This window comes from Flavobacterium chungnamense, assembly GCF_039539165.1.
Taxonomy (GTDB): Bacteria; Bacteroidota; Bacteroidia; order Flavobacteriales; family Flavobacteriaceae; genus Flavobacterium; species Flavobacterium chungnamense.
This window is the reverse complement of the sequence record NZ_BAABCS010000030.1, coordinates 1-42,119: the sequence shown is the minus strand read 5'-3', so window position 1 is coordinate 42,119 and position 42,119 is coordinate 1. Positions and strand designations below refer to the sequence as shown.

Below are 42,119 nucleotides of genomic sequence, written 5' to 3'. Positions count from 1 at the left end.
AGCAAAAGTTTAGTTAAAATATTAAAATTCAACACTTTAAATATACTAACTTTTGCTTTTTTACCCAAATATTTTTACACTTTTATATCGAACTCACGTTAAATACAAATCCCCAATTATTAAACTAGTTGGGGATTTTTTATATATTTGAAAATCAAAAACTTCTCTAATTCTATGAAAAAGACATTATTCCTATTACTGATATCATTAACTATATATGCACAAAAACCAATCAATTCAAATGTTTTAATTCCATACAGAAATAAAAACCTTTGGGGATTATCAGATACTTTAGGAAACATCAAAGTTAAACCTATTTATAAAGACATAAAAGATTTCTTTATTGATAAAGACACCGACTTTACTTCAATGTATGCTGTTAAAACAAACAAAAGTTACTTTGTAATTGACCGAAATGGCAAAGTAATCATACCCGAAACCTATGGCTATGATTCTATTTATGTTAACAAATTCTATTATGATCGTTTTTTAGTTTACAAAAAAGGAAAAATGGGATTATACAAAAACAAAGAACTAATCCCATGCATATATGATAAAGTAGAAATTGGTACCAACGAAAGTTACTATGTTAAAATGGGAAAACTATCTGGTTTAATAAACGCTAAAGGAAAACTTATCATACCTGTACTTTACGATGATGTTCATCCTTCCTTTGAGGAAAAAGACGATTATAATTCAGAATATGTTTGGGTTGCTGAAAAAAAGAATGAAGAAAAAAAATTTTACGATTTCAAAATACCTACAAAACTTGATAGAAGTATGTATGAAAAAAATATAGTTGAAGAAGCAAATAGCAACGATGACGACTCAGACAAGGAAGAATTATTCAAAGCCAAATTGAAAGAAAGATATGATAAAGTTAATATCGTCATGTACTACAAAGTAGCTTATGTAGAAAAAAACAATAAAAAAGGGTTGGTTGAATTGCCAAGTTTAAAAGAAATAATAAGTCCGATTTACGAAGAATTATCCAGCTACGGATGGGATAATTCTGAAATCGTTTATAAAGTAAAACTTAATAATAAATATGGTTTTGTAAAACCCGGAAATGTTACAATACTGAACTGTGAATTTGACGAAATTGAAGATCTAGGCATTTTAATCAAAGATGGAAAAAAAGGATACTATACGTTCAATTCTATTTACCCTTATATTCAGCCAAAATATTTAAGTATAAAAAATTACGATGACATTGACATAAATGATACATGGCAATTCAAACTTTTTGAAGTGACCACTGAAAAAGGAAAAGGATATGTTGGCGAAAATGGTGTCGAATTCTTTAAGGATTAGTCTCATAATACCTCGCTTCAATTCTTTTAATATCTTTGATAGAATTTCTAGCCCAATCCAATCGTTTTTCAAGAATTTCTTCTTCGGTCAATTGCCAATTTAAATTCGATTGACGCAATCTATTAGTAATATCTTGAATGATAATTGCTGCGGAAACCGAAATATTTAAACTTTCTGTAAAGCCAACCATTGGTATTTTGATATAACCATCGGCTTGTTCTATAACTTCTGGCGAAAGTCCGTCACGTTCTGTTCCAAAGAAAATAGCGCTTCGTTTTGTTATATCAAATTCGTGAATCAAGCACGAATCATTGTGTGGCGTTGTAGCGATAATTTGATAACCTTTTTCACGCATAGCATCCATGCAACTTTGCACTGAGTTAAATCGGTTCACATCAACCCATTTTTGTGCGCCCATGGCAATTTCGGCATCGATTCTTTTACCAAATTTTTCTTCAATAACATTCAATTGTTGTATACCAAAAACTTCACAACTGCGCATCACAGCACTGGTATTATGCAACTGAAAAACGTCTTCCATTGCAATCGTAAAATGATTAGTTCTATTCTTTAAAACCTCTAAAAAGCGTTCTTTTCTGTTTTCAGTAAGGATATCTTCTAAATATGCTAAGTAATCTAAATCGACCATTTTAAAAAATTAATTTTGGCAAAAATAGTAAAAATGCTTAGTTTTAAGTCCAAATGAAAAAGATGAAAAAATTAGTAGTTTTAACAGGCGCAGGAATTTCTGCAGAAAGTGGTATCAAAACCTTCCGTGATGCTTATGGATTATGGGAAGGTCACGATGTTATGGAGGTCGCTTCTCCTGAAGGTTGGCGCAATAATCAAGAATTAGTTTTAGATTTTTACAATCAAAGACGAAGACAATTACATCAAGTAAAACCTAATTTAGGACACCAAACTTTAGCAGATTTAGAAAACGATTTTGACGTTCATATCATCACACAAAACGTAGATAATTTGCACGAACAAGCTGGAAGCACAAAAGTTTTACATCTTCATGGCGAACTTTTAAAAGTGAGAAGTGTAAAAGACAGAAATTACATTTTAGATTGGTCACACGATTTAAAAACTGGTGATGTTGATAAAAACGGACATCAATTACGACCACATATTGTTTGGTTTGGTGAAGATGTTCCAGCGCTTGAAGAAGCTTTGCAAATTATTCAAACTGCAGACATTATTGCCGTAATTGGTACTTCATTACAAGTATATCCAGCAGCAGGATTGATTCATTACGGACAACCAAACACGCCTATTTATTATATTGACCCAAAACCTGCAACGATTTATGAATTAGCCAATCCGCTAGAAGTAATTCCTATGAATGCAACCGAAGGTGTTCCGTTTTTGAGAGAAAAATTGCGAAGAAGAGAATAGAAAACAGAGAATAGAAAATAGATTATATAGATAGTCTATTTTCTTTGTTCTATATTCTATATTCTAAAATCGTTTAACTATTTTTGCAACTTCTAATTAAATAGATTCTGAATCGAGTTCAGAATAAACAACACAACACAATGCAACTAACAGAATTAAACGCTATTTCACCAATTGACGGAAGATATAGAAGTAAAACCGTTTCCTTATCACCATTTTTTTCGGAAGAAGCTCTTATAAAATATCGAGTTTTAATTGAAGTGGAATATTTTATTGCTTTATGCGAAGCCGATTTGCCACAACTTTCAGGTGTAAACAAATCTGTTTTTGATGCCTTACGTAAAATTTATACCAACTTTTCAACCGAAGATGCACTTTGGATAAAAGAAACCGAAAAAACGACTAATCACGACGTAAAGGCTGTTGAATACTTTATCAAAAGTAAATTTGATGCATTAGGATTAGAAACGTTCAAAGAATTCATTCACTTCGGATTAACATCTCAAGATATCAATAATACTGCGATTCCTTTATCAACAAAAGAAGCTTTTGAAAAAGTATATTTACCAAGTTTGATTGCAGTAATTGCAAAATTAAAAGAACTTTCTGTAGAATGGAAAGACGTTCCCATGTTAGCGAGAACACATGGCCAACCAGCTTCTCCTACTCGATTAGGAAAAGAGATTTTGGTTTTCGTAGAACGTTTAGAAGAGCAAATGCGTTTGTTATTTAATGTTCCATTTGCGGCTAAATTTGGTGGAGCAACAGGTAATTACAACGCACATCATGTAGCTTATCCAAACACCGATTGGAAAAAATTCGGAACCGATTTCGTAGAATCAACTTTAGGATTACAACATTCTTTTCCAACAACACAAATAGAACATTACGATCATTTTGCAGCATTTTTTGATGCTTTAAAACGAATTAACACCATCCTTATTGACTTAGATAGAGATATTTGGACGTATGTTTCGATGGATTATTTCAAGCAAAAAATTAAAGCAGGAGAAATTGGTTCGTCAGCAATGCCACATAAAGTGAATCCAATTGATTTTGAAAACTCTGAAGGAAATTTAGGAATTGCAAATGCTATTTTCGAACATCTTTCTGCTAAATTACCAATTTCAAGATTGCAACGCGATTTGACTGATAGTACGGTTTTAAGAAACATAGGAGTTCCAATGGGACATACTTTAATAGCATTTGAAGCTACTTTGAAAGGTTTAAATAAATTGGTTTTAAACGAAGTTAAATTTGAAGAAGATTTAGAGAAAAACTGGGCTGTTGTAGCCGAAGCAATTCAAACGATTTTACGTCGTGAAGGTTATCCAAATCCTTACGAAGCCTTGAAAGATTTAACTCGAACTAATACTATTATCAATAAAGAAGCGATTCATAATTTCATTCAAACACTAAACGTTTCTGATGAAATTAAAGTGGAATTGATGCAGATAAGTCCTAGTAATTATTTGGGAATCTAATAACTAAGCAAAAAAAATGAAAAAATTATTATTTACAATTGTACTACTAAGTTCCCTATTTTCAGTTGCTCAAAAGAATTACATTTTATTGAAAGATGGAAATAAAATGGAAATTGACGAAAGAGATTTTTATTATTCAACTTTTGAAAAAGTTAGATATACTCTTCCTAGTAAAGAAGGTTTCGAAGCAATAAAAGGAATCGATATTGATAAAGTAGATAAATTAGTATCAGGAGATGTTACTTACATCCCATTTAAATACAGTGAGAAAAAGAAAAAGTATATGGTATTGAGTAAAATCATTGCTGAAACAAGTGACAAAATGCTTTTATTGAGCTTTACTCCTCCTTTCTCAGCTGATGGCTACTATCTTGATTATAACTATAAAATAGTTGATAAAGCTACAAATACAATTATTGATTCTGGTTGGTTTAACGAAAGTAAAATGCCTAAAAAATTAGTTGATCAAAATACAGCAATTGCAACTATCAAAAAACATTTCTCAAAGTGTAAAGAAATGATGGACAGCTTAGCTGAATTTGAAAAGAAAATACCAACTGCCAATGGAAACGGTTATACTGAAGAATACATTGCAGGTTTTATGCATCAAGACAAACCTTTTAACTGCAATTAATTTTTAAAACAAAAAAGGCATAAATAGATACCAAACCTCAAAGACATTTTAGAAAAAAAGCTCTCAAAGATTTTAAATACTTTGTGAGCTTTTTTTTTAGAAAACGAATTATACAATTAATATTTCGATATCATCTAAATTTCGATTACGTCTACTTCTACCTAATACTTTAGACATTACAATATTTGGAATATTAAATGGAAAAGAGAAAAACTCTAAAATTGAATCTTTCAAAATGATATCATTATAATTGTGTACTGATATTTTGAATTTTCCGTAGTTATTAATATCAAAAGCATAAAACTTTATTGCTTTTTTTCCACATTTAAAATCTCTTCCTTTAAGATAAAACTCCCTTAATTCAATGTCTTCATTAGTTTCTAAATTTACAATTTGAACATAAAAATCAGGATTCGTTTTGATATGATGTCCACCAAGAATATAGATAACATAAGAACCATAAAATATTTCTGATTCTGTTGTGTCTTGAATATTAAATTTGATACTCATGTAAGCGATAATGAAGTGAGATTCCTACGGAATGACAACTGCGAACTGAAATCTGCAAACTGAAAACTAAGCACTAAACTATCTAGAATAATTCGGAGCTTCTTTAGTAATCGTAACATTATGAGGATGACTTTCGCCAATTCCGCTAGTAGTAATTCTAACAAATCTTCCTGTTTCTTGTAGCGTTGGAATATCTTTTGCACCACAATAACCCATTCCAGCTCTTAAACCACCAACAAATTGTTGCATACTTTCGTTCAATTCACCTTTGTATGGAACACGTCCTACAATTCCTTCTGGAACTAATTTTTTAATATCGTCTTCAACATCTTGGAAATATCTGTCTTTTGAACCTTCTTGCATGGCTTCCACAGAACCCATTCCACGATAGGATTTGAACTTTCTTCCTTCAAAAATGATAGTTTCTCCTGGTGATTCTTTTGTTCCTGCTAAAAGTGAACCAAGCATTACGCAATCAGCTCCGGCTGCAATCGCTTTAGGAATATCTCCTGTATAACGAATTCCACCATCTGCAATAACTGGAACTCCTGAACCTCTCAAAGCCGCTGAAACTTCTAAAACTGCAGAAAATTGAGGAAATCCAACACCTGCAACAACTCTTGTAGTACAAATAGAACCTGGACCAATTCCGACTTTTACACCATCGGCACCACTTTCAACTAAATATAAAGCAGCTTCTGCAGTGGCAATATTTCCAACAATAACATCAAGATTTGGGAATTTAGCTTTCACCAATTTCAAAACATCAACCACACCTTTTGTGTGACCGTGAGCCGTATCAATAATTACAGCATCAACTCCTGCGTTTACTAAAGCGGTTGCTCTTTCTACAGCGTCGGCAGTAACTCCAAGAGCTGCAGCAACTCGAAGACGTCCAAATTTGTCTTTATTGGCAACTGGCTTTTGTGCTAATTTGGTAATATCTCTAAACGTAATTAATCCAACTAATTTGTTATTGGTATCAACTACTGGTAGCTTTTCAATTTTATTTTGTTGTAAAATTCCTTCCGCTTCTTGTAAAGTTGTTCCTTCGGCAGCAGTAACAAGATGTTCCGAAGTCATTACTTCTAAAATAGAACGTGAATTGATTTTTTCAAAACGCAAATCTCTATTTGTAACAATTCCTTTTAAAATTCCGTTTTCATCAACTACTGGAATTCCGCCAATTCCGTGTTCTTTCATCAACATTTTAGCATCACCAACCGTTGAATTTAAAGGTAAAGTCACTGGATCGATAATCATTCCGGCTTCGGCACGTTTTACTTTTCTAACTTTAGCTGCTTGTTGTTCGATAGTCATGTTTTTGTGTAAAACACCAATTCCACCTTCTTGAGCCATAGCAATTGCCATAGAACTTTCGGTAACGGTATCCATCGCAGCAGAAACAACAGGAACATTCAACGAAATATTTCTAGATATTTTCGATTGAATATTAACTTCGCGCGGTAAAACTTCAGAATAATTTGGAATTAGCAGTACATCGTCATAGGTTAAACCTTCTCCAACGATTTTAGTTGTGTGTGCTTTCATGTTGCAATTTGTAGTTGTAGTTAAATTGCGTGCAAATATAGTGAAAAAGTAAATAGTAATTAGTGAATAGTGATTAGTTTTATCATTTAGCAAATTAAAATGATTGAAAATCCAATAAAAATGATTAACTTTAATGTAACTTCTTAATTCAGTTTTATGATAGATTCCAAAGATAAAATTTCAGGGCTTTCAAATGAAGAAGTTAGTTCCTCAAGAACTAAAAATGGCACCAATTCTTTAGAACATCAAGAAAAAAATCATTTTTTGATGTCATTGTTAGAAATGGTAAAAGAACCTATGTTTTTGTTATTAGTTGCTGCCGCAAGCATTTACTACATTTCTGGCGATTATGGTGATGGAATTTTTATGACTGTTGCTATATTTTTAGTTGCGGCAATTTCTTTATTCCAAGAAGCTCGAAGTAGAAATGCAATTGATGCCTTAAAAAAATTATCACAACCCAAAAGTAAAGTCATTAGAAATAATGAAGTTATAGAAATTCCAAGTGAAGAAATTGTGCTTGGCGATTTTATTCAAATTGAAGAAGGAACTTTTATTCCTGCCGATGCCACTATTATTCAATCAAATGATTTTTCGGTTAATGAAGCAATTTTAACTGGTGAATCTTTATCGGTTTTTAAAAACGAAAACTCGGAAAATAAAACCGTTTTTCAAGGAACGACTGTCTCCACTGGTTTAGCGATTTGCGAAGTAACTGCTATTGGAAATCAAACAAGTTTGGGGAAAATTGGAAAAAGTTTAGAAGAAATTCAAGAAGAAAAAACACCATTACAAATTCAGATTAACAATTTTGTAAAGAAAATGTCAATCATTGGATTACTTATTTTTGGGATTGTTTGGGCTCTAAATTATTACCATTCTAACAGTGTTTTAGATAGTTTACTCAAAGCATTGACAATTGCAATGAGTGTTATTCCAGAAGAAATTCCAGTTGCTTTTGCTTCATTTATGGCACTCGGAGCTTGGCGATTGATGAAAATGGGAATCATAACCAAACAAACAAAAACCGTTGAAACTTTAGGAAGTGCTACAGTAATATGTACCGATAAAACAGGAACAATTACTGAGAATAAAATGAGTTTGGCTCAATTGTATTTATTCAAATCAAATACAATTATTAATACTGAAGAGAAGTTAAATCCTGAAGCTGAAGAAGTTTTAAGTTACACGATGTGGGCAAGCGAACCTATTCCGTTTGATGCAATGGAAATTGCTATTCATGAAGCGTACACTAAATTAGAATCGGTAGATGAACGACCAAATTTTAAATTAATATACGAATATCCTTTAGGCGGAAAACCACCAATGATGACACATATTTTTGAAGATTCAAAAGGTAAAAAAGTCATAGCAGCCAAAGGTGCTCCAGAAGCAATTATCGCTGTCAGTCAATTATCTGAAAGTGAAAAAAAACAAATTTTAGTTGCTATTGAAAAAATGGCTAACGAAGGTTATCGCGTTCTTGGCGTTGGTGTTGCCGAATTTTCTGGAACTGATTATCCTAAAACACAACAAGAATTTAAGTTTTCTTTCAAAGGATTAGTTGCTTTTTACGATCCACCAAAAGCAAATATTCAAGAGGTTTTTGAGACGTTTTACAAAGCCGGAATTCAATTAAAAATAGTTACTGGTGATAATGCTCAAACTACATCAACAATAGCCAAACAAGTTGGTTTTAAAGATGCCGATAAAGTTCTAAACGGTGACGAATTAATGAAAATGGACGAAGCTACATTGAAAGTAAAAGTGATGGAGACAGCCATTTTTACACGAATGTTTCCTGAAGCAAAATTGAAAATTATTCAAGCACTAAAAGACAACAATCAAATTGTAGCAATGACTGGTGATGGTGTAAATGATGGTCCGGCGCTGAAATCGGCTCATATTGGAATTGCAATGGGTAAAAAAGGAACAGAAATTGCTAAACAAGCAGCGAATTTAATTTTGATTGACGACGATTTTGCAAAAATGACCGACGCTATCGCTATGGGAAGAAAGATTTATTTGAATTTAAAAAAAGCTATTCAATATATAATTTCTATTCATATTCCAATAATTTTGGTTGTGTTTATACCATTAGCATTAGGCTGGATATACCCTAATATATTTACACCAGTTCATATCATTTTCTTGGAAATAATTATGGGACCAACCTGTTCTATAATTTATGAAAACGAACCCATGGAACGCAATTTAATGTTAGAAAAACCGAGACCTTTAACAACAACTTTTTTTAACTTGAAAGAAATTACTATTAGTATCATTCAAGGATTGGTTATTACTTTGGGGTTATTATTTATGTATCAATATTGCATCCAAGAAGGGTTTTCAGAAACCTATACGCGAACTTCAATTTTTCTAACCTTAATTGCTTCAAATATTTTTCTGACTTTGGAAAATCGTTCGTTTTATTATTCCATTTTTACTACGATTCGATATAAAAATAATTTGGTTTTGATGATTATTGGGATAACAATTGTTGTAACTTCACTCCTGCTTTTTGTTCCTATTTTTTCAAAATTCTTTTTGTTTGAAATAGTTGATTATAAGCAAATTGGATTTAGTATTTTAGTAGCATTTGTCTCAGTAATGTGGATTGAAATTTATAAAATTTTCAAGAGAAAAAAAGCAACTAATTAAAAAAAGTTAAAATTAATGAAACTCTCCAAATAAACGTGAAGCCACATTATAAGCACTTTCAAAACTCATTGGACTTGTGTTCGTGTCGGCTTTTTGTTGGGTGAAATAGGATAACATTTTCTCAGTTGGCATATTTCCTGTTAAGTCATCTTTTGCCATTGGACAACCACCAAAACCTTGAATCGCGCCATCATAACGTCGACAACCAGCTTTATAAGCCGCATCAATTTTTTCGTGCCATTTGTCTGGAGTTGTGTGTAAATGCGCTCCAAATTCGATGTTTGGATATTTTGGAATTAAATTGGAAAACAAATAATCAATAACCTCGGGCGTTGAACTTCCAATAGTGTCTGAAAGTGATAAAATTTTAACCCCCATATTGGCTAATTTCTCGGTCCACTCACCTACTACATCAACGTTCCATGGATCGCCATACGGATTTCCGAAACCCATTGAAATATAGGTTACGACTTCTTTATTGGATTTATCAGCAATGTTTAAAATTTCTTGTAAAGTGATTAAACTTTCAGCAATAGTTTTGTGGGTATTTCGCATTTGGAAATTCTCTGAAATAGAAAATGGAAATCCTAAATACTGAATTTCTTTATGAACTGAAGTCAATTCTGCTCCTTGCGTATTAGCGATAATTGCTAATAATTTACTGGATGTTTGCGATAAATCGAGTTGTGCCAAAACTTCAGCAGTATCAACCATCTGTGGAATGGCTTTAGGAGAAACAAAACTACCAAAATCAATAGTATCAAATCCAACACGAAGTAGCGCTTGAATATAATCCACTTTTCGTTCCGTTGGAATGAAAGGTTTAATGCCTTGCATGGCATCGCGTGGACATTCTATAATTTTGATTTTCTCCATTTGTTGTCAAAGATACTAAAGAAATCGTTTTTACGAAATCGTTTTTTATAAAGTAACAAAATTTAATTATTACACTTTTGGGTAATAACTTAAAATATTACGTATTTTGGTAATAATTAAATATATTACGTATTTTGGTAATAAATTGAATTATTACGTATTTTGGTAATAATCGTTGTTTTATTAAAAATATTTATTACTTTTGATTTATGATTGTGATACTTACAGGCGACATTATCAACTCAAGAAAGGTTCCTTCCAAGAAATGGATGGATGACTTAAAAGCATTATTTCAAACGATTGGGAAATCTCCAAACGATTGGGAAATCTATCGTGGCGATGAATTTCAATTGGAAATCAAAACTATAGAAGACGCTTTGACTATTGTTTTTCAAATTAAAGCTTTTTTTAAATCCATAGATTTAGATGTAAGGATGAGTTTAGGATTTGGAGATAAAACACATAAAGCAAGAAAAATTACAGAAAGTAATGGCAGTGCTTTTATTCGTTCTGGTGAAACATTTGAAACCTTAAAAAAGCAAAAAATAAATTTAGCCATCAATTCTGGAAATGCTGAATTTGATGAAGAATTGAATTTAATGCTGAATTTAAGTCTATCCTTTATGGATAATTGGCTACAACAATCGGCTGAATTTGTGTTAGTTGCTATTCAAAACCCAACACTTTCCCAAGAGGAAATTGGAGTAAAATTAGGAATCAATCAAGCAGCAGTGAGTCGAAGACAAAAACGTTCTAATTATGAACTGATGATGCAAGTAGATCGTTATTTTAGAAAAAAAATAAAATCTCTTGAAATATGATTGTGTTTGTAAAATTACTTTTGGCTCACTTATTAGGCGATTTTTTATTGCAACCAACTCCGTGGGTAAAAAATAAAGAGCAAAAAAAACACAAGAGCATCTACTTGTATTTACACACCTTACTTCACTTTGCTTTGGCTTGGATTTTAGTTGGAACTACTGATTTTGGTTGGTATGCCTTCGCTTTAGCAGTATTACACGGTTTTATAGATTTTTTGAAGTTACATTATCAAAAGTCAAAAACTAAACGTATTTGGTTTTCTGTGGACCAAATTTTACATTTACTTGTTATTATTGCAGTTACATTAATTTATAACAATACTACGATAGATTTTACAAGTATTGGAAATCAGTTTTGGATTACAATTACAGGTTTTATTTTATTGACAAAACCAACTTCACTCATCATTAAAAACATCATTTCTATTTGGACACCCGAAAATAAAACCAATGATGATTCGCTACAAAATGCCGGAAATTATATTGGAATTTTAGAACGTCTTTTTGTATTCTGTTTTATTTTGACTGGCCATTTTGAAGCTATTGGATTTTTAATAGCCGCAAAATCAATCTTCCGATTTGGAGATTTAAAAGAGGCAAAAGACAGAAAACTAACGGAATATGTTCTAATTGGAACGTTATTAAGTTTCGGAATTGCTTTATTAATTGGACTTTTAGTACAAATAAGTTTAGGATTTTCTTTTTAAAATCGCCTTATTTATTTCCTTAACTAATTTTGGACCTTCGTAAATAAAACCTGTGTAAAGTTGAATTAAACTTGCTCCTGCTTCTAATTTTTCGATAGCATCTTGAGCCGAATGGATTCCTCCAACACCAATAATTGGAAACGATTTATTACTTTTATCAGATAAAAATCGAATCACCTCAGTTGAGCGTTTTGTCAATGGTTTTCCAGATAATCCGCCTGTTTCTGATTTATTTTCAGACTGCAAACCTTCTCTTGAAAGTGTTGTATTGGTTGCAATTACACCTGCAATTTTTGTTTCGTTTACAATATCAATAATATCTAATAATTGAGAATCGGTTAAATCTGGAGCTATTTTTAGGAGGATTGGTTTTTGTTTTGGCTTAGCTAAGTTTTTATTTTGAAGTGTTTGCAACAAATCTGTCAATGGCTTTTTATCTTGTAATTCACGAAGATTTGGTGTGTTTGGTGAACTTACATTTACTACAAAATAATCAACATAATCGAAAAGTGCTTCGAAACAAATTTCGTAATCTTGAGTGGCATTTTCATTTGGCGTAAGCTTGTTCTTTCCAATATTTCCGCCAATTAAAACGTTTTTATTCTTCTTTAATCTTTCAACAGCTTCTTGAACTCCGCCGTTATTAAAACCCATTCTGTTAATAATTGCCGAATCTTCTTTTAATCGAAATAATCTTTTTTTAGGATTTCCTTCTTGACCAACTGGCGTTAATGTTCCAATTTCTATAAAACCGAAACCAAAATTGGAAAGTTCTTTGTATAAAACTGCATTTTTATCGAAACCAGCAGCTAATCCTACAGGATTTGGGAATTTTAATCCAAAGACCTCTGTTTCTAATCGTTTGTCGTTTACTAAATACAACGATTTGAAAAGAGAGGAAAACCCTGGCATTTTAGATAAAAATCGGATTAATGAAAAGGTAAAATAGTGTACTTTCTCAGGATCAAATTGAAAAAGAATTGGGCGAATTAGTAGTTTGTACATTTTGTTGTAGTTGTGTTTTGCAAAAATAGAAAATTGTTTGGAGTTGAAAGTTGGAAGTTGAAAGAAAATAAAAATCTATTTGTAAATTTGCGACTTATAATAATTCAACTATGAATATTCGTCTTCTAGCCATTGGCAAAACCGATAATAAATCACTTCAAACTTTAATTGACGATTATACAAAAAGGTTATCTTTTTATGTGAAATTTGATTTGGAAGTGATTCCAGATATAAAAAATGTAAAAAACCTTTCGGAAGCGCAACAAAAAGAGAAAGAAGGCGAGCTAATTTTATCTAAACTTTCTGCAACTGACCAGCTAATTTTATTAGACGAAAACGGAACTACTTTCTCAAGTTTAGGTTTTTCTGATTATTTACAAAAGAAAATGAACGCCGGAATAAAAACCTTAGTATTTGTAATTGGCGGTCCGTATGGATTTAGTGAAGAAATTTACAAAAAAGCACAAGGAAAAGTATCACTTTCAGAAATGACTTTTTCTCATCAAATGGTTCGTTTATTTGTAATTGAACAAATTTATCGTGGGTTTACAATTTTAAGAAACGAACCTTATCATCATCAATAGAAAGTACGAAGTTTGGAATACGAAGTACAAAGTTTATTGACACATTTAGAAAATATAGATTTCACTAATAATCATTTCTATTTCCAATGTATTGATAAAAACTGCATTTTTAATAAAAGTATCGTAGCTAGCTTCCTTGTCAAAAGAAAAGTTATATTTCAAAGGTTTATCACTTTTCAAACTATTTAAATAATTTATCAAATTAGATTTTTCAACAATGGTTTTATTAACTAAAACTTTATCGCCTTTGGTGAAATAAATCTCAACTCCAGATTTTGGCTTTTCAAGTTTAAATTTTAGACTTGCAAAAGGTAAGAATGCTAAAGTTTTTTTCTTGTCATTTGCATATGAAAAAAAATTCTCGGCAGCTTCATTTTTATGAATGCTTTTATCTTTTTTAGCTTGCAATTTTATTAGTTCTGGCATCACTAATTTTAAAGGTAAACGTTTGTCGATATTAAAAATCCAATTGGTTGAAACTATGGCATTTTTTCTGTTTAAATCAGCAATAGTATCTTTTCCTTCGACTTTAAAAAATATATAAATTGGAGAATGCTCTTTAACGTCACCAATGATTGTTCTATCTGCTTTTGGTAACTGAATTTCTTTCTTTCCCTCACAAGATAGGATTCCAAAAACTATTAATAATACTAAATATTTTTTCATTTTAATGATTTAATTGATTGAATAATTTGACACACTCCACAGCTTCCTTTACATCATGAACGCGTAATATTTTTGCTCCTTTCATTAAGGAAATCGTATTTAATGACGTAGTTCCATTTAATGCAAATTCAGCTGTTGTATCCAACGTTTTATATATCATAGATTTTCTTGAAACACCTACAAGTAATGGCAATTCTAACATTTGAAATAATTCTAATTTACTTAAAACTTCAAAATTTTGTTCCAATGTTTTAGCAAATCCAAAGCCTGGATCGATAATCAAATCATTGATTCCTAAACTTCTTGCTTTGGCTACTCTTTCAGAAAAATAAAATATCATTTCTTTGATTATATTCTCATAATGAGTCATTTTTTGCATTGTTTGAGGTGTTCCTCTCATGTGCATCATAATGTAAGGCACTTGAAGATTTGCAATAGTTTGAAGCATGGCATCATCCAAGTTTCCAGCAGAAATATCATTTATCATCGCTGCGCCACTTTCTATAGTTTCTCTAGCAACTTTGCTTCTGAAAGTATCGATTGAAATAATGGTTTCAGGAAATTCATTAAGTACCTTTTGAACGATTGGAAGTATTCTTTGCAATTCCTCTTCTTCTGTCACAAACTCCGCACTTGGCTTACTTGAATATCCGCCAATATCGATAAAAGTTGCACCTTCTAAAAGCATTTTTTCAACTTGCAGCAAAATTGATTTTTCATCTATATGTTTTCCACCATCATAAAAAGAATTGGGTGTAACATTGAGAATTCCCATCACTTTGGGAGTAGATAAATCGATAAGTTTTCCTTTACAGTTAATCGTCATTGTACTTTGTACTTCAATTTGAATTCTTTACTTTTGACCCGAGACCATTTTGGTTCGAATCGTAAGTAGTAAAAATTATTATACAAAGATACCATTAATGAAGAATACTTCACAAGAATACGACAAAGTAATTGGCATTTGCCGAGATTTATTTAGTAAAAAAATGACTGATTATGGAAGTGCATGGCGCATTTTACGTTTGCCATCATTAACCGATCAAATTTTTATAAAAGCACAACGCATAAGAAGTCTTCAAGAAAACGAAGTTAGAAAAGTAGACGAAGATGAAACTGGTGAATTTATTGGCATCATCAATTATTGCATTATGGCTTTGATTCAATTAGAATTAGGTGTTGTTGACCAACCAGATTTGAATACCGAGCAAGCAGTAAAATTATACAACGAAAAAATTGCTTTAACCAAACAATTGATGGAAGACAAAAACCACGATTATGGTGAAGCTTGGAGAGAAATGCGCGTAAGTTCACTTACTGATTTAATTTTACAAAAATTACTTCGTGTAAAACAAATTGAAGACAATAAAGGAAAAACTTTGGTTTCTGAAGGTATTGACGCCAATTATCAAGACATGATTAATTATTCTGTATTTGCATTGATTTTAATGAAATTCGGACAATAACATATCGTTAACAACTTACAATTAAAAGCCTTTTTACCTTTGTAAAAACATATTTTATGGAAACAAAAAAATCATATATAGCTTGGTCAATTAGAATTTTAGTTTCGTTACTATTTATTGTTTCAGCTGTGGCCAAAATGTATCCTTCACCTTATTTTGCCATATCAACATTTGAAGTAAAACAGCTTTATACTTTAGGTTTTTCTGAGCATGTTGCGCCTTATTTTTCAAGAACTCTTATTGGAATCGAATTGGCAATGGGATTTTTATTGTTGCAAAACCATTGGTTGAAACGTTTTATTGTGCCAATGACTATTTTACTTTTAGCCGTTTTTGTTGGACATTTAACTTATGTAACTTTTCTGAGTGGTGGAGACTCTGGTAATTGTGGTTGTTTTGGAGAGTTAATTCCGATGACACCAATTGAAGCAATTATCAAAAATATTGTTGCCATTGGATTACTTGGATACTTATATTATATTCTTCCGAAAGAAACTTCAAATCATAACTTTTGGATTTTAACAACAGTCCTTTTTGCTACTATTTTAGGAATATACATGGTAGCTCCTATTCAACCAGTTGCAACTGCTCTTCCTGTTTCTGAAACTGAAGAACCTACTGAAGGTTTTGATAATTCAATGCCTACAATAGATTCAACAACTATGACGCTTCAAAATCCTTTGGAAAATGAAAAATTAACTAATGAAGTTAAAAAAGATACCGCTAAAAAAGTAGAAGTTCAAAACTTGAATGAACCTAAAAAGGTAAAATCAGGAAATGCTGCTCTTTTTACGAGTATTGACAAAGGCAAAAAATTACTTTGCTATTTTGTTCCTGGTTGTGACCATTGTAGAGATGCGGCCAAAGAACTAACAGAAATGAGAAAGAAAGATGCTAGTTTACCGCCACTTTCTATCATTTTCATGAATGAAGAAGCTGATTTAATTCCTGCTTTTTTCAAAGAAGCTGGTGCAACTTATCCATACAAAATCATTGAAATCATTCCGTTTTGGAATACTCTTGGAAGCGGAAAAGATACACCTGGTGTAAAATATCTTTGGAATGGAAACGAAATAAAATACTATTGGGGAATAACTGACGATAAATTTGTTGGTGAAGATTTGAAAAAATATTTGAACCAATCGTATGAAGAACTTAAGAAAACGCATCCAAAATTATAAACTTATAATTAATTGAAAATGAAAAAAGTAATAGTAATATTAACAATAATAATGACTTCAATATCATGTGGTAATGCACAAAAAAAAGAATTTTCAAAAGAAGCTCTTAAAGGTAAATTAACAGACACCGAATCTAAAGAAATTACTTTTAAAGAAATTTTAAAGAAACATAAAGGCAAAACCATTGTGATTGAATTTTGGGCTTCTTGGTGCAGTGATTGTGTAAAAGCAATGCCAAAAGTTAAAGAGATGCAAGCTAATAATCCAAACGTAGTTTACATTTTCATTTCTTTAGATAAAACTTTTGATAAATGGAAAGCTGGAATAGAAAAACACGAATTAGCAGGAGAACACTACTGGGTTAATGACGAAAAAGGTATGAAAGGTACTTTTGGAAAATCCGTTGATTTAGATTGGATTCCAAGATACATGATTATCAATAAAAAAGGTCAAATTGAATTGTATCGTGCTATTGAAACTGACTTTGAAAAAATTAATGCTACTTTAAAAACACTAGAATAATGAGAAAGAAAATCGTTGCTGGCAATTGGAAAATGAACAAAAATGCCGAAGAAACTGAAGATTTATTAAATGAACTTATTGATAAATTACCAAACGATATTGAAGCACAAATTATTGTTGCCCCAACGTTTGTTAACTTAGCATCTGCTTCTGATCATTTAGAATTTACAAATATTGTGGTAGCTGCACAAAATATGCATCAAGCAGAAAGTGGTGCTTACACAGGAGAAATTTCTGCAGATATGTTACAAAGTATTGGAGTAAATACGGTTATTCTTGGTCACTCAGAAAGAAGAGCTTATTTTAACGAAACCGATTCTCAATTGGCATATAAAGTTGATACAGCACTAAAACATAACATGACAGTGATTTTTTGCTTTGGTGAAGAATTAAAAGACCGTCAAGACAATCAACATTTTAATTTAGTTGAAACTCAATTACGTGACGGATTGTTTCATATTAGCAATGAATCTTGGGAAAATATTATCTTAGCATACGAACCAGTTTGGGCAATTGGAACAGGAGAAACTGCTTCACCTGAACAAGCTCAAGAAATGCACGAGTTTATTAGAGAAACAATTCGCAAACGTTTTGGAAGCGATATCGCTGAAGATGTTTCAATCCTTTATGGAGGAAGCGTAAAACCAGATAATGCAAAAGAAATTTTTGGTAAACCAGATGTTGATGGTGGACTAATTGGTGGCGCGGCACTAAAAGCAGATGACTTCGTTGGAATTGTAAACGGATTAAGATAATTAATATTCAAAATAGTTTAAATCCTCAATTGTAATTCAATCAGTTGAGGATTTTTTTTTATTACTTAGTAACAAATTCTTACATTCATCGTCTTACTCTTAAACCAAACAACAAATTATTTTGGAAACAATTCTAAGCATTAAAAATCTTCACAAACGTTATGGCAAACTACAAGCTGTTAAAAACGTTTCACTAGAAATTCAAAAAGGAAATGTCTATGGCATTTTAGGACCAAACGGAAGTGGAAAATCTACCACTCTTGGTATCGTATTGAATGTTGTCAATAAAACCTCAGGAGAGTATTCTTGGTTTGGAGGCACATTGCAAACACATGAAGCTTTGAAAAAAGTTGGTGCTATCATTGAACGCCCAAATTTCTATCCTTACATGACTGCAAAAGAAAACCTTGAATTGGTTTGCAAAATAAAAGGCATCAGCTACAATAAAGTCCAAGAAAAACTAGAAGTTGTTGGATTGTATGACAGAAAAGACAGCAAGTTCAACACTTTCTCACTTGGAATGAAACAACGTTTGGCCATTGCATCTGCTTTACTTAACGATCCTGAAATTCTTATTTTAGACGAGCCAACCAATGGTTTAGATCCACAAGGAATTCATCAAATTAGAGATATCATAAGATTAATTGCTTCACAAGGAACTACAATTTTATTGGCTTCTCACCTATTGGATGAAGTTGAAAAAGTATGTTCACATGTATTGGTTTTAAGAAAAGGCGAAATTCTTTACTCTGGAACTGTTGAAGGAATGTCTACTAATAATGGTTTTATCGAACTTCAAGCCAATGACAATAAATCATTGATTGCTGCGCTTCAAAATCATCCTAATATTACCAAAATAGTTGAAGAAGAAGGTAAAGTTTTAATTTATTCTAATACCAATATTGATCCTTCAGAATTAAATAAATTTTTGGTTGAGAAATCAATTTACTTAAACCATTTAGCTAAACGTAAAAACAGTTTAGAAGCACAATTTCTTCAATTAACAGGCAAATAATCTACACAAAAATGAAACGATTACTCTCAATAGAATTACAAAAAATCTGGAAAAATAAAGCAAGTAAAATTTTAACTTTAAGCTACTTTATTTTGCTAACTTTTATAGCTTTAATTGCCTCAATAAAAATTAATATTGGTAATTTTCAACTTCATATTGCTGAACAAGGAATATTCAATTTTCCATACATTTGGCACTTTAACACCTATATTGCAGCTATTTTAAAATTCTTCCTTGCGGTTGTTATTGTATCGATGATGGCAAACGAATATAGTTATGGTACTTTAAAACAAAACTTAATCGATGGAATGAGTAAAAAAGAATTTGTAACATCAAAATTCTTAACCGTTGTAGTATTTGCTGGAGTATCTACATTGTTCATTTTTATACTATCACTTATTCTTGGATTATCATTTTCATCCTACAATGAGGTTGGAATAATCTTTTCTGAAATGGAATATCTTTTAGCTTATTTTATAAAACTAACTGGATTTTTCTCTTTCTGTTTGTTTATTGGAATTTTAATAAAACGCTCTGCTTTCGCACTAGGATTCTTATTCGTATGGAATATTATTGAAGGTATAATTATCGGAATTTTGAATTTTAAAGTTTTTCCAGATAGTGATTTTGATAAAAATATTACTCAATTTCTACCTTTAGAATCCATGAGTAATCTTATAGTTGAACCATTTACAAAGCTATCAGTTATCAAAAATATTGAGACAACTATTGGTGGTGCAGCAAACTTGAAAGATTATGATGTACATTGGTATTCAATTCTTATTGTACTTGCTTGGACAGCCATTTTCATTTCATCCTCTTATTATCTTTTAAAAAGAAGAGATTTATAGTCTATATAAGAATGTTAAAAAAATATAAGTTCTTTAGATTAACTCTAATATATTTGCTATTTTTATCAAATGAAAAAGAGAGTTTTACTATACTTACTAACTGTTTTATTATCAGCTAATTGTTTTTCGCAGTTTAGCAAGACGCATTACATTCCACCATTGTCTCATACAGATTCTGTAGAGCCATTGAACCAATATCTATATATTTCTAGTCCAAGTTTGGTTCCTATCAACTTTCAAATTCAAGAAATTGGTGGTACAACAATAAATGGAACTGTAAGTAGAGACACTCCATATGTATATTCAATTGGTTTTGGAACAGATACTCAACTTCTAACTAATGAAATTGATGTGAGTGTTGTTAAAAACAATAAAGGTTTTATCGTTCAAGCACAAGATTTAATTTATGTTACTGTAAGGTTAACAGCACAGAGTAATCTTCATGCAGGTGGACTTGTCGCCAAAGGTAGTGCGGCTTTAGGAACAAACTTTAGAATAGGTGGTTTCATTAATACTGGTGCTCCAACATCTACTGAAAATTATTTCACCTTTGCTTCTGTACTCGCTACAGAAAATAATACTACAATTACATTTGATGATATCAAAACAGGTGTAACACTTTTAAATAATGCAGCTGCAGGAAATACACCTGCAAATGTTACTCTTAATGCTGGTGATAGTTATGTTATTGCCGTTAAAGGTCCATCTGATCCAAATAGAGATGGCTTGATTGGTATGTTGGTGAACTCTAATAAACCCATTGCAGTAAATTGCGGTTCTTTTGCAGGAAGTAATGGTTCTACAAGTAATTTAGATTTAGGCTTTGACCAAATTGTTTCTGCAGAAAGAACTGGACAAGAATATATTTTCATTAAAGGATCAGGAGTAGATGTAACAGAAAGACCTTTAATTGTTGCTCATGAAGACAACACCGAAGTATTTACAAACGGAATAAATTTACCTATTGCTAACTTAAATGCTGGAGAATACTTGGCTTTAGATGGTTCTCAGTTTTCTGCTAATGGTAATTTATATGTAAATACTTCAAAGAATGTTTTTGCTTATCAAGGAATTGGTGGTTCTACAAGTCAAGCCAATCAAAACATGCACTTTTTACCACCACTAAGTTGTCAAACACCAAAAACTATAAATAATATTCCTTTCATTAATGAAGTAGGAAACTTATCCAATTTTGCAGGAACAGTTTGTTTAGTAACTAAAACTGGAGCTACGTTAAACTTTATAATTAATGGTACAAGTTATACTTTAACAAGTTTACCAGGAAGCATAAATGTAAATGGTCCATTTGCAGTAACAGGTAATGTCGATTATGTAACTTATACTTTTGAGGGTCTTAATGGTAATGTATCAGTATTTTCATCAGAGCAAGTATATTTATCCTATTATGGTTCAAGTGGTGCAGCAACCTATGGCGGATTCTACTCAGGATTTACTTTTAAACCAGAAGTAGTTTTTCAACCAGTGGCAGGAAGTAGTTCCAATTGTATTCCAGATGTAAATTTAGAAATAAGTTCATTAAGTGGTTTTGATGTATTTCAATGGTATTTCAATGGAGTAGCAATAAGTGGAGCTACAAATAGCTCATACACTCCTCTACAACCAGGATATTACAAAGTAAAAGCAACATTAACAGAATGTGGAATTGATTTATTTTCTGACGAAATTCCAGTAAGTACTTGTTCTACAAATTCTGATAGTGATAATGCTAACGACAATATCGACCAAGATTATGATGGTGATGGAATTACAAATTGTGACGAATCCTTTGGAAATCAAAATATCTCATTAGCAAATCCACTTGCAGGAATTGTTGCTGTTGGAACTTATTCAAATTCATTTACAGGTGTAATTTCAACTTCTACAACAGCAAGTGCAACACCATTTATTGGCAATGCTGACGGAAGTTTTGTCACAGAAATTCCACCAGGAAAGACAAATACTGTTAAATATCAACTTACTTTTCCTCAACCAATATCATTAGGAATTGAATATGTTACAACAGCAAATTCAACTGATTTATTAGATGCGAATGCTGAATTTATTATTAATTCACCAATAAATAAAACAATAACTGTTCTAAATCCAACAAATCAATTATTAATCGATACTAACTATGACGGAATTTTTGAAAGTGGTGTTACAGAATATTCTTCTTTCGAAATTCGATTTAGAGTAAACAGCACTACTCCACTTGCAGCTGGTACTGGAACATTCCGATTCATGACCAGTCAAGCAACTTCTATTAGTTTTTCACATAGAAATTTATCGGATGCTTTACCTAACAAATCAACATTCAAAATCATAGCTACTTGTGTACCTAAAGACTATGATGGTGATGGCGTTTTTGACCAATTTGATTATGATAGTGATAATGATGGTATTCCTGATTACATAGAGGTACAAGGCGCTTCTTTTGTAGCTGTATCAAATATTGATGCTAATAATGACGGAATTGATGATGCTTACAACACTGGATTAACACCAGTTGATTTTGATAATGATGGTATAGTAGATTATCTTGATTTAGATTCTGACAATGATGGAATTTACGATTTAAATGAGTCAGGATATACTTTAACAGATGCTAATTCTAATGGCATGATTGATGGAACTAATTTTGGCATCAATGGATGGTTAGACTCTTTAGAAACAACTCCAGATAGCGGAATTATTTCAAATACCATCGCTAATACTGATAGTGATTCTCTAAATAATTACTTAGATTTAGATAGTGATGGTGATGGTTGTGATGATGTTATTGAAGCAGGATATACAGATGGAAACAATGATGGAATTTTGGGAAATACAACTCCTCCAACAGTAAATCCAAACAATGGAGTGGTAACAAGCGGAACCGGTTATGTTAACCCAAATTCTAATTTTTTCACACCTGCTCCAATTGTAATTACTACACAACCTGCAAATCAATTTTCATGTGAATTGCAAGGCACAACATTTACGTTAATAACTTCAACACCAATAACTACTTATCAATGGCAAGTATCATCAGATAATGGTTTGACTTGGACAAATATTACAAACAATACAAATTATGCTGGAGCAACAACAGACGTTTTAGCTGTAAATAACATTGCTTCATCAATGGCAGTAAACAAATATAGAGTAGTTCTTAATAGAACAGGAAACTCTTGCGGTTTGATTTCTGGTGAGGCTTCTTTATCAATTTATGCTTTACCTGTTGTGGTTTCTCCATTATCATTAATTCAATGTGATGATAATACTGATGGTATTTCTACCTTCAATTTAACTGAAAAAAATACATTTATTTCTACTAATTCAGCGAATGAAACTTTTACGTTTTTCACAAATCAAACTGCTGCTCAAACCAACGATACTGCATTTTTAATTTCAAGCCCCATAGCATTTACAACAGCTAATACATCCGTGTGGGTAAGAGTTCAAAATGCAAATAACTGTTTCAGTGTTGCAAGATTAGATTTGATAGTGTCTACACCACAATTACCAGCTAGTTTTATCATACCTAATCAAGTAAAATGTGATGATTATATTAATGCAACCAATAACGAATATGATGGAATTGCAACATTTGACTTAACGCAAATTTACAACAACACTTTAGCACAATTACCTACTCCTACCTCTGATTTTACAATAAAATTTTATAAAAATCAGGCCGATTTTAATGCTGAAAATGATAGTAATGGTAATTCATTAGCTATAACAAATATTTCAAATTATAGAAATATTGGCTATCCAAATTCACAAACCATTTGGGTTCGTGTTGACAGCAATATTAATAACGGATGTTATGGTTTCAAAACTTTTAATGTTATCGTTGAACCAACTCCTGTTTTCAATACAGTTGGCGTAAACAATGTTATTCGTCATTGTGATGATGACCATGATGGAATTTACGGATTCAATACTTCTACTCTTGAGAACGATATTCTTCAAGGTCAAACAAATATTGACGTAACCTACTATGACAATTTAGGAGTTCCATTTGCTATGACAAATCCTTTTACTGTAAATACTTCTCAAACTATTACAGTAAGATTAACGAATAATCCTTCATTAGCAACAGATGGCCCATGTTATTACGAGAAAACAATTCAGTTTATAGTTGATGATTTACCACAGATTTTTCCACTATTACCAAATCAATTAACTTTTTGTGATGATGAAACCGATCCTGCTGACCAAGATGGGTTATTAAATTTTGACACAACAAACATACTTCCAACAATTTTGCAAGGACAAACAGGTTTTGATATCAGTTTCACTTTACAAGATGGAACTATTGTAACTTCTTTACCTCCAACATTTACTACAGGAACTCAAAATGTAACCCTAACATTAACAAATCCTTTAAACCCTAGTTGCCCGGTTTCTACAATTTTAAATTTTATTGTAAATCCAACTCCAAATATTGATATCAATCAAAATGGTTGGGCAAATCAACTTGTTTGTACCAATCTTCCAACTTTTACAGTAACATTAGATGCTGGAATTACAGATGCAACACCAATTAGCGCTTATACATATCAATGGTATTTAGAAGGAAATTTACTTGCAGGTGAAACAAATTACTCAATAACTGTTAATACTGGTGGAACCTATTCAGTTGTTGTTACCAATTCATTTAGTTGCCCAAAAACTAGAACAATTGAAGTTACCACTTCAGTAATTGCAACAATTGATAATATCAATATTATTGATTTATCTGAAAATAATTCTGTCGAGGTAATTGTATCTGGAAATGGCGATTATGTTTACAGTATTCAAGAACCTTATGGCCCATATCAAGATTCGAATATTTTTACCAATGTACCAATGGGCTTTCATACAATATATGTAAAAGACTTAAATGGATGTGGTATTTCAGAACAATTAATATCTGTTTTAGGGGTTCCACAATATTTTACTCCAAATGGAGATGGTTTTAACGACACCTGGAATATTAAAGGCGCAAATGAGCAATTCTATACAAACTCTATCATCCACATTTATGATCGATATGGTAAATTAGTAAAACAAATATCGGCAATTGGTCAAGGTTGGGACGGTACTTTTAATGGTAATTTAGCACCTTCAGATGATTACTGGTATAATATTACTTTTGATGATGGTAGAAATGCAAAAGGACACTTCGCTCTCAAAAGATAATCATAAAGTTAACTCCATAAAAAAACCATCAGCTTTCACTGATGGTTTTTTTTATTCAAATTTGAAGAATTAGATTTTAAATCTTTTTCTATCATTTTCAGTTAAATAAATTTTTCTCAAACGAATAGTTTTTGGAGTAACCTCAACATATTCATCTTTTTGAATGTATTCTAAAGCTTCCTCTAATGAGAAAATAATTGGTGGAATAATTCTAGCTTTTTCATCATTTCCAGATGAACGAACGTTTGATTGTTTCTTAGCTTTTGTTACGTTAATACACATATCATCACTACGAGAATTTTCTCCAATTACTTGTCCTTCATAAATTTCATCATTAGGATTTACGAAGAATTTACCACGATCTTGCAATTTATCGATAGAATAAGGAATTGCTTTTCCGTTTTCCATAGAAATTAATGAACCATTATTTCTTCCAGGAATCTCTCCTTTGAATGGTTCGTAACCTATATAACGGTGCGACATGATTGCCTCACCAGCAGTAGCAGTAAGCAATTGATTTCTCAAACCGATAATTCCACGAGATGGAATATTAAATTTAACAATCATACGTTCACCTTTACCCTCCATAGATAACATTTCTCCCTTACGGATAGAAACAAATTCCACAGCTCTTCCTGAAAGATTTTCTGGTAAATCGATTGTTAACTCTTCAATAGGCTCACATTTTTTACCATCAATTTCTTTGATAATAACTTGTGGTTGACCAATTTGTAATTCGTAACCTTCTCTTCTCATTGTTTCAATAAGAACCGATAAGTGAAGTACTCCACGACCAAAAACCATAAATTTATCAGCAGAATCAGTTTCACCCATACGCATTGCAAGGTTTTTCTCTAATTCTTTTGTCAATCTATCTCTAATGTGTCTTGAAGTAACAAATTTACCTTCTTTACCAAAGAAAGGCGAATCGTTAATTGTAAACAACATACTCATTGTAGGCTCATCAATAGCAATAGTTTGTAATGCTTCTGGGTTTTCAAAATCAGCAATAGTATCACCAATTTCAAAACCTTCAACACCAACAATTGCACAAATATCACCAGCTATAACTTCCTGCACTTTTTTACGACCTAAACCTTCAAAAGTATGCAATTCTTTAATTCTCGATTTCATTACAGAACCATCTCTTTTTACTAAAGAAATTGGCATTCCCTCTCTTAAAACACCTCTTTCTAATCTACCTATCGCAATACGACCTGTAAATGAAGAGAAATCTAAAGAAGTTATTAACATTTGTGGTGTTCCTTCAGAAACTTTTGGTGCAGGAACATGTTCTACTACCATATCTAATAAAGGCTCAATATTATCTGTCATATTTTCCCAATGATCAGACATCCAGTTATTTTTAGCTGAACCATAAACCGTAGGAAAATCCAACTGCCATTCTTCTGCACCCAATTCAAACATCAAATCGAAAACTTTTTCATGCACTTCTTCAGGTGTACAATTTTCTTTATCAACTTTATTGATAACTACACAAGGCTTTAAGCCTAAATCAATTGCTTTTTGCAATACGAAGCGAGTTTGAGGCATAGGACCTTCAAAGGCATCAACTAAAAGACAAACTCCGTCAGCCATATTTAATACACGTTCCACTTCTCCACCAAAATCGGCGTGCCCTGGAGTATCAATAATGTTGATTTTTGTTCCTTTATACGAAACAGAAACGTTTTTTGAAGTAATTGTAATACCTCTTTCACGTTCTAAATCGTTGTTATCAAGAATTAAGTCACCTGTATTTTCATTTTCACGAAAAAGTTGACAATGGTACATAATTTTATCAACCAAAGTAGTTTTACCATGGTCAACGTGAGCAATAATTGCAATGTTTCTAATAGATTCCATCTGATTTTTTTAGGAGGTGCAAAGGTACACTTTATTTTGATATAAAAAACCTTACTAACAAGAGTTTACATTTTAATAACTATTATTACTTGAAAGATTAAAAAAATGATTATTTTTTTAATAAAAAAGATGGTTTCATCATTTTTTTTTTATTTTTGAGTGATGAAAAGTTTTTTTTACAAGAGTATAGTAATTTATTTTCTAATTATTCTCATTTTGGCTTTATTAAGCCACTACTATATTGTAAACTTCATTTCTATCAATAATCAATTATACTACAGTCTCAGTATTTGTATCTTAATAATAATTGGCTCACCAATAGCACTAATTACAATTATTAGATTAAATGACAAGAAAAACAATGATTCAATAACTAACCTAAAGAGAATCAACAAAGAACTATACGAATCAAACGAAAAATATGATATTGTTGCAAAAGCAACAAGTGACACAATTTGGGATTGGGATATTAAAACTGGTGGCTTCATTTGGAACAAAGGTATACAAGGTATTTTTGGATATAAAAAAGAAGACGTTGGAGAAAATCTTCAATGGTGGTTTGAAAAAATTCATCCTGAAGACAGCTTAAAAATGTCCGTAAAGCTATATTCATTCATTGAACAAAAAACTGAAAAATGGCAAGATTACTATAGATTTATGTGTGCTGATGGAACATATAAATATGTTTTCGACAGAGGTTTTTTAGTAATGGACGATGATCGAAATGTAATTCGTATGATAGGAGCAATTCAAGACATTACAAAACAGAAAGAAGAAGAACAAAGATTAAAGCTTTTAGAAACTGTAATCACTCAAACAAAAGACACAGTAATTATTACTGAAACGAGCAATACAGAAATAGAACTACCAAAAATTGTTTTTGTCAATCCTGCATTTTCAAAAATGACAGGATATAAATCAAAAGAAGTAATTGGAAAAAATGCTACTATTTTGATGAATAAATTTAGTGTTAGGAATGATATAAAAAAATTAGCCGAAGTCATCAAAAAGAAAGAAGAATTTACTTTTGAAGCACTAAATAAAAGAAAAAATGGCGAGCAGTATTGGGTAAATCTTACAATGATTCCTATTACTAACAAAGACAATCAACATTCTCACTGGATTTCAATACAAAGAGATATTTCCGACGAAAAAGAACGAGAAAAAGAGCGTGAACATTTAATTAGCGAACTTACTCAAAACAACAAAGATCTTAAGCAGTTTTCATACATTACTTCGCATAATCTTAGAGCTCCGCTCTCTAATCTAACTGGGCTTTTAAATCTTGTTGAGGATATTCCTATTGAAAATCAAGAATTAAAAGAAATTATAAGCGGCTTTTCTAAATCTACACACCAACTTAACGAAACCATAAATGATTTAGTAAATGTTATTATTATTAAAGATAGTCCTTCAATTCAAAAAGAAGGCATTGTCATAAAAGATGTATTTGAAAGTGTATTTAATCAATTAAGTTTTTTAATTGGAGTAAAAAAACCAATTATCAAAATGGATTTAAATAAAGCTCAAATAGTTTACTTAAACAAATCTTATATTGAAAGTATTTTATTAAATTTGATGTCAAATTCGTTACGTTATTGCGATCCAAATAGACAATTAAAAATTTCTATAGCTTCAAAAAAAGTGGAAAATGAAACAATAATGACTTTCAAGGATAACGGAATTGGAATTGACTTAGAAAGAAACAAAGACAAGGTATTTGGACTATATCAAAGATTTCACGACTATCCCGACAGCAAAGGATTAGGCCTATATCTAGTAAAATCTCAGGTAGAATCAATGGGAGGAACAATAAGTATTGATAGTAAAGTTGGCGTTGGCACTACCTTCACAATAATTTTTAAAAACAATAAAGATGTATAATAAAATATTATGTGTTGACGACGATCCAATAACGCTTATGTTGTGTAAAAAAGTAATTGAAAAATCAAATTTTTCTAAACAAATAGATACAGCACACAATGGTGAAGATGCAATTAAATATTTTGACAACCTAAAAAATGATTTAGAAAAAAATAAAAATATCATTTTACCACAACTAATGTTTTTAGATCTAAACATGCCTATTATGGGAGGATGGGAATTTCTTGATATATTCTCTGAAAATAATTACCATAATTTTTTCCCAGACTTAAAAGTTATTGTATTATCCTCTACTATTGACCCTAGAGATATAGAAAAATCTAAATCTTACACAATGGTTATTGATTTTCTATCCAAACCTATTACCAAAGAAATGCTTTACTCTTTTAGTAACAATACTAAATAAAAAAAGCTTCCAAATTGGAAGCTTTTTTATTTTATCGTAATTAAAACATTACATTTTTGCAACATGTTTAGTTAACTTAGATTTTAAGTTTGACGCTTTGTTGTCATGAATAATGTTTTTCTTAGCTAGTCTATCAATCATAGAGATTACACTAGATAATTTTGAAGAAGCATCAGATTTATCAGTAGCTAATCTTAATGCTTTTATTGCATTACGAGTAGTTTTGTGCTGATATCTATTTAACACTCTTTTCTTTTCGTTACTTCTAATTCTTTTTAAAGCTGACTTATGATTTGCCATTTTTTCCTTTTTTTAATTGTAATAATTGTTATAAACTACTAGTTAAAAAAGAAAAACCTCCCACAACTTATATAAAAGTCACTTTGGTTTTAACTAATAAAATAATAACAGAGACACCAATTATTATTTTACAAAACTTATTTACAACTAATTTTGTAGCCCGTAGGGGAATCGAACCCCTCTTACATGGATGAAAACCATGCGTCCTAACCGATAGACGAACGGGCCAATATCATCCTTCGTTAATTATGTATTTCAGTAAACTGAACTTGTAGCCCGTAGGGGAATCGAACCCCTCTTACATGGATGAAAACCATGCGTCCTAACCGATAGACGAACGGGCCATTACATTATTTTGTAATGCGAGTGCAAAAATACAACTATTTTTAATTCACGCAATAGTAGTAAGCACTTTTTTTAATTATTTTTTAATATGCTTTTGCAAACAACACTCTACCAGTAGATTTAACTCCAGAAAAAACACATATCCCATCCTCTTCTACTCTATCTAAAGGAATACATCTGATGGTAGCTTTAGTCAAATCTTTAATTTTTTCTTCTGTTTCTGGTGTTCCATCCCAATGCGCTGATATAAAACCTCCTTTATTTTCTAATACTTCTTTAAATTCTTCGAAAGAGTTCACCTCTGTTATATGAGCAGTTCTATAATCTATTGCTTTTTGAAATAAATCTTTTTGAATTATTTCTAATAAATCATTTACATAATCAACGATTCTTTCATTTGAAATAACTTCTTTGGTAAGTGTATCTCTTCTTGCTACCTCAAAAGTTCCGTTTTCCAAATCTTTTGGTCCAACTGCAATTCTAACTGGAACTCCTTTTAATTCCCATTCAGCAAATTTGAATCCTGGCTTTTGAGTAGTTCTATTATCATATTTAACAGAAATATTTAATTTTTTAAATTGAGAAATTAATCCATTTACAACTTCAGATATTTTTTCAAACTCTTCATCAGTTTTAAATATAGGAACAATAACAACTTGTATTGGAGCTAAATTTGGAGGCAAAACCAATCCATTATCATCCGAATGCGTCATAACTAATGCTCCCATCAAACGTGTTGATACACCCCAAGAGGTTCCCCAAACATATTCTTGTTTTCCTTCCTGATTAGCATATTTTACATCAAAAGCTTTGGCAAAATTTTGCCCCAAGAAATGTGATGTTCCTGCTTGTAATGCTTTTCCATCTTGCATTAATGCTTCAATACAATAAGTCTCCTCTGCTCCTGCAAAACGTTCTGTTTCAGTTTTTAAACCCTTTATCACTGGAATAGCCATAAAATTTTGAGCAAAATCCGCATAAACATTCATCATTTTTTCAGATTCTTCAATAGCTTCTGCTTTGGTAGCATGTGCTGTATGACCTTCTTGCCATAAAAATTCAGCAGTTCTTAAAAACAAACGAGTTCTCATCTCCCAACGAACCACATTTGCCCATTGATTAATTAGCAAAGGTAAATCTCTGTAGGATTGAACCCATCCTTTATAAGTTGACCAAATGATAGCTTCACTTGTAGGACGAACAATTAATTCTTCTTCCAATTTAGCATTAGGATCCACCATTAATTTACCTGGACGTGTCTCATCATTTTTTAAACGATAATGCGTCACAATGGCACATTCTTTTGCAAAACCTTCAGCATTTTTTTCTTCAGCTTCAAACATACTCTTGGGAACAAATAAAGGGAAATAGGCATTACTATGTCCTGTTTCTTTAAACATTCTATCTAATTCTGCTTGCATTTTTTCCCATATTGCATAACCGTATGGCTTAATTACCATACAACCTCTTACACCTGAGTTCTCCGCTAAATCTGCTTTAACTACAAGTTCGTTATACCATTTGGAATAATCCTCTTCTCTTTTTGTTAAGTTCTTACTCATAATGAATAGTTTGGCATAAAAATTGTTTAACTTATTTTAACTAAATAGTTCGGCAAAACTAACTATTTTTGTATTGTCCAACAATAAAAATGCTATAGATATGAAAACAAATTATTTTTTTACCAAAAAAATCTCCATTTATTCTGTATTTGGACTTTTTGCATTGATTGCAACTTCTTGTGGCTCATACCAAAACACCTCTTATTATGATAATGATGGTATTTATGGTTCAACAGACAACAAACCTAAACAAACTGAGGAAGCGAAAGCTAACAGTGCTTATTACAAAGAGTACTTCAGTTCATTGAATCAAGAAAGTCAAGAAGTATTTACTGATGTTGAAACTTATTCATCTTATAACGACACAATTGCAAAGAATGATACTCAAACCAATGTAAACTATGCTAGTTGGGGTTCAAACAATCCTGAAAATATTACAATCAATGTTTATGACAATAGTTGGGGATGGAATAATTGGGGATGGAACAACTGGTATGGTAACGGATGGGGATGGAATAATTGGTATGGAAATGGTTGGGGATGGAATAGCGGATGGTACGGCTCAAATTGGGGATGGGGATGGAACTCATGGTACGGACCTAACTGGGGTTGGGGATGGAATAATTGGTATGGTAACGGATGGGGATGGAATAATGGTTGGTATGGAAATGGTTGGGGTTGGAACAATGGTTGGAATGGTAACAATTATGCCTACTCTAACGGAAGAAGAAATTCGAATTACAATAACAATATGAATAGTCCTGTAGGAAACAGAAGAGTTTCAAACATAGGAAATACAAGAAATACAAATTTTGGAGGAGTTAGACCTACTAATTCTTCTGTTAGAAATCCAAATACTACAAGAAATGATTATCAAACAGGTGGTGTAAGACCTACTAACACTACTGTTAGAAATCCAAATACTACTAGAAATGATTATCAAACAGGTGGTGTAAGACCTACTACTAGTCCTACTAGAAATGATAACAACACTGTTAGACCAACTACAACTCCTGTTAGAACGAACACGAACACTAGAAGTTATGATAGTCCAAGATCTTACTCTCCAAGCCCAAGTAGCAGTGGAGGTGGTAGTTTCGGCGGTGGAGGCGGTGGAGGTAGATCGTCTGGCGGAGGTAGAAGATAATCATCAATCTAAAAGTATAAAATTTTATGAAAAAGATATTTACAATTGCGATAGCAACTTTAGCTATCGCATCAATTCAAGCGCAGGATATTAATGATGCCTTGCGTTATGGACAAACTGATTTGAATGGAACGGCTCGTTTTAGAGCAATGGGTGGAGCTTTTGGAGCATTAGGTGGTGATTTTTCTTCTCTTAATGTAAACCCAGCAGGTTCTGTGATATTTGCTAACAATCAAATAAGTTTGACATTAAGTAATTTTAATATCAAAAATAACTCAAACTATTTTGGAAATAAAACATCCGAAAACAACAACTCATTCGATTTAAATCAAGCTGGTGCTGCTTTCATATTTGAAAATGGTAGTGCCAAAAGTGATTGGAAGAAATTTGCAGTAGCTGTAAATTATGAAAATGCTAAAAATTTAGACAACTCAATATTCTCTTCTGGAACAAACATTGGAAGTTCTATTGATAAATACTTTTTGAGTTACGCAAATGGCGTCCCTTTTGGAAACATAGATAACTTCTATTTTGACGAATTGTATTTTAACGAACAACAAGCTTACCTTGGTTATAATTCATACATAATTGATCCAAACAATAGTGCAGATCCAAACAATGTAGACTATTATACTAACATCGCTGGAGGTGGCAACTATTACCAAGAAAACGCTATAGAAAGTACTGGATATAATGGAAAACTTACCTTCAATGCTTCTACTCAGTACAAAGATAAATTCTCGTTTGGAATTAATTTAAACTCTCATTTTCTTGATTATAAGCAATCAACTAGTTTTTTTGAAGCCAATGATAATCCAAAATATGCTATTGGTTCTACTGTAGATAGAGTTCGTTTTAACAACCAACTTTATACTTACGGAACAGGTTTCTCTTTCAATATTGGAACTATTTTCAAACCAACCAAAGAAGTAAGATTAGGTTTAGCTTATGAATCACCTACTTGGTACAAACTTACTGACGAATTATCGCAACAAGTAGTAACTTCAGGATATGGTTTAAATCCCGCTCAAGACAATACTCTGTATTCAACACAAGTTACAGATCCTAACGTAACTATGATTTTTCAACCCTACAAACTTCAAACTCCAGGAAAATGGACTGGTAGCTTTGCCTACATCTTCGGGAAAAGAGGTTTGATTAGTGTTGATTATTCTATGAAAGATTATAACAAAATGGAATACAGACCTAAAAACGACTATCCAAACGAAAACAAAGCTATGAGCAATTTACTAACCTCATCAAGCGAAGTTAGAGTTGGTACAGAATACAAAATCAAAAAGCTAAGTTTAAGAGGTGGCTACCGTTGGGAACAAAGTCCTTACAAAAATGGTAATGCCATTGGCGATTTAACAGGTTACTCTGGTGGATTGGGATATAATTTTGGTTCAACCAAAGTAGACCTAGCTTATGCTCATGCCAAAAGAAATTACAACTTACAATTCTTTTCTCAAGGACTTGTTGACCCAGCAAGAATTGAAAACATCACTGATAATGTAACGCTTACTTTTGTATTCGAGTTATAATCTTATCAAAAATATTTAAAGAAACCATTCGTTTTCGGATGGTTTTTTTTTATGTATTGAGCTTCGAAGGAAATTCATAGTTTCTGAAACAACTTCAAATTAATTATTGTAATTTTGCACTCCAATTAAATTAAGGTATGAGAACCAAATCGTTAAAGAAAAATAAAATCAATGTCATTACATTAGGATGTTCTAAAAACACTTACGATAGTGAGGTTTTAATGGGACAATTGAAGGCTAGTGGCAAAGATGTTGTGCATGAACAAGAAGGAAATATTGTAGTAATAAACACTTGTGGTTTTATTGATAATGCTAAAGCAGAATCTGTAAATACTATTTTGGAATATGCTGATAAAAAAGAACGCGGAATTGTAGATAAAGTATTCGTTACCGGATGTTTATCTGAAAGATACCGTCCTGATTTAGAAAAGGAAATTCCCAATGTAGATCAATATTTTGGTACTACAGAATTACCTCTTTTATTGAAAGCGCTTGGAGCCGATTACAAGCACGAATTACTTGGTGAACGACTTACAACAACACCAAAAAACTATGCTTATTTAAAAATTGCTGAAGGATGTGATAGACCATGCAGTTTTTGTGCCATTCCAATTATGCGTGGCAAACACGTTTCTCAATCTATTGAAAAATTGGTTAAAGAAGCTGAAGGTTTAGCAAAAAATGGTGTGAAAGAATTAATTCTTATAGCACAAGATTTAACCTATTATGGATTGGATTTATACAAAAAACGTAACCTTGCCGAATTACTTGAAAACCTTGTAAAAGTAGAAGGAATTGAATGGATTCGTCTGCATTATGCATTCCCAACTGGTTTTCCGATGGATGTATTGGAATTGATGAAACGCGAACCAAAAATCTGTAATTATATTGATATTCCGTTGCAGCATATTTCTGATAGGATTTTGAAATCTATGAAACGTGGTACAACAAAAGAAAAAACCACCAAATTATTAAAAGACTTTCGTGAGGCTGTTCCTGGAATGACGATTAGAACTACACTTATTGTTGGTTATCCTGGAGAAACTCAAGAGGATTTTGAAATCATGAGAAATTGGGTTCAAGAAATGAAATTTGAACGTTTGGGATGCTTTACTTACTCTCACGAAGAAAATACTGGTGCGTTTGTTCTAGAAGATGATGTTCCTGAAGAAGTAAAAAAAGCTCGTGCACAAGAAATAATGGATTTACAATCACAAATTTCATGGGATTTGAATCAAGAAAAGGTGGGTCAAACATTTAAATGTATTATCGACAGAAAAGAAGGCGAACATTTTGTTGGAAGAACCGAATTTGATAGTCCAGATGTAGATAATGAAGTTCTTATTGATGCAGCTAAATTCTATGTTAAAACTGGTGAATTTGTAAATGTAAAAATCATAGAAGCAACAGAATATGATTTATATGGTGAACCTGTATAATTTAAAAAACTTTTGCTAAATTTGAATTTCTAAACTATTTGAAAATGAAAACATTAAAATCAATTTTTACGATAAGTTTTATTTTAGGATCTTTAACTATTGCTTCAGCCCAATTTGGTGGAAATGGAATGAATACAAGAAATCAACAAAGTATTCAAAATACTAATAATTTCGGTCGTTACGAAAAAAGTCCTGAAGAAATAGAAAAAGAAAGAGCAGAAAACATTGAAAAATCTGTAGAAGCGTTAAAAACAGAATTGAAATTAGATGAACTTCAAATCATTGTCATCCGCAAAGAAATTGAAACAAGTACAAAAAAGATTTTTGCAGTTGTAAAAAATGAAGAATTATCTGAAGAAGATAAAGCCAAAGAAATTGAAGCAATCTCTGAAAAAACCGATACTACAATAAACACTTTTTTAAATGCTGAGCAAAAAGAAAAGTACAAAAAGTTCATCGAAAACAGAAGAGAGAAATTAGATAAACTAAAAGACAAACGATTGAGATAAAAAACTCAAATCACAAAATAAAAAACTCCTAAACAATCAAGTTTAGGAGTTTTTCGCGTTATTAACCAACCTTATAATCAATTATAATTTTGCTACTACATTGCCTTTAAAAGTTAAAACTTTCGGATTAACATCAGCGCTTGTTGTAACGGTAACAGTTTTTGTAAATGAACCCGCAGCTGCAGCATTATAGGTAGCTTTTACATATCCTGTTTTTCCTGGTGCAATAGATTCTTTTGTATAATCGGCAGCAGTACAACCACATGCAGGTTTTACATTAGTAATTATAACCGCTTTACTACTTGTGTTTTTAAATTGAAATTCAATCAATTTTGGAGTTCCTTGTGGAATTTGTCCTACATCAATAGTTTCGCTTTTCCAAGCAATAGAACCTGCTTCCGTAGTTTTTACTGTTGGAGTTTCTTCTTTAGAAATTACTGTAAATGACATTAATCCTAAAGTCAAAGCTAGCATTGAAATTTTTAAAATTTTCATATTTTTATTTGTTTAAATTTGTTTTGTTTTAAAGCCCACAATAAATGAACAATACAAAGATAAGTCAACAACTATTTTAGTTCTGTTAATCGATTTCAAATGTTTGTTAATGACTTGTTAACTGAAAAAAGTTGGTGCTTTTTTTTAGTAATATTACCTTTTGAAACACATCAATATTGAAAACTAAAAACCTCAACATAATAATCGTTCTCGGATTAGTTGCTACAATTGGAATATTGATAGCACAATTACTATGGACAAAAGAAGCCTTCAATTTAGAAGAAAAAAAATTCTCTCAACGCACACATATTGCTCTTTTAGAAGTAGTTAAAAAACTTTACCAAGGTACAAATAGTGAACTTCCTATACAAAATCCTATAAAGAAAATCGCTAATGATTATTATATTGTTAATGTGGAAAACGATTTTCAACCCGATATTTTAGAACATTATTTAAAATCGGAATTTACTAAATTCAATATCAACACCGATTTTGAATATGCCATGTACAATTGTCAAAGTGATGAAATGGTTTATGGCAATTACGTTTCTTTTGGAGATAAAAAAGCGATTCAAAAATCGGTTTATTTTCCCAAACACGAAAACTTGGTGTATTATTTTGCCATTCGTTTTCCAGACGAAACTAGTTATTTATTGAGCTCATTGCGTTTTTGGTTTGTGCTTTCCTTAGCATTAATTATCATTTTATTGGTTTACGTATATTCCATTTATACTATCATCCAACAAAAGAAATACTCTGAATTGCAACGCGATTTTATCAATAATATGACGCACGAGTTTAAGACTCCGCTATCCTCCATCCTACTCGCTTCAACCTATTTGAACAAACAAGATGTCATTCAAAAAGATACTAAACTTGAAAAATACACCGAGATTATCATCAATCAAAGTAAAAAACTAAACAGTCATATTGAGCAAATATTAAACATTGCCAAGTCCGATAATGCTCCTATGACGATGAATAAAAAGGAAATCGTACTCGTACCTATAATAAAAGATGTAATTGAAAACATGCAGTTAAAACATCCTAATTTATTTGTAAAAATTAATGCTGATGAAACTACAAAAATTAATGCTGATGAATTTCATTTTACCAATATCGTTTACAATCTTTTAGATAATTCTATAAAATATTGCGAAGAAAACCCAACGATTTCAATTAATATTTTAGAAGATAAAAACAAAATCAAATTGGATTTTTCAGATAATGGCATTGGCGTTTCTAATAAAAATTTAAATTTTATCTTTGATAAATTTTACAGAATTCCGAGTACAAAAAGTAATGAAGTGAATGGTTTCGGACTTGGTTTGTACTACGTAAAGAAAATCTGTACCCAACATAATTGGAAAATTTTCGCCACTAATAATGACGATAAAGGAATCACAATTTCAATTGAAATACCTAAATAACTAAGTAAATAATTCAGCATAAAATGACAAAATATAAAATTCTTTACGCCGAAGACGACGAAACGCTTGCCTTTCTAACCAAAGACAATTTAGAAATGCACTACGATGTAACCCATTGCACTGATGGCGAAATGTGTCTTAAAGCTTTTAAAAGTGAAGCTTTTGATATTTGTATTTTAGACATTATGATGCCCAAAATGGATGGTTTTGAATTGGCTGAAAAAATTCGTCAGTTAAATGCTGATGTGCCAATCATCTTTTTGTCGGCTAAAACCTTGAAAGAAGACCGAATTAAAGGATTACGTCTTGGAGCAGATGACTATTTAGTAAAACCCTTTAGCATAGAAGAATTGTTGCTTAAAATCGAAATTTTCTTAAAGCGTTCTCAGAAAAATACTATGATAGAAAACGTGATTTACACTGTTGGAAAATACCAATTCGATCACAAAAACTATTTGGTGTTTACCGATACCGAAAAAATTAGTTTAACGCAACGCGAAGCCGAATTATTAAAACTATTTCTGGACAACAAAAATGTGGTTATGAAACGTGAAGAAATACTTAAATCACTTTGGGGCAACGACGATTATTTTATGGGAAGAAGTTTGGATGTATTCATCTCTAGATTGCGTAAAATTCTAGCAAATGAAAAAGGAATCACCATTGAAAATTTACACGGAATTGGTTTCAAATTTAATGTTGAATAATTATTCTTTCAACACTCTATTGATTTGAACAAAGCTTCTTGAATAGTAGTCTTCTTTGGTTGATGAAATCATAACTCCAGCGCTAGTTGACGAGTGAATGAACTTAATTTCATCTTCCAAAACTTCAGTAATCATTCCAACATGGCTTATTCTTGAGCCTCCAAAAGTGGCAAAGAAGATTAAATCTCCTTTTTGGGCTTGCGATTTATTTATTCGCTCACCAACATCTGCCATTTCATGAGACGAACGTGGCAAAGTCATATCGATGCTTTTAAAAGTATGAAACATTAAACCTGAGCAATCAAATCCTGCACTGGTGGTTCCTCCTCTTCTATAACGAGTTCCAATATGTTCTGAAGCTTTTTCTATTAAAAATTCGGCTTTAGTTAAGTTGGCTGCCGATAAAGGTTTAGCAGTTTCAATTTCCTTTTGCACCTCAACCACTTCCGATTTATTTACAGCTGGTTCTCCGTTTCCTTTTCTGATGATTAAAAACTGATCTACTTTTAAGCCATTGGCTACACTCGGATTTAGTTTTGTCAATTCTTCTATAGAAACTCCAGTTTGTTTAGAAATTCCATATAAAGTTTCTTTGGGCAAAACTTTGTGTACCACATCCACATTAGAAACAAGATTTTCCACTTTAGTTTCTGTAACGACTTCTTTTATTGGGTTTTGCTCTTGAACCACTTTTTCTGGAAGCGTTGCTTCTTCCATATTAGGTAATTGCAATTTCATTCCAGCTTTTAGATTACTGGTTTTTAAAACCGGATTTAATTCGCACAACGTTTCCATAGAAACACCATATTTTTTAGAAATGCTGTACAAAGTTTCTTTTGATTTTACACTATGCATAGCTTTCGAAGCACCTTCAACATCTTTAACCTTATCTTGTTTCAGATTCTCAATTTTGTCTGCAACTTCTTTTTTCTCAGCAACCTCTTTTTTGGATGGCTTTTCCTTTTCTTTAAACTTCTTATTCGGAATTTTAACCTCAGCATTCAAACCTAAGACTGCGCCTTTCAATTTCGGATTCAAATCAAAGATTTCCGATTGAGTTACGTCGTATTTTTTGGCGATAGAATAAATTGATTCACCCGATTTCACCTTATGTTTAATTACTTTTTGAGCAAAAGTTTGGGCAGATAAAAACAGAAAGAACAATATAAATAGTTTGAAAAATTTCATGAGTTTAATATAATTCTCAGCACCAAAAAGTGCCATTAAAAGTTTTGCAATTTACAAATAAATGTGCATTTGGTCGATGTTTTTTAACTTAAATTTAAAAAACAACCTATTTATCGACCAAAAATTAAATACTTTTCAATAATTAAAACTTAATAAACTCCTAAGTAAATTTTAATTATTTTTACATCATAAAATTATAAGCCATGAATTGGAGTGCCAAAATTATAAGCCATAACGGCGAAAAACGAATTGCAGTTTATTTTGAAAAGAATAAAGATCTAATAGAACGAATAAAGAAACTTGAAGGTTCGCGATGGAGTCAAAGTTTGAGGGTTTGGCATTTGCCAGATACTGATAAATATAGAAATCAATTTCAAATAATATTTCCTGAAACTAAACTTATTAATGAAGAAGGAATTGAAGCAATTACTAAGTTTACGCTTTGGTTACGCTCCAAACGTTATAGCGAAAAAACTATAATAACCTATTGTGACGGATTGAAATCCTTTTTAGTTTTCTACAATAAAAAGCCTATACAATCTATTACAAATGAAGATGTTATAATTTTTAATAATGAATATATAATTAAAAAAAATTATCTGAATCATATCAAAATCAAATTGTAAATGCAATAAAGTTATATTTCAAAATAATTAGAGAGACCAAAATTGATATTGAAAAAATACATCGACCAAAAAGGGCTAAAACTTTACCAAATGTTTTAAGTAAAGAAGAAGTCAAAGCCATTCTTGAAGCGCCAACCAATATAAAACACAAGACGATGTTGAGTTTAATATATAGCTGTGGTTTGCGCAGCGGAGAATTATTGGCACTTGAACCTAAACATATTGACTCAAAACGAAACATTGTTTTACTTAAAAATTCAAAAGGGAAGAAAGATCGAATCGCACCATTAAGTCCAAAAATATTAGAATTATTAAGAAGTTACTATCTAATGTATAAACCTGTTAAATATTTATTTGAAGGAAATATTGTTGGTGAACCCTATTCAGAAAAAAGCTTACAAAGCATAATAAAACAATCAATAAAAAAAGCTTCTATAAAAAAACCAGTTACACTACATTGGTTGCGTCATAGTTATGCAACTCATTTACTAGAAAGCGGAACCGATTTAAGATATATTCAAGAATTATTAGGTCACAGTAGTAGTAAAACAACAGAAATATACACACATGTTAGCACAAAAAATATTCAGCAAATAAAAAGTCCATTTGATGATTTGTAATATTTTTTTCATATTTTTACAATATGATTAGTCTATACTTTGTCATACTAATACAACCATTTTTGGGTGTATTAGTATGATAACGTCAGACTTATATACTAGTTACCAGCAATTTCTAAAAAAATGAGTAAACCAAAGACATATAGCTTGTTGAATCTGAAATTTTTATTTTTTTCATTAATAATTTTTATTTTATTTTTTTCTCTTATACTTTGTACAATAGGAACTATTAAAATATTATCTGAGTTCGGAAAGAACCTAAAAATAAGTATTGCTGGATTTCTATTATTTGTTCTTTATTCTTTTTTAATTTTCTTTATTGGACGAATAATTTATATGTACATTACTTATGTTTCAAATGAGCGAAATAAAATTGTGAAAATTGACACAGAAAATGAAACTCTTACGTTTAGTAAAAACTCAAAACAAAATATTATTGACTCAAAAAATATAGAAAGAGTTGAGTTGTATTTATCAACCAGTAATTATAGAAGTTTATTACGGTATTTCGAATACGTAAAAATAATTACGAAAGACAACAAAGAGTATATAATTACTAGTTTTATATTAAATTGTTCAATATTTGAGAATTTGTTTGAAAATGTAAAAAAAACAAAAAAGTTGAGTGATAAAATATTTCTGAAATAAAACTGCTGGTAACAAGCGTTTGGCAAGATTGCGAATTTTGTAGTAAATACACGTTTATTTCTCGCAAGAAATTTTATCTTTGATAGAAAATAATTAGTTCCGTAGTTCGCAACCTCGCCAAGCGCCGGAACGTCAGGCTGTGAAAAAACTCTTTTTTCATTTTAAAATCAAAACACACAACTTATATTACTTCGATTTAAGCTAAGTTAATTTTTGATTTATTTTGGTTT

Annotated in this window: 38 protein-coding genes and 2 tRNA genes; 26 read left to right on the top strand and 14 right to left on the bottom strand. The window is 31.3% G+C overall.

Annotated elements, in window-relative coordinates; all coding sequences use genetic code 11:
• The first annotated feature begins 174 nt into the window (after nt 1-174).
• Nucleotides 175-1,314 carry a WG repeat-containing protein gene (locus tag ABD771_RS13775; protein WP_345095588.1) on the top strand — a complete coding sequence of 380 codons (1,140 nt, stop codon included), beginning with the start codon at nt 175-177 and terminating at the stop codon, nt 1,312-1,314.
• Here the strand turns inward: ABD771_RS13775 and ABD771_RS13770 are convergent.
• Nucleotides 1,304-1,963, bottom strand: a complete 660-nt coding sequence (locus tag ABD771_RS13770) for a TrmH family RNA methyltransferase (protein ID WP_345095586.1) — start codon at nt 1,961-1,963, stop codon at nt 1,304-1,306. The genes ABD771_RS13775 and ABD771_RS13770 overlap by 11 nt on opposite strands.
• Before the next feature lie 62 nt (nt 1,964-2,025).
• Here ABD771_RS13770 and ABD771_RS13765 point away from each other — a divergent pair, with 62 nt between their 5' ends.
• The 3 genes from ABD771_RS13765 to ABD771_RS13755 all read left to right on the top strand — a co-directional run bounded on the left by ABD771_RS13765 (nt 2,026) and on the right by ABD771_RS13755 (nt 4,833).
• Nucleotides 2,026-2,715, top strand: a complete 690-nt coding sequence (locus tag ABD771_RS13765) for an SIR2 family NAD-dependent protein deacylase (protein ID WP_344816154.1) — start codon at nt 2,026-2,028, stop codon at nt 2,713-2,715.
• Nucleotides 2,716-2,855: 140 nt separating this feature from the next.
• Nucleotides 2,856-4,199: an adenylosuccinate lyase gene (gene purB / locus ABD771_RS13760; RefSeq protein ID WP_344816155.1), complete on the top strand. Its 1,344-nt coding sequence runs from the start codon at nt 2,856-2,858 to the stop codon at nt 4,197-4,199.
• A gap of 16 nt (nt 4,200-4,215) precedes the next feature.
• Nucleotides 4,216-4,833, top strand: a complete 618-nt coding sequence (locus ABD771_RS13755) for a hypothetical protein (protein WP_344816156.1) — start codon at nt 4,216-4,218, stop codon at nt 4,831-4,833.
• A 108-nt stretch (nt 4,834-4,941) separates the two neighbouring features.
• Here the strand turns inward: ABD771_RS13755 and ABD771_RS13750 are convergent, their stop codons facing one another.
• Both ABD771_RS13750 and guaB read right to left on the bottom strand, forming a co-directional pair.
• A complete protein-coding gene (locus ABD771_RS13750) occupies nt 4,942-5,343 on the bottom strand; it encodes a hypothetical protein (RefSeq protein WP_344816157.1) in 402 nt (133 codons plus the stop codon).
• 78 nt (nt 5,344-5,421) lie between these two features.
• On the bottom strand, nt 5,422-6,894 hold the full coding sequence (gene guaB, locus ABD771_RS13745) for an IMP dehydrogenase (protein WP_345095583.1): 1,473 nt from the start codon (nt 6,892-6,894) through the stop codon (nt 5,422-5,424).
• A gap of 156 nt (nt 6,895-7,050) precedes the next feature.
• Here guaB and ABD771_RS13740 point away from each other — a divergent pair, with 156 nt between their 5' ends.
• Nucleotides 7,051-9,555: a cation-translocating P-type ATPase gene (locus tag ABD771_RS13740; RefSeq protein WP_345095581.1), complete on the top strand. Its 2,505-nt coding sequence runs from the start codon at nt 7,051-7,053 to the stop codon at nt 9,553-9,555.
• A gap of 12 nt (nt 9,556-9,567) precedes the next feature.
• On the opposite strand, the gene ABD771_RS13735 is transcribed toward ABD771_RS13740, so the two are convergent.
• Nucleotides 9,568-10,431, bottom strand: coding sequence for a hydroxymethylglutaryl-CoA lyase (locus ABD771_RS13735; protein ID WP_345095579.1), 864 nt, complete (start codon nt 10,429-10,431; stop codon nt 9,568-9,570).
• Between the two features lie 209 nt (nt 10,432-10,640).
• Here ABD771_RS13735 and ABD771_RS13730 point away from each other — a divergent pair, with 209 nt between their 5' ends.
• Nucleotides 10,641-11,252 carry a SatD family protein gene (locus ABD771_RS13730; protein ID WP_345095577.1) on the top strand — a complete coding sequence of 204 codons (612 nt, stop codon included), beginning with the start codon at nt 10,641-10,643 and terminating at the stop codon, nt 11,250-11,252.
• Nucleotides 11,249-11,959, top strand: coding sequence for a DUF3307 domain-containing protein (locus ABD771_RS13725; RefSeq protein WP_345095575.1), 711 nt, complete (start codon nt 11,249-11,251; stop codon nt 11,957-11,959). The genes ABD771_RS13730 and ABD771_RS13725 overlap by 4 nt, the downstream gene beginning before the upstream one ends.
• Here the strand turns inward: ABD771_RS13725 and ABD771_RS13720 are convergent.
• Complete coding sequence (locus ABD771_RS13720; RefSeq protein WP_345095573.1) at nt 11,942-12,964, bottom strand: quinone-dependent dihydroorotate dehydrogenase; 1,023 nt, start codon at nt 12,962-12,964, stop codon at nt 11,942-11,944. The genes ABD771_RS13725 and ABD771_RS13720 overlap by 18 nt on opposite strands.
• A gap of 110 nt (nt 12,965-13,074) precedes the next feature.
• Here ABD771_RS13720 and rlmH point away from each other — a divergent pair, with 110 nt between their 5' ends.
• Nucleotides 13,075-13,548 carry a 23S rRNA (pseudouridine(1915)-N(3))-methyltransferase RlmH gene (gene rlmH / locus ABD771_RS13715; protein ID WP_345095571.1) on the top strand — a complete coding sequence of 158 codons (474 nt, stop codon included), beginning with the start codon at nt 13,075-13,077 and terminating at the stop codon, nt 13,546-13,548.
• A 45-nt stretch (nt 13,549-13,593) separates the two neighbouring features.
• Here the strand turns inward: rlmH and ABD771_RS13710 are convergent, their stop codons facing one another.
• Both ABD771_RS13710 and folP read right to left on the bottom strand, forming a co-directional pair.
• Nucleotides 13,594-14,214: a hypothetical protein gene (locus ABD771_RS13710; RefSeq protein WP_345095569.1), complete on the bottom strand. Its 621-nt coding sequence runs from the start codon at nt 14,212-14,214 to the stop codon at nt 13,594-13,596.
• A gap of 1 nt (nt 14,215) precedes the next feature.
• A complete protein-coding gene (gene folP / locus ABD771_RS13705; RefSeq protein WP_345095567.1) occupies nt 14,216-15,040 on the bottom strand; it encodes a dihydropteroate synthase in 825 nt (274 codons plus the stop codon).
• A gap of 97 nt (nt 15,041-15,137) precedes the next feature.
• Between folP and ABD771_RS13700 the strand changes: the two genes are divergently transcribed.
• The 7 genes from ABD771_RS13700 (at nt 15,138) to ABD771_RS13670 (ending at nt 25,173) form a co-directional block, all read left to right on the top strand.
• Nucleotides 15,138-15,680 carry a DUF1599 domain-containing protein gene (locus ABD771_RS13700; RefSeq protein ID WP_345095565.1) on the top strand — a complete coding sequence of 181 codons (543 nt, stop codon included), beginning with the start codon at nt 15,138-15,140 and terminating at the stop codon, nt 15,678-15,680.
• A gap of 56 nt (nt 15,681-15,736) precedes the next feature.
• A complete protein-coding gene (locus ABD771_RS13695; protein WP_345095563.1) occupies nt 15,737-16,861 on the top strand; it encodes a MauE/DoxX family redox-associated membrane protein in 1,125 nt (374 codons plus the stop codon).
• An 18-nt stretch (nt 16,862-16,879) separates the two neighbouring features.
• Entirely contained in the window at nt 16,880-17,383 is a 504-nt protein-coding gene (locus ABD771_RS13690) for a TlpA family protein disulfide reductase (protein WP_345095561.1), read from the top strand.
• A complete protein-coding gene (tpiA, locus tag ABD771_RS13685; protein ID WP_345095558.1) occupies nt 17,383-18,138 on the top strand; it encodes a triose-phosphate isomerase in 756 nt (251 codons plus the stop codon). The genes ABD771_RS13690 and tpiA overlap by 1 nt, the downstream gene beginning before the upstream one ends.
• A 121-nt stretch (nt 18,139-18,259) precedes the next feature.
• On the top strand, nt 18,260-19,153 hold the full coding sequence (locus ABD771_RS13680; RefSeq protein ID WP_345095555.1) for an ABC transporter ATP-binding protein: 894 nt from the start codon (nt 18,260-18,262) through the stop codon (nt 19,151-19,153).
• An 11-nt stretch (nt 19,154-19,164) separates the two neighbouring features.
• A complete protein-coding gene (locus ABD771_RS13675; RefSeq protein WP_345095553.1) occupies nt 19,165-20,004 on the top strand; it encodes an ABC transporter permease in 840 nt (279 codons plus the stop codon).
• Between the two features lie 69 nt (nt 20,005-20,073).
• On the top strand, nt 20,074-25,173 hold the full coding sequence (locus ABD771_RS13670) for a T9SS type B sorting domain-containing protein (protein ID WP_345095551.1): 5,100 nt from the start codon (nt 20,074-20,076) through the stop codon (nt 25,171-25,173).
• A gap of 69 nt (nt 25,174-25,242) precedes the next feature.
• Here the strand turns inward: ABD771_RS13670 and typA are convergent, their stop codons facing one another.
• Nucleotides 25,243-27,039, bottom strand: a complete 1,797-nt coding sequence (gene typA, locus ABD771_RS13665) for a translational GTPase TypA (protein WP_345095549.1) — start codon at nt 27,037-27,039, stop codon at nt 25,243-25,245.
• A gap of 216 nt (nt 27,040-27,255) precedes the next feature.
• On the opposite strand from typA, the gene ABD771_RS13660 reads away from it, so the two are divergent.
• Nucleotides 27,256-28,923 carry a PAS domain-containing sensor histidine kinase gene (locus tag ABD771_RS13660; protein WP_345095547.1) on the top strand — a complete coding sequence of 556 codons (1,668 nt, stop codon included), beginning with the start codon at nt 27,256-27,258 and terminating at the stop codon, nt 28,921-28,923.
• Nucleotides 28,916-29,329 (top strand): response regulator, encoded by a 414-nt coding sequence (locus tag ABD771_RS13655; protein ID WP_345095545.1) that lies wholly within the window; start codon nt 28,916-28,918, stop codon nt 29,327-29,329. Before ABD771_RS13660 ends, ABD771_RS13655 begins: the two co-directional genes overlap by 8 nt.
• A gap of 48 nt (nt 29,330-29,377) precedes the next feature.
• Here the strand turns inward: ABD771_RS13655 and rpsT are convergent, their stop codons facing one another.
• The 4 genes from rpsT to proS all read right to left on the bottom strand — a co-directional run bounded on the left by rpsT (nt 29,378) and on the right by proS (nt 31,536).
• Nucleotides 29,378-29,629, bottom strand: coding sequence for a 30S ribosomal protein S20 (rpsT, locus tag ABD771_RS13650; protein WP_345095543.1), 252 nt, complete (start codon nt 29,627-29,629; stop codon nt 29,378-29,380).
• Nucleotides 29,630-29,785: 156 nt separating this feature from the next.
• Nucleotides 29,786-29,857: transfer RNA gene (locus ABD771_RS13645), tRNA-Glu, on the bottom strand.
• A 44-nt stretch (nt 29,858-29,901) separates the two neighbouring features.
• A tRNA-Glu gene (locus tag ABD771_RS13640) sits at nt 29,902-29,973 on the bottom strand.
• 84 nt (nt 29,974-30,057) lie between these two features.
• A complete protein-coding gene (proS, locus tag ABD771_RS13635) occupies nt 30,058-31,536 on the bottom strand; it encodes a proline--tRNA ligase (protein WP_345095540.1) in 1,479 nt (492 codons plus the stop codon).
• 100 nt (nt 31,537-31,636) lie between these two features.
• Between proS and ABD771_RS13630 the strand changes: the two genes are divergently transcribed.
• The 4 genes from ABD771_RS13630 to ABD771_RS13615 all read left to right on the top strand — a co-directional run bounded on the left by ABD771_RS13630 (nt 31,637) and on the right by ABD771_RS13615 (nt 36,175).
• Entirely contained in the window at nt 31,637-32,683 is a 1,047-nt protein-coding gene (locus tag ABD771_RS13630) for a hypothetical protein (protein WP_345095538.1), read from the top strand.
• 26 nt (nt 32,684-32,709) lie between these two features.
• Entirely contained in the window at nt 32,710-34,227 is a 1,518-nt protein-coding gene (locus ABD771_RS13625) for an OmpP1/FadL family transporter (RefSeq protein WP_345095535.1), read from the top strand.
• 137 nt (nt 34,228-34,364) lie between these two features.
• The gene (gene rimO, locus ABD771_RS13620; protein WP_345095533.1) at nt 34,365-35,666 is read left to right on the top strand and encodes a 30S ribosomal protein S12 methylthiotransferase RimO; all 1,302 of its coding nucleotides are present in this window, start codon (nt 34,365-34,367) and stop codon (nt 35,664-35,666) included.
• A 44-nt stretch (nt 35,667-35,710) separates the two neighbouring features.
• On the top strand, nt 35,711-36,175 hold the full coding sequence (locus tag ABD771_RS13615) for a hypothetical protein (protein WP_345095531.1): 465 nt from the start codon (nt 35,711-35,713) through the stop codon (nt 36,173-36,175).
• 81 nt (nt 36,176-36,256) lie between these two features.
• On the opposite strand, the gene ABD771_RS13610 is transcribed toward ABD771_RS13615, so the two are convergent.
• Complete coding sequence (locus tag ABD771_RS13610) at nt 36,257-36,670, bottom strand: DUF1573 domain-containing protein (protein ID WP_345095529.1); 414 nt, start codon at nt 36,668-36,670, stop codon at nt 36,257-36,259.
• Nucleotides 36,671-36,846: 176 nt separating this feature from the next.
• Between ABD771_RS13610 and ABD771_RS13605 the strand changes: the two genes are divergently transcribed.
• Nucleotides 36,847-38,100: a sensor histidine kinase gene (locus ABD771_RS13605; RefSeq protein WP_345095525.1), complete on the top strand. Its 1,254-nt coding sequence runs from the start codon at nt 36,847-36,849 to the stop codon at nt 38,098-38,100.
• A 23-nt stretch (nt 38,101-38,123) separates the two neighbouring features.
• Entirely contained in the window at nt 38,124-38,807 is a 684-nt protein-coding gene (locus tag ABD771_RS13600; protein WP_345095522.1) for a response regulator transcription factor, read from the top strand.
• On the opposite strand, the gene ABD771_RS13595 is transcribed toward ABD771_RS13600, so the two are convergent.
• A complete protein-coding gene (locus ABD771_RS13595) occupies nt 38,808-39,995 on the bottom strand; it encodes a C40 family peptidase (protein ID WP_345095519.1) in 1,188 nt (395 codons plus the stop codon).
• A 203-nt stretch (nt 39,996-40,198) separates the two neighbouring features.
• Between ABD771_RS13595 and ABD771_RS13590 the strand changes: the two genes are divergently transcribed.
• From ABD771_RS13590 to ABD771_RS14345, 3 genes are all read left to right on the top strand, one after another.
• Nucleotides 40,199-40,621, top strand: a complete 423-nt coding sequence (locus tag ABD771_RS13590; RefSeq protein WP_345095516.1) for a phage integrase N-terminal SAM-like domain-containing protein — start codon at nt 40,199-40,201, stop codon at nt 40,619-40,621.
• Nucleotides 40,615-41,241 carry a tyrosine-type recombinase/integrase gene (locus ABD771_RS13585; RefSeq protein WP_345095591.1) on the top strand — a complete coding sequence of 209 codons (627 nt, stop codon included), beginning with the start codon at nt 40,615-40,617 and terminating at the stop codon, nt 41,239-41,241. The genes ABD771_RS13590 and ABD771_RS13585 overlap by 7 nt, the downstream gene beginning before the upstream one ends.
• A 123-nt stretch (nt 41,242-41,364) precedes the next feature.
• The gene (locus ABD771_RS14345) at nt 41,365-41,889 is read left to right on the top strand and encodes a PH domain-containing protein (RefSeq protein WP_486320583.1); all 525 of its coding nucleotides are present in this window, start codon (nt 41,365-41,367) and stop codon (nt 41,887-41,889) included.
• Nucleotides 41,890-42,119: the final 230 nt, after the last annotated feature.

Bases quoted from the DNA above. Each gene is read 5' to 3' on its own strand.
- ABD771_RS13775 (WP_345095588.1), top strand. From the start codon at position 175: ATGAAAAAGACATTATTCCTATTACTGATATCATTAACTATATATGCA.
- ABD771_RS13770 (WP_345095586.1), bottom strand. From the start codon at position 1,963: ATGGTCGATTTAGATTACTTAGCATATTTAGAAGATATCCTTACTGAA.
- ABD771_RS13765 (WP_344816154.1), top strand. From the start codon at position 2,026: ATGAAAAAATTAGTAGTTTTAACAGGCGCAGGAATTTCTGCAGAAAGT.
- purB (WP_344816155.1), top strand. From the start codon at position 2,856: ATGCAACTAACAGAATTAAACGCTATTTCACCAATTGACGGAAGATAT.
- ABD771_RS13755 (WP_344816156.1), top strand. From the start codon at position 4,216: ATGAAAAAATTATTATTTACAATTGTACTACTAAGTTCCCTATTTTCA.
- ABD771_RS13750 (WP_344816157.1), bottom strand. From the start codon at position 5,343: ATGAGTATCAAATTTAATATTCAAGACACAACAGAATCAGAAATATTT.
- guaB (WP_345095583.1), bottom strand. From the start codon at position 6,894: ATGAAAGCACACACAACTAAAATCGTTGGAGAAGGTTTAACCTATGAC.
- ABD771_RS13740 (WP_345095581.1), top strand. From the start codon at position 7,051: ATGATAGATTCCAAAGATAAAATTTCAGGGCTTTCAAATGAAGAAGTT.
- ABD771_RS13735 (WP_345095579.1), bottom strand. From the start codon at position 10,431: ATGGAGAAAATCAAAATTATAGAATGTCCACGCGATGCCATGCAAGGC.
- ABD771_RS13730 (WP_345095577.1), top strand. From the start codon at position 10,641: ATGATTGTGATACTTACAGGCGACATTATCAACTCAAGAAAGGTTCCT.
- ABD771_RS13725 (WP_345095575.1), top strand. From the start codon at position 11,249: ATGATTGTGTTTGTAAAATTACTTTTGGCTCACTTATTAGGCGATTTT.
- ABD771_RS13720 (WP_345095573.1), bottom strand. From the start codon at position 12,964: ATGTACAAACTACTAATTCGCCCAATTCTTTTTCAATTTGATCCTGAG.
- rlmH (WP_345095571.1), top strand. From the start codon at position 13,075: ATGAATATTCGTCTTCTAGCCATTGGCAAAACCGATAATAAATCACTT.
- ABD771_RS13710 (WP_345095569.1), bottom strand. From the start codon at position 14,214: ATGAAAAAATATTTAGTATTATTAATAGTTTTTGGAATCCTATCTTGT.
- folP (WP_345095567.1), bottom strand. From the start codon at position 15,040: ATGACGATTAACTGTAAAGGAAAACTTATCGATTTATCTACTCCCAAA.
- ABD771_RS13700 (WP_345095565.1), top strand. From the start codon at position 15,138: ATGAAGAATACTTCACAAGAATACGACAAAGTAATTGGCATTTGCCGA.
- ABD771_RS13695 (WP_345095563.1), top strand. From the start codon at position 15,737: ATGGAAACAAAAAAATCATATATAGCTTGGTCAATTAGAATTTTAGTT.
- ABD771_RS13690 (WP_345095561.1), top strand. From the start codon at position 16,880: ATGAAAAAAGTAATAGTAATATTAACAATAATAATGACTTCAATATCA.
- tpiA (WP_345095558.1), top strand. From the start codon at position 17,383: ATGAGAAAGAAAATCGTTGCTGGCAATTGGAAAATGAACAAAAATGCC.
- ABD771_RS13675 (WP_345095553.1), top strand. From the start codon at position 19,165: ATGAAACGATTACTCTCAATAGAATTACAAAAAATCTGGAAAAATAAA.
- ABD771_RS13670 (WP_345095551.1), top strand. From the start codon at position 20,074: ATGAAAAAGAGAGTTTTACTATACTTACTAACTGTTTTATTATCAGCT.
- typA (WP_345095549.1), bottom strand. From the start codon at position 27,039: ATGGAATCTATTAGAAACATTGCAATTATTGCTCACGTTGACCATGGT.
- ABD771_RS13655 (WP_345095545.1), top strand. From the start codon at position 28,916: ATGTATAATAAAATATTATGTGTTGACGACGATCCAATAACGCTTATG.
- rpsT (WP_345095543.1), bottom strand. From the start codon at position 29,629: ATGGCAAATCATAAGTCAGCTTTAAAAAGAATTAGAAGTAACGAAAAG.
- proS (WP_345095540.1), bottom strand. From the start codon at position 31,536: ATGAGTAAGAACTTAACAAAAAGAGAAGAGGATTATTCCAAATGGTAT.
- ABD771_RS13630 (WP_345095538.1), top strand. From the start codon at position 31,637: ATGAAAACAAATTATTTTTTTACCAAAAAAATCTCCATTTATTCTGTA.
- ABD771_RS13625 (WP_345095535.1), top strand. From the start codon at position 32,710: ATGAAAAAGATATTTACAATTGCGATAGCAACTTTAGCTATCGCATCA.
- rimO (WP_345095533.1), top strand. From the start codon at position 34,365: ATGAGAACCAAATCGTTAAAGAAAAATAAAATCAATGTCATTACATTA.
- ABD771_RS13615 (WP_345095531.1), top strand. From the start codon at position 35,711: ATGAAAACATTAAAATCAATTTTTACGATAAGTTTTATTTTAGGATCT.
- ABD771_RS13610 (WP_345095529.1), bottom strand. From the start codon at position 36,670: ATGAAAATTTTAAAAATTTCAATGCTAGCTTTGACTTTAGGATTAATG.
- ABD771_RS13600 (WP_345095522.1), top strand. From the start codon at position 38,124: ATGACAAAATATAAAATTCTTTACGCCGAAGACGACGAAACGCTTGCC.
- ABD771_RS13595 (WP_345095519.1), bottom strand. From the start codon at position 39,995: ATGAAATTTTTCAAACTATTTATATTGTTCTTTCTGTTTTTATCTGCC.
- ABD771_RS13590 (WP_345095516.1), top strand. From the start codon at position 40,199: ATGAATTGGAGTGCCAAAATTATAAGCCATAACGGCGAAAAACGAATT.
- ABD771_RS14345 (WP_486320583.1), top strand. From the start codon at position 41,365: ATGAGTAAACCAAAGACATATAGCTTGTTGAATCTGAAATTTTTATTT.